Below are 46,442 nucleotides of genomic sequence, written 5' to 3' on the forward strand. Positions count from 1 at the left end.
AACACTCCTATGCTTCGGTCAATGATTTAGTCCTGCAGAACATCATCTATTGCCCGGAGCGGCTGCAGCTCAATTTTGACTGGGCGGGGACGATCCCTGGCCTCTTTGGCACGCCGTGGAAGCCCCACTGGCGCATGGGCAGCACAGGTATGGCGCAGGCGCGCCAGGTGATTAGCCAGCTTGAGCATGAGTGCGCCCGGCGCGACGCGCAGGGAAATGCGATGGCCGAACTGCTTTTTGCCCAGCTGGCGCTGACGTTGCAGCGCCATCGCTACGCGACGGATGATCCCGCGGCGACGCAGCGCGAAGCGCTGCTGGACAAATTGCTGGCCGCGCTGGCGGCCAGCCTCAGCCGCCCCTTTGTTCTGGAGCGTTTCTGCGAGCAGGAGGGCGGCAGCGAGCGGGCGCTTCGCCAGCAGTTTCGCCAGCAAACCGGGATGACCATCAATCACTATTTACGCCAGCTGCGGATCTGCCATGCGCAGTATCTGCTGCAGCATACCGAGCGCTTAATCGGCGATATCGCCATGCAGTGCGGCTTTGAGGACAGTAACTACTTTTCGGTGGTTTTTAGCCGGGAAATCGGCATGTCGCCGGGGCAGTGGCGGCAGCGCAGTCGCGCCGCCGCCTGAAGACCGTCGTTGTCTGGCTGATGACCCGGTGGTTAACTGGCCATTCCCAGGCCGACGATATTGGCGGCGATGATGATCACCACGCAGCCGAGGCTCAGGACGCTCACCGGACGACGACCGGCGTTGTTCCACTCCTTCAGCACCAGACCCACCAGACCGCCGCACAGCACGTAGAAACTCATGTGCAGCATCCAGCTCATATAGTCATACTGCGCCGGAATGCTGGCGTGGCCCCAGGCATAGAAGAAGAACTGGAGATACCACATCAGGCCGCCGAGGGCGGAGAGCAGAAGGTTGCTGATGATGAGCGGTTTGGCCAGCGAGAAATCGGCTTTGACTGACAGGTTCTTCACTTTCGCCAGACGAATAAAGCAGAAGCCGAGGTTGACCAGCGCCCCGCCGCCCATAATGACTACGTAGCTTGGCAGCGCCGCGTACAGCGGGTCGACGCCGAGCGCTGCGGCGGCGTCATGCATCGGTTTGGCGGCGTTCATCGCGAACGACATCCCTGCTGAGAAGATGCCGCACATCACCGCCAGCAGAAGTCCTTTCTTCAGATTGAACTCTTCGGCTTTGATGCCCATTTTGCGCTCTTTCAACTGGCCCGCGCGGGTGACGATGCCGACGCCAATCACCGCCACCAGCACGCCGAGCAGCGTCATTTGACCGCCCTGGGTGTGCATCAGCACTGCAAACTGACCGTTAATAATCGGCGTCATCAGCGTGCCGACAATCAGCGTGATGCCAATGGCGATGCCAATCCCCATCGACATGCCAAGATAGCGCATGGTCAGGCCATAGTTGATATTACCTATGCCCCACATGGCGCCGAACAGAAAGACCGGCAGCAGCGTGGAGGCGTTAAAGGAGCGGTAGTAGGCCCAGAAATCGGGTAACAGTGTGGCGCTGATGGCCCAGGGCAGGATCAGCCAGGAGACGATCCCTCCAACCGACCACATGGTTTCCCACGACCAGTGTTTTACTTTTTTGAACGGGGCATAGAAACAGGCGGCACTGGCGGCCCCTATCAAATGCCAAAAAATACCCATCGTAATCGCGTGGTTCATTGATTTTATCCTCATCTTTTTTTATCGGAGACGGCGGCTTCCGATGTGATGAGTGTAAAAATTAGCCGCTTTGGCCGCCTTCAAGCCGTTGCCACAGGATGGCGAACCCTGGCAACCATGGGCTTAATTAGTTGTTCTACATCACAAAATGGCGGGTATTTCTTCTGGTTATATCCATATGAAAAATACGGCATTGATAAGCATTTTCAATACCATTTAATTAACTATAATGGACAAACTGCTTACGCGGCGTTAACACTTGAGCCGCTCGACAATAATGGAGATGATTATGAGCTATACCCTGCCATCCCTGCCGTACGCTTACGATGCTCTGGAACCGCACTTCGACAAGCAGACGATGGAGATCCATCACACTAAACACCATCAGACCTACGTGAACAATGCCAACGCCGCGCTGGAAAGCCTGCCGGAGTTCGCTAACCTGTCCGCTGAAGAGCTGATCACCAAGCTGGATCAGCTGCCGGCTGACAAAAAGACCGTACTGCGTAACAACGCGGGCGGCCACGCTAACCACAGCCTGTTCTGGAAAGGCCTGAAAACCGGCACCACCCTGCAGGGCGACCTGAAAGCGGCTATCGAGCGCGATTTCGGCTCTGTAGACAATTTCAAAGCGGAATTCGAAAAAGCCGCTGCGACCCGTTTCGGCTCTGGCTGGGCGTGGCTGGTCCTGAAAGGTGACAAACTGGCCGTTGTCTCCACCGCCAACCAGGACTCCCCGCTGATGGGCGAAGCCATTTCCGGCGCTTCCGGCTTCCCGATCCTGGGTCTGGACGTGTGGGAACACGCTTATTACCTGAAATTCCAGAACCGTCGCCCGGACTACATCAAAGCTTTCTGGGACGTAGTGAACTGGGACGAAGCTGCAGCGCGTTTTGCCGCTAAAAAATAAGGTTGCATTGCGCTAAGAGAGAAGCGAGTCTGATGACTCGCTTTTTTTATATCTGTAGCAAGGAGAGCAGCCATGCATTATCCGGTGAATGTCTTTGTCGGCAAAATCAGGGACTACGCGGGCAGTCGCCCCAGCGCGATCGGCAAAATCCAGGTCGATGGCGAATTGCAGCTCGGCGATCTCGGCCTCGATGGGGATGAGCAGGCGGAGAAGAAAATTCACGGCGGGCCGGACCGCGCGCTGTGCCACTATCCGCGCGAACACTATGCCGACTGGATGCGTGAATTCCCCCAGCAGGCCGAGCGCTTCTGCGCGCCGGCGTTCGGCGAAAACCTCTCCACCACCGGGCTTACCGAGCAAAATGTTTATATCGGCGATATCTTTCGCTGGGGCGAGGCGCTGATCCAGGTCACCCAGCCGCGATCGCCGTGCTTCAAGCTCAACTTTCATTTTGCGGTCGGTGATATGGCGCAGCTGGTGCAAAACAGCGGGAAGACCGGCTGGTTGTATCGGGTGATTGCCGGGGGGCAAGTCTCCAGCGATGCGCCCCTAGAACTGGTTTCCCGGCTGAGCGATGTCAGTGTCCATGAGGCCGGGGCGATTGCCTGGCAGATGCCGTTTGATGATGATCAGTATCATCGTTTATTGTCGGCTGCGGGCCTGTCGGTGAGCTGGAGCCGAACGCTGCAGAAGCGGCGTTTAAGCGGTAAGATCGAGGATAGTTCGCGGAGATTGTGGGGGAAATAATTCCCCCACATTGAGTATTTTCGGGGATGCTCCCGGCTTAGCGCAGCGCAAGCCGGGACAGAGTCAGGTGCGCTTATACAGCGGCAGCCAAAGGGTTAAGCGCAAACCACCCAGCGGGCTGTCGTCGGCCTTCACCCAACCGCGGTGTTGCTGAATAGCGGTTTCGACAATCGCCAGCCCCAGGCCGGTGCCGCCGGACTCGCGGTCGCGCGCCTCGTCGGTCCGGTAGAATGGCCGGAAAATCTGTTCGCGATCCTCCGGGCTGACGCCGGGGCCGTCGTCGTCGACGTTAACCGTAATCCCGTCTTTATCCACCGAGAAGCTGACGGAAATCTTCGTGTGCGAGTAGCGCAGGGCGTTGCGGACGATATTCTCCAGCGCGCTTTCCAGCGCATTAGGGTTACCGTACAGCGGCCAGGGGCCCGGCGGATATTCAACGGTGAAAGATTTACCCATCTGCTCGGCTTCAAACGCCGCGTTGTCCAGCACTTCGCCCCACAGCTGATTGGCTTTCACCGTCTCGCTGACCAGGGCATTTTTGGCCTGATTGCGCGACATCACCAGCAGGTCGTTGATCATGCTGTCCAGCCGGTGCGCCTCGGTTTCGATGCGCTCCAGCTCCTTGCTCTCACCGCTGCGGCGACGCAGCAGGGCGGTGCCCAACTGCAGGCGCGTAAGTGGTGTGCGCAGCTCATGCGAGATATCAGACAGCAGCCGCTGCTGGCTGGTCATCATCCGCTCCAGCGCGGTGACCATCTGGTTAAAGCTGGCGCCAGCGGCTAAGAACTCCTGCGGCCCGGCTTCCAGCTCCGGATGCTGGCGCAGGTTGCCCTGGGCGACTTCGTCGGCGGCGTTTTTCAGCTTACGCGCCGGTTTCGCCAGGCTCCACGCCAGCCACAGCAGCAGCGGGGCGCTGACCAGCATCGTGACGATCAGCAGCAGCAATGGTCGATCAAACAGCAGGTTGATAAAGTCGGATTGTGAGGTGCTGGCGGGACGAATCAGATAGAGCTGATAGTTATCCTCACCGTCCCTGACGGAAAACGGGCCCACCATTTCCAGGCGGCCATAGCGTTTTTTCTGCGGATGATCGGCATTATCGGCCTGGCCGATAAAGTTACGAATGATCTGCATCTCGTTGCGTTCTGCGCCGATCACGCGGCCTTCGCTGGTCACCAGCAGCAGGCGTTGTCCCGGCGGCGCCCATTTATCGATGGCGCGAAACAGACGGCGCCACCACATCAGGTCGTTTGGCGGATCGTTGGCCAGCTCGGCCTCGACGTGCTGCTCGATCATGATGCCCTGACGCTGCTCGCTTTCCAGCAGCTCGGTCATCTGCCGGGAATCCAGTTTGGGCAACATCAGCACCAGCATCAACACCAGCGCCAGCGTGAGCCAGAAGATGGCGAAGATGCGTGCAGTCAAACTTCCAATCATGAAGCGGAAACCATCAGATACCCGCGGCCACGCAGCGTTTTAAACCACGGATGGCCATCTTTGCGCTCCGGCAGCTTACGCCGCAGGTTGGAAATATGCATATCGATGGCGCGGTCGAACGGCGTCAGGCGCTTGCCTAACACTTCCTGGCTTAAATGTTCACGCGACACCACCTGGCCGAGATGTTGCGCTAACAGATAGAGCAGGGTGAACTCGGTACCGGTGAGCTCCAGCGTCTGGCCATCGAAATTGGCTTCCTGACGGCCCGGATTGAGGCTTAAGGCATCCACTTCCAGCGTTGGCGATCCGGCTTCGGTCGTCTGCTGCTGCTCGCTCCAGTGGGAACGGCGCAGAATCGCGCGTATACGGGCCACCAGTTCACGATCGTTGAACGGCTTAGGCAAATAGTCATCCGCGCCCAGCTCAAGGCCGAGAACGCGATCCAGCTCGCTTCCGCGCGCTGTTAGCATGATAACCGGGGTCTGGTGTGTCTGACGCAGCTCTTTCAGCGTATCAATACCGTTTTTCTTCGGCATCATTACGTCGAGCAGCAATAAATCAACGCTGTCGTCCAGAAGGGCCAGCGCCTGTTCCCCATCATGGGCCACCAGCACGTTAAAACCTTCCATATCGAGCAGCTCTTTTAACAGGGAGGTGAGCTCCCGGTCATCATCAACTAACAGGATTTTATTCATCTTTTAAATACCTCCGAGGCAGAAATTACGTCATCAAGGCCCGCTAATCCATGACTTTACGTTGTTTTACACCCCCTGACGCATGTTTGCAGCCTGAATCGTAGACTGTCTCTCGTTGAATCGCGACACAAACGTTTTGGGAGTATGTGATGCGCAATGTTATCGCTGCCGTCATGGCCTCAACGCTGGCGCTAAGTGCATATAGCCAGGCCGCTGAAGTCGTTACCAGCGTTAACTGGCTCCCCGGAGACGAAGGGGGACAGCGCGGTAGCCAGAGCCATATGTTTGACGGCATAAGTTTAACCGAGCAGCAACGTCAGCAGTTACGGGATCTTATGCAACGGGCACGCCACGACAGGCTCCCCGTTAATGTTAGCGAAATGGAGACAATGCATCGCCTTGTCACCGCAGAAAATTTTGATGAAAACGCTGTGCGCGCCCAGGCAGAAAAGATGGCGCAGGAACAGGTTGCTCGCCAGGTCGAGATGGCTAAGGTCCGCAACCAGATGTATCACCTGCTTACGCCAGAGCAGCAAGCGGTTTTAAATGCTAAGCACCAGCAACGTATGGATCAGTTGCGTGAGGTTGCAAGGATGCAGAAAGGCTCAGCCATGATGCTTTCGAGTAGTAGCAACACCCTGCAACCCCAGTAACAAACCCTGTTTTCCTTGCCATAGACACCATCCCTGTCTTCCCCCACATGATGTGGGGGTTTTTTTTGCCCTTTTTTCGGCAAATCAACTTCTTCGCGTATCCCGTGAGCGTCACAAGTTCAGGTTATACTAAGCGCATTGCAGGAGAAGGAGCCTATATGAATCAATCTTATGGCCGGTTGGTCAGCCGCGCCGCTATCGCCGCGACGGCCATGGCCTCCGCGTTACTTTTGATCAAAATTTTTGCGTGGTGGTATACCGGTTCAGTCAGTATTCTGGCTGCGCTGGTGGATTCACTGGTGGATATTGCCGCCTCGCTGACCAACCTGCTGGTGGTTCGCTATTCGCTGCAACCTGCTGATGAAGAACATACCTTTGGCCATGGTAAAGCGGAATCGCTGGCGGCGCTGGCGCAAAGCATGTTTATTTCCGGCTCGGCGTTGTTTCTGTTTCTCACCGGCATCCAGCACCTGGTGCGTCCGGAGCCGCTGCAGGCCGCTGGCGTCGGTGTCGTCGTCACGTTGATCGCCCTGTTCAGCACGCTGGCGCTGGTGACCTTTCAGCGCTGGGTGGTGCGAAAAACCCAGAGCCAGGCGGTGCGGGCGGATATGCTTCATTATCAGTCTGATGTTATGATGAACGGCGCTATTCTGGTGGCGCTGGGCCTTTCCTGGTACGGCTGGCATCGCGCCGATGCGTTGTTTGCCTTAGGAATTGGCATCTATATTTTATATAGCGCGCTGCGGATGGGCTATGAGGCGGTTCAGTCACTACTCGACCGCGCCTTGCCTGACGAGGAGCGTCAGGACATTATCACCATCGTGACCGCATGGCCCGGCATCCGCGGGGCGCACGATCTACGAACGCGGCAGTCAGGGCCGACCCGCTTTATTCAGATTCATTTGGAAATGGAAGATAACCTCCCGCTGGTGCAAGCCCACGTGATTGCAGACCAGGTGGAGCAGGCGATTCTGCGCCGTTTCCCGGGTTCCGATGTCATTATCCATCAGGATCCCAGTTCTGTGGTGCCAGCGGCGCAGCAGGGCTTTTTTGAGCGTTAGGTTATAGTCTGTAAACTCGATGTAAAAATGTGGGGCAGATCGGCATTTTTTGTATAAATTACCGCCGTTTGGTCTGACCTGAATCAATTCAGCTTGAGGCGTTTGATATACTATTGTCATTAGCGTCGTGCACTCCTGGTGAGGGAGCGCTTCAGGCAACAGAATTATTTTTTGCTTCCTAAGTTCAGAGGTAGTCATGATTAAGAAAATCGGTGTGTTGACAAGTGGCGGTGATGCGCCGGGCATGAACGCAGCAATTCGTGGCGTGGTGCGCGCGGCATTAACGGAAGGTCTGGAAGTTTTTGGAATCTATGACGGTTACCTCGGATTGTATGAAGACCGTATGGTTCAGCTCGACCGTTACAGCGTTTCCGACATGATCAACCGCGGCGGCACCTTCCTGGGCTCCGCTCGCTTCCCGGAATTCCGCGAAGAACACATTCGCGCTGTGGCTATCGAAAACATGAAGAAGCGCGGCCTGGATGCGCTGGTGGTTATCGGTGGTGACGGATCCTATATGGGGGCAATGCGCCTGACCGAGATGGGCTTCCCGTGCATCGGTCTGCCGGGCACCATCGACAACGATATCAAAGGCACTGACTACACCATCGGCTTTTTCACCGCCCTGAGCACCGTGGTGGAAGCGATTGACCGTCTGCGCGACACCTCTTCTTCACACCAGCGCATCTCCGTGGTGGAAGTGATGGGCCGTTACTGCGGCGACCTGACCCTGGCGGCGGCGATTGCCGGCGGCTGTGAGTTCATCATGGTGCCGGAAGTGGAATACACCCGTGACGATCTGGTGGCCGAAATCAAAGCCGGTATCGCGAAAGGTAAGAAACACGCTATCGTGGCGATCACCGAGCACATGTGCGACGTTGACGAGCTGGCAAGCTACATCGAGAAAGAAACCGGGCGTGAAACTCGCGCCACCGTCCTCGGCCACATTCAACGCGGCGGTTCCCCGGTTCCTTACGACCGCATCCTGGCTTCCCGCATGGGCGCCTATGCAATTGAGCTGCTGCTGCAAGGCCATGGCGGCCGTTGCGTCGGCATCCAGAACGAGAAGCTGGTGCACCACGACATCATCGATGCCATCGAGAACATGAAGCGTCCGTTCAAGAACGACTGGCTGGATTGCGCGAAGAAACTGTACTAAGTTGCGCGTCGGATAAACAAAAGGCCTTCTCATGGAGAAGGCCTTTTTTATGGCGGAGGGTTTATTCGATATCCAGCGGGTCTTCCGACAGGATCATCCCGGTGTTATCGGCATACAGATGGTCGCCGGAGAAGAAGGTCACCCCGCCGAAATTGACGCGCACGTCGCTTTCGCCGATGCCTTCGCCAGCCGCGCCGACCGGAATAGCCGCCAGCGCCTGGATGCCGATGTCCAGCTCCTCAAGGTCGTCAACCTGGCGCACCGCGCCATAGACCACTAACCCTTCCCATTCATTCTGTACGGCCAGACGCGCCAGGTCGGCGTCAATTAACGCGCGTCGTACTGAGCCGCCGCCGTCGATCAGGAGAATATGACCACGGCCGTTCTGCTCGAGCAGATCATAGAGCAACCCGTTATCCTCGAAACATTTTACCGTAATGATTTGTCCACCAAACGACGACCGTCCTCCAAAGTTAGAGAACAGCGGTTCCACGACGTTGACATCTTCCTGGTAGATGTCACAAAGCTCGGAAGTATCGTATTTCATAGGCTTAACGTTCAGTTGCTGCGAGAGTTTTTAGTATATCCCGCGAATCCCATTGTTGGCAAAATCATCAATTGTTAATTGATATTTGTCAGTTAAGCCATCAGCTTACTGGCAATAATTCCGATGACAAACAGCAGGTTGGTCAGTAAGGCCCCTTTAACCGTCTTTTCGAGCATCGGCCGCATCGCTACCGGATCAGGTTCGCGCAGGACGTAACGCGCCTGTTTGACCAGCAGCGGCGTGGCGAGAATAAACAGCCAGCCCCACACAGAATGCAGCGCCAGCAGATTAAACAGCGCCAGACACAGCAGGGCGCCGAACAGCAGGCAGGCATGATAGCGGCGGGCATTGACCGGCCCCAGACGCACGGCGAGGGTGTTTTTTCCGTTCTGGCGATCGCTATCAATATCGCGCAGATTATTGATGTTCAGCACGGCGGTTGCCAGCAGACCGCAGGCCGTCGCTGGCAGAAAAATGGCCGCTTCCACATTATGGGCTTGCAGATACCAGCTGCCGAGGACGCTCAGCCAGCCGAAGAAAACGAGTACTGAGATATCACCCAGACCAATATATCCATAGGGGCGGGTGCCCACCGTGTAGGTGATGGCGGCCACGATAGACAGGCCTCCCAGGGCGAGGAAGCCGATGAAGTCGCCGACGCTCTGCCAGGCGGCGCACAGCAGCGCCAGACCAAACAGACAGATCAGCGCGACGGTGACGATGAGAGCGCGCTTCATCTGCTGGGGGGTAATCACCCCTTTCTGCATGCCGCGCAGCGGCCCGATGCGATCGGGTTTATCGCTCCCTTTGACTGCGTCGCCATAGTCATTCGCCAGGTTAGAAAGAATTTGCAGCAAGCCAGCGGTGATCAGCGCCAGCAGAGCAACCCAGGGATCAAAATGGCCCTGCTGCCAGGCAAGGGTGGTGCCAACAATAATCGCGGCAAACGCCAGCGGTAACGTTTTAGGACGCAGGCTTTCCAGCCACGCCCGAGAACGGCTGATATCAGTCATAGTTATTTTAGCCAATAAAAATGGGGGCTATAGCCCCCATCAACAATGATGAAAATGCATTGCACCGGATTATAGGATAAAACGGCTCAGATCTTCATCTGCCACCAGAACATCCAGGTGTTTACTCACATATTCGGCATCGATAATGACGGTCTGGCCGTTCATCTCGCTGGCATCATAGGAAATATCTTCCACCAGACGCTCCAGCACGGTATGCAGGCGACGCGCACCGATGTTCTCGGTGGTTTCGTTTACCTGCCACGCGGCCTGGGCGATACGCTTGATACCGTCTTCGGTGAATTCGATATTCACCCCTTCGGTCGCCATCAGCGCTTTGTACTGCACGGTGATGGAGGCATTCGGCTCGGTCAGGATGCGCTCGAAGTCATGGGTGGTCAGCGCTTTCAGCTCAACGCGGATCGGCAGACGCCCCTGCAGCTCAGGGATCAGATCGGACGGACTGGCCACCTGGAACGCGCCGGAGGCGATAAACAGAATGTGGTCGGTCTTAACCATCCCGTGCTTGGTGGAGACGGTGCAGCCTTCAACCAGCGGCAGCAGGTCGCGCTGTACGCCTTCGCGAGACACGTCCGGGCCGGAGGAGTTGCCGCCGCGCTTACAGATTTTGTCGATTTCGTCGATAAAGACGATACCGTGCTGCTCTACAGCGTCGATGGCTTCCTGCTTCAGCTCTTCCGGGTTGACCAGCTTGGCCGCTTCTTCTTCAATCAGCAGCTTCATCGCGTCTTTGATTTTCAGCTTACGCGGTTTTTGCTTCTGGCCGCCGAGGTTCTGGAACATGGACTGCAGCTGGCTGGTCATCTCTTCCATGCCCGGAGGGGACATGATTTCAACGCCCATCGGCGCCGCAGCGAGATCGATTTCAATCTCTTTATCGTCCAGCTGGCCTTCACGCAGTTTCTTGCGGAACGCCTGGCGCGCAGCAGAGGGTTCCTGCGGCTGTTCAGCCTGGCCCCAGTTGTTTTTCGCCGGTGGGATCAGCACGTCAAGTACGCGCTCTTCCGCCAGCTCTTCCGCGCGGTAACGGTTTTTATCGATGGACTGCATGCGAACCATTTTGATCGCCGCATCGGTCAGATCGCGGATGATCGAGTCCACTTCTTTACCAACATAGCCCACTTCGGTGAACTTGGTCGCTTCAACTTTAATAAACGGCGCGTTGGCCAGTTTCGCCAGACGACGGGCAATCTCGGTTTTACCGACGCCGGTTGGGCCGATCATCAGAATGTTTTTCGGCGTGACTTCATGACGCAGCTCTTCGTTAAGCTGCATCCGGCGCCAGCGGTTACGCAGGGCGATAGCAACAGAACGCTTGGCGGCGTCCTGGCCGATAATGTGTTTGTCCAGTTCGCTGACAATTTCGCGTGGGGTCATTTCAGACATGGGAGATCCTTACGCTTTAGAAGGTAATTCTTCGATGGTGTGGAAATGGTTGGTATAGATGCAGATATCACCTGCAATATCCAACGCTTTCTCGGCGATGTCGCGCGCGCCCATATCGGTGTTTTCCAACAGCGCGCGGGCCGCGGCCTGGGCGTAAGGACCGCCGGAGCCGATAGCAATCAAATCGTTTTCTGGCTGTACCACGTCGCCGTTACCGGTGATGATAAGCGACGCGTTTTCGTCCGCGACGGCCAGCAGCGCTTCCAGCTTGCGCAACATCCGATCGGTTCGCCAGTCTTTGGCCAGCTCAACGGCGGCCTTCACCAGATGGCCCTGGTGCATTTCCAGTTTACGTTCAAACAGTTCGAACAGCGTGAAGGCGTCAGCGGTGCCGCCAGCAAAACCGGCAATCACTTTGTCGTTATACAGACGACGCACTTTCTTCACGTTGCCCTTCATCACGGTGTTGCCCAGCGTGGCCTGGCCATCACCGGCAATAACAACATGGCCGTTACGGCGAACACTTACAATTGTAGTCACGAGCAGACCCCTTGGTTGCAAAAGCGGAACAGGGGCCCCGCGCTGTCCGCGGGGCCGAATGCAATTATAGATGGGGGGGATTTTGAGGGTTTCAACCCCTGGCGGCGAGACGAATGCAGTTCGCGTGTCCGGCCATCTTCAGACGGGTGATCATCTCGTTGGCGCTTTCTTTGCCTTTCAGCGGGCCAATGACTACGCGGTTCCAGCCGTTGTTGGTGGTGATATGTGAAGCAAACCCTTCAAAAGCCAGCTGAGCGCGGACGGTTTCGGCCTGCTCGGCGCCTTTAAAGGAGCCACACTGGATCATCCAGCTACGATCGTCTTTCTTCTCGGCGGCTTTCGGCGCTTCCTCCACGCGGGTTACCGGCGCGGCGGCCTGCGTACGTGGCTGCGTGGTATTGGTATGCGCCGGCGTCTGCAGCAGATCCTGGTACGGCTGCTGGTTCGACGCGGTCTGCTTCGGCTGTTGCTGTTGCACCGGCTTCGGCTGCTGGACGCGCGGCTGCTGCTGCACGGCCTGCGGCTGAGTTTGCGCCCACTGCTGCTGTTGCGCCTGCTGTTGCTGCTGTGCTAAACGCTGACGCTGCAACGTCTGCTGGCGCTGTGCCGGGGTTTGTTCGTTCCACGGCACTTCGGTCAGCTGGGTCGGCTGCTGGCGCATATCGGCCTGCATCTGGGCGAGCAGCTGGCGCTGCTCGTCGGTCAGCTGTTCCGGTTTCATCACCTCGCCACCGGCGGTCGGTTCGGTCGGCGCGCGGACGCCAGGCTGGCGGCTTTCCAGCTCTTTGATATAGCGCCAGCGCTCTTCCGGTTTTGGCGGCAAGCCGTTACCGGCGGCCTGGCGATTTTGCATCGCTTCCGCTTCTTCTTTCTTATGGTGCGTAATGAAATAAAGTCCACCGATAAAGGCCACCAGCACCGCCGCCGCGATCGCCACCATAGCCGGTGAAATCGCCGGAAGGCTGCTTTGCTTATTCCTTGAGCTTCGGGTAGTGCTCTTTTTGCGCCGCGAAGAAGCCGGTTGGCTGCGGCGTACATAATCTCGTTGTGCCACTATCGTTTCGCTGTCTTATATTTGTTCGTCAGCCCGCCATGTTACTTAAGCGGCGGGCCTTTGACCAGAAGAGCAGGCCCGAAAGCCTGATGGTTATCGTCTGATTTTTTGCGTACTGCCGCGAACGATCAGTTCGCAATCAAGCAGACGCGAGCCGCTGTTCACATTATGACCCTGCATTTGCTCAAGTAATAGCAGCATTCCTTCACGGCCGATATCAAAACGCGGCTGTGAAACGGTAGTCAACGGCGGATCGCAAAATTCAGACAACGCGATGTTATCGAAGCCGACAATCGACAGGTCGTCCGGCACCTTCAGGCCGCGGCGTTTCGCCAGCGACAAGGCGCCCAGCGCCATCACATCACTATGGCAGAAGACCGCGGTGGGCGGCACCGGCTGTGACAGCAGCTGCTCCAGCGCATTGGCGCCGGCTTCAAAGGTAAAATTGCCGCGAGCGATATAGTGCGGATCGACGGTGATACCGCTGCGGCGCAGCGCCTGCACATAACCCTGCAGGCGATAATGGCACAGCGGCATATCTTCCGGGCCGGCGATACAGCCAATACGCTGGTGTCCCAGCTCATGAAGATAGTTCACCGCGTTAAAGGCCGCCGTCAGGTTATCGATGTGGACGGTGGGTAACTCCAGCTCCGGCGCGAATTCGTTCGACATGACCATCGGCGGCAAATTGCGCTGCTCTTCCACGCTGGCGTCGAACGGCAGGCGCGAGCTGAGCAGCACCATGCCGTCGATCTGCTTGGTGATAATAAGGTCAATAAAGGTTTTTTCTTTCTGGTTCTGGTGGGCGCAATCGCCGATTAACACCAGATAACCGTGCTCGGCGGCCGTGACTTCAATTCCGCGGATGACTTCACTAAAAAAGGGATCGCAGATATCCGGCACGATCACGAGGATCGTCCGCGATTCGTTGCGCTTCATATTTCGCCCGAGCGACTGCGGTAAATAGCCGACTTCCAGCGCCGCCTGCTCGACCCGGTTACGGGTGGCTTGCGACACCTTATCAGGGTTCATCAACGCTCGGGACACGGTTGCCGTGGAAACGTTTGCCTTGAGGGCGACGTCTTTCATGGTGGCGGCAACCACTTGTTTTTTGGGCTTCACCTGGTTTCTCCTCGCTGAATGGCGCTGACATTTCCCTTGCGCGCTAACTGCTGCATCATTTTTATCAGATAGTCGCGGCAGTGAGTTACAGAATTTTCATGAAAAACGTGATGCTTGTTGAATTTTTCGATCCGGCTCGCAAGAGAGGCCTTACCCTTCAATAGGATCGACATCCAGCACCCATTTCACTTTTCTCGCCTCCGGTAGCGTATTGATTAACGCCAGCGTACCGCTGACGATGTGCTGCAGGCGCACCCGCGAAGGGTGCTGCAGCAATATTTGCCAGCGCCAGCGGCCGCCGCGCTTCGGCGCCAGCGCCGGAACCGGACCGAGCACCCACAGTTTATCGTCGGCCAGCGGGCTGGCCTGCAAGAGATTACGTAACTGCTGTAAAAACAGCGGCGCCTGCTGGTTGTTATGGTCTTCAGCACGTATCAACACGTGACTGGTCCACGGCGGTAGCTGCATCGTCTGGCGTTCGGCCAGCGCCTGCTCGGCAAAGGCGTCGTAGCCTTTATACAGCAGGGTCTGCAGCAGAGGATGCTCCGGATGGTGGGTTTGCAGGATCACTTCGCCCTGTTTTCCTGCCCGGCCCGCTCGTCCGGAGACCTGGGTATAGAGCTGAGCGAAACGCTCTGCGGAGCGGAAATCAGCGGAAAATAGCGCCCCGTCGACGTCCAGCAGGGAGACGAGGGTCACGTCCGGAAAGTGGTGGCCTTTGGCCAGCATTTGGGTGCCGATCAAAATGCGCGCGCCGCCGCGGTGGACTGCGGCGAGATGTTCCTCAAGCGCCCCTTTACGGCTGGTGGTATCGCGGTCGATACGCGAGATAGGCACGCCAGGGAACAGCGGCGTCAGGGACTGCTCCAGTTGCTCGGTGCCGATACCCACCGGCACCAGATGTGTGGAACCGCAGGAAGGGCACTGGCGCGGGACAGGGCGCTGACTGTCGCAATGGTGGCAGCGCAGATGGTGCTGCGCCTGGTGCAACGTATAGTAGCTGTCGCAGCGCGGGCACTCCGCGATCCAGCCGCAGTCGTGGCACAGCAGCGCCGGCGCAAAGCCGCGGCGGTTAAGAAACAGGATCACCTGGTTATCCGCCTGCAGATGCTGGCGCATGCGGTTGATCAGCGCGGGTGACAGACCCGCCTGCAGCACCTGTCCTTTCAGGTCGAGCACGTGCTGCTGGGCTGGACGCGCGTTGCCCGCGCGTTTGCTTAAGGTTAACTGCCGATATTTGCCCTGGCGGACGTTGTGCAGGGTCTCCAGCGCCGGCGTCGCCGAGCCGAGAATAATCGGGATCTGTTCGCTGTGAGCGCGCCATACCGCCAGGTCGCGGGCGTGGTAGCGCCAGCCTTCCTGCTGTTTGTAGGAGCTGTCATGCTCTTCGTCGATGACGATGACGCCGAGATCTTTAAACGGCGTAAACAGCGAGGAGCGAGTGCCTATCACAATGGCCGCTTCGCCGTTTTTCGCCTTCAGCCAGGCCGAGAGACGTTCGCTGTCATTGAGTCCGGAGTGCAGCACTTCCACCGGCGCATTAAAGCGCTGGCGAAAACGGGCGATAGTTTGCGGCGTCAGGCCGATCTCCGGCACCATCACCAGCGCCTGGCGCCCCTGCGCCAGTACATTCTCCAGCACGCTCAAGTAGACTTCCGTTTTCCCTGAGCCTGTGATGCCTGCCAGTAGCCAGGCGGAGAAGCGATCGGCAGCGCTGTGGATCGCCCCGACGGCGGTGGCCTGTTCGGTATTCAGACGCAGGCGCTCGCCGGCAACCGAATACGTGCTGCGCCAGTCGGTGAGGACGGGCGCTTCACAGGCCAGCTCCGCCAGCCCTTTGCCACGCAGCGCCTGCAGCGCCGCTTCATTAAATTCCAGTTCGCTAACCTGATGACGCCAGATCTTTCCCTGGCGCAGCGCCGCCAGCGCCTGCTGCTGCTTTGGGGAGCGTTTCAGACCGTTGAGGTCGACAGCCTGCCCCTGCTCGGTGGCGAACCAGTACCACAGCGGCGTCGCGCTGGCGGGTTTGCCCTGGCGCAGCAGAATGGGCAGCGCATGGAACAGCACATCGCCAATCGGATGATGGTAATACTCAGCCGCCCACATCAGCAGTCGCCAGACGGTGCCAGAGAAGACCGGCTCGTCGTCCAGCGCTTCGGCGACCGGTTTGAGTTCATCCAGCGGCAGCTCGCTGCGCTCGCTCACCGCCGCGACAATGCCGATCCGCTCCTGTTTGCCGAACGGCACCCGCACCCGACAGCCCGCTTTGACCGTCATGCCATCAGGCAGCAGATAGTCAAAGGTGCGCGGTAGCGGAACGGGTAGGGCAACGTGGGCGACGGGCATGTCATCTTCCTGACTTGAAATCTGGCGGGATAGTATACACATTACGATAAGGCGGCGCGGATCAGTTTGCATATGCTGGTCAAATTCTGTATGATTCGCCGCCTTCAATGCACTTTATACCGCATTGGAGATTGACCATTACCGTACGCTTCGCGCTGTCAGCAGCGTGGAAGACGACGGGAAATTATTAATATCGCGTGGTGTCTGGCGTTAGGGCTGGAAGAGCGACGCGGCCTTAACTGAGGTTCTCCCATGAAAAAAGGTATTCACCCAAAATACGAAGAAATTACTGCTACCTGTTCTTGCGGTAATGTCATGAAAATCCGTTCCACCGTTGGTCACGACCTGAACCTCGACGTGTGCGGTAAATGCCACCCGTTCTTCACCGGCAAACAGCGTGATGTTGCTACCGGTGGCCGTGTTGACCGCTTCAACAAGCGCTTCAGCATCCCGGGCAGCAAGTAAGTTGCCAGAAGAAGCCGCCTCAGGGCGGCTTTTTTGTGCCTCTCGCCAGCCTGGGCGGGACACAAAAAAGGGCGGAAAATTGCTTCCGCCCTTTTTATCAACTCAGTATTCCCACGTATCCGGGTCGATCCCCAGTTCACGCATAATCTCTTTCGCCGCTTCCGGGATCTCATCGCTGCGCTCTTTACGCAGGTCTTCATCGTTAGGCAACGGTTGTCCGGTAAAGGCATGCAGGAACGCTTCGCACAGCAGCTCGCTGTTGGTCGCGTGACGCAGGTTGTTCACCTGACGACGCGTGCGTTCATCGGTGAGGATTTTTAACACCTTCAGAGGAATGGAAACCGTAATTTTCTTTACTTGCTCACTCTTCTTACCGTGCTCAGCGTATGGGCTGATATATTCGCCGCTCCATTCAGCCATGAGATACCTTAATCCTCTGTTTATTAGTGAAGGGCCAGAATATTCCGCCCGGGCTATAATTGCGCGTAGTTTACCGTATGAGCGCGCTTTCTAACATGAGATAAGCCGCTACCGACGTGCGCTAATGCATATAATTTTAACGGCTATTTGCACTTTGCTCAATCTATACGCAAAGAAGTTTAGATGTCCAGATGTATTGACGTCTATTGTGACAATGTTTACTCTGGAGCCTGACTTTTCACCGATTCAGCCCAGGAACTTCCCAACATGACGCGTAAACAGGCCACCATCGCAGTGCGTAGCGGTTTAAATGACGACGAGCAGTACGGTTGCGTTGTCCCGCCGATCCACCTTTCCAGTACCTATAACTTTACCGGCTTTAATGAACCTCGCGCCCACGACTACTCCCGCCGCGGCAACCCGACGCGTGATGTGGTGCAGCGCGCCTTAGCGGAGCTGGAAGGTGGCGCCGGCGCGGTGCTGACCAATACCGGTATGTCGGCGATCCTGCTGGTGACGACGGTGTTCCTTAAGCCGGGCGATCTGCTGGTGGCGCCGCACGACTGCTACGGCGGCAGCTACCGTCTGTTCGACAGCCTGGCGAAGCGCGGCTGTTATCGCGTCCAGTTCGTCGATCAAAATGATGAGCAGGCGCTGCGGGCGGCATTGGCGGAAAAACCGAAGCTGGTGCTGGTTGAAAGCCCAAGTAATCCATTGCTGCGGGTGGTGGATATTGCGAAAATCTGTGGTCTGGCGCGTGAGGCAGGCGCGGTGAGCGTGGTGGACAACACCTTCCTGAGCCCGGCGCTGCAAAACCCGCTGGCGCTGGGCGCCGACCTGGTGTTGCATTCCTGTACTAAATACCTGAATGGCCACTCCGATGTGGTTGCCGGGGTGGTGATTGCCAACGATCCGGCGACTGTCACCGAACTGGCATGGTGGGCGAATAATATTGGCGTCACCGGCGGCGCGTTCGACAGCTATTTGCTGCTGCGCGGTCTGCGGACGCTGTCTCCGCGTATGGAGGTGGCGCAGCGTAATGCCCTGGCGATTGTTGAGTATCTGAAAACCCAGCCGCTGGTGAAAAAGCTGTATCATCCGTCGCTGCCGGAAAACCAGGGGCATGAAATTGCGGCGCGTCAGCAAAAAGGTTTTGGCGCAATGTTAAGCTTCGAGCTGGACGGTGACGAGCAGACGCTGCGCCGTTTCCTGAGCGGGCTGTCGCTGTTTACACTGGCGGAATCGCTGGGGGGCGTTGAAAGCCTGATTTCCCATGCGGCAACGATGACGCATGCCGGCATGGCGCCTGAAGCGCGTGCCGCCGCCGGAATTTCAGAAACGCTTCTGCGTATTTCAACCGGTATTGAAGATGGTGAAGATTTAATTGCCGACCTGGAAAATGGCTTCCGGGCAGCAAACGAGGAATAAAAATGAGTGTGATTGCGCAGGCAGGGGCGAAGGGTCGTCAGCTGCACAAATTTGGTGGGAGTAGTTTAGCGGATGCGAAATGTTACCTGCGTGTCGCGGGGATCATGAAGGAATATTCGCAGGCGGGCGACATGATGGTTGTCTCCGCCGCTGGCAGCACCACCAACCAGCTGATCAGCTGGCTTAAACTTAGCCAGAGCGATCGCCTTGCTGCGCATCAGGTTCAGCAGTCGCTTCGCCGTTATCAGACCGAGCTGATTGGCGGTCTGGTGGAGCCGGCGGCGGCTGACACGTTAATTGCCGCCTTCATCCATGACCTTGAGCGTCTGGCAGGGCTGCTTGATGGCGGGGTTACCGAAGCGGTTTATGCGGAAGTGGTCGGCCATGGTGAAGTCTGGTCCGCACGCCTGATGGCGGCGGTCCTTAACCAACTAGGTATGGAAGCGGCCTGGCTGGATGCTCGCGCTTTCCTGCGTGCGGAACGCGCCGCGCAGCCGCAGGTGGATGAAGGATTATCTTATCCACTGCTGCAACAGCTGATGGCGCAACATCCGAATAAGCGTCTGGTGGTGACCGGCTTTATCTCCCGCAACCAGGCCGGGGAAACCGTCCTGCTGGGCCGTAACGGGTCTGACTACTCCGCCACGCAGATCGGCGCGCTGGCGGGCGCCTCTCGCGTCACCATCTGGAGTGATGTCGCCGGGGTGTACAGCGCGGATCCGCGTAAGGTCAAAGATGCCTGTCTGCTGCCGCTGCTGCGTCTGGATGAAGCCAGCGAGCTGGCGCGTCTGGCCGCTCCAGTGCTCCACGCCCGCACGCTGCAGCCGGTGTCCGCCAGCGATATCGATCTGCAGTTACGTTGCAGCTATACGCCGGAACAGGGTTCTACGCGCATTGAGCGCGTGCTGGCTTCGGGTACTGGCGCGCGGATTGTCACCAGCCATGATGACGTCTGTCTGGTGGAGTTCCAGGTGCCGGCCAGCCATGATTTCAAACTGGCGCATAAAGAGCTGGACGCCCTGCTCAAACGCGCCCAGCTGCGCCCGTTAGCCGTTGGCGTCCATGCCGACCGTAAGCTGCTGCAGTTCTGCTATACCTCCGAGGTCGCCGACAGCGCGCTGAAGCTGCTCGATGAAGCGGGTCTGCCGGGCGAGCTGCGTCTGCGTCAGAAGCTGGCGCTGGTGGCGATGGTGGGCGCGGGTGTCACCCGTAACCCACTGCACTGCCATCGTTTCTGGCAGCAACTGAAAGGGCAACCGGTGGAGTTCACCTGGCAGTCCGAAGAGGGGATCAGTCTGGTAGCCGTGTTGCGCGCCGGACCAACGGAAAGCCTGATCCAGGGGCTGCATCAGACCTTGTTTCGTGCAGAGAAGCGTATTGGCCTGATGCTGTTCGGCAAGGGGAACATTGGCTCCCGCTGGCTGGAGCTGTTTGCCCGCGAACAAACCACCTTGTCGGCGCGTACTGGCTTCGAGTTTGTTCTCGCCGGCGTAGTCGACAGTAAACGCAGCCTGCTGAACTACGACGGGCTGGATGCCAGCCGGGCGCTGGCCTTCTTCAACGATGAAGCGGTGGAACAGGATGAAGAGTCGCTGTTCCTGTGGATGCGCGCGCATCCGTACGATGATTTAGTGGTGCTGGACGTCACCGCCAGCGAACAGCTGGCCGACCAGTACCTTGATTTCGCCAGCCATGGCTTCCACGTGATCAGCGCCAACAAGCTGGCGGGCGCCAGCAGCAGTGATAAATATCGCCAGATCCACGACGCGTTTGAGAAGACGGGTCGCCACTGGCTGTATAACGCTACCGTTGGCGCGGGTTTGCCGGTGAACCATACGGTGCGCGATCTGATCGACAGCGGCGACACCATCCTCGGCCTGAGCGGTATCTTCTCGGGAACGCTCTCCTGGTTGTTCCTGCAGTTTGATGGCACCGTGCCGTTCACCGACCTGGTGGACCAGGCCTGGCAGCAGGGGCTGACCGAGCCGGATCCGCGCGTCGATCTGTCCGGTAAGGATGTGATGCGTAAGCTGGTGATCCTCGCGCGGGAAGCGGGTTATGACATCGAACCGGATCAGGTCCGTGTGGAATCACTGGTCCCTGCACACTGCGAAGAGGGGTCGGTCGATCACTTCTTTGAAAATGGCGAAGAGCTGAACGAGCAAATGCTGCAGCGTCTGGAAGCGGCCCGCGAGATGGGGCTGGTGCTCCGCTACGTGGCGCGCTTTGATGCTAACGGCAAAGCACGCGTCGGCGTGGAAGCGGTACGCGAAGAGCACCCGCTGGCGGCGCTGCTGCCGTGCGATAACGTGTTCGCCATCGAAAGCCGCTGGTATCGCGATAACCCGCTGGTGATCCGCGGGCCCGGCGCCGGGCGCGATGTGACCGCCGGGGCGATCCAGTCGGATATTAACCGTCTGGCGCAGCTGCTGTAGTTCCGAGAAAAAGACCAGGCGCTGCCTGGTCTTTTTTGTTAGTGCGCCGCAAAAACCGCTTTAGCGGCAAACAGGCCGTTGAGCGCCGCCGGGAATCCGGCGTAGACCGCCATCTGCATGATCACTTCCGTAATCTCCTCTTGCGTCAGACCGACATTTAATCCTGCGGCAATGTGTACTTTCAGCTGTGGCGCGGCGTTACCCAGCGCGGTGAGCGCGGCAATAGTAGCGATTTCCCGGCTGCGTAAATCGAGCCCCGGCCTGGCGTAAATATCGCCGAAGGGGAACTCAATCAGATAGCGGGCGAAATCGGGGGCGATATCCTGCAGGCTGTCGACGACGGCTTCCCCACCGCTGCCATCCACCCGCTGCAGCATTTCCTGACCGGTGATATAACGTTCGCTGGACATCGTTTTTTCCTCTCTGTGATGAAGCGTTGAGAGGAAGGGTAGGGAAGTTTGCCGGACTTGAGTAATACCCTTTTCGTGATACCTTTTCAGTATGACAACTTCGCAATTACATTCCCTGGATATTCGCCTGCTGCGCGCCTTTGCCGTGGTGGCGGAAGAAAATAACATCAGCCGGGCGGCGCAGCGGTTATTTATCTCGCAGCCGCCGCTGAGTCGTCATATGCGTCAACTGGAAGCTCAACTAGGGGTGACGCTGTTTCAGCGCCACAGCAAAGGCTTGATCCTTACCGACGCGGGAAGAGAAGTGCTGGAGATTATTCGGCCGATGCTGGCGCTCCAGGCGCGCACGCTGGCGGCATTGAGTGAGCTCTCCGTTCACTCGCCGCAGCCCTTGCGTCTGGGATTGACCACCGCCTTTGAACAGGGCATTTTCGCCGCCGTTGAATCTGCGCTGAGCGATCATACCCGCGCGTTGCATATTACCCGCCACGCCTCACCGGCACTGGCTCAGCAGGTACGCAAAGGCAAACTCGATGCGGCGCTGGTCGCGCTGCCGCTGAATACTGAAGGGCTGCACCTGCATCCTTTGCCGTATCAGGAGCCGCTCATCGCGGCATTGCCTGTCTCCTGGCCGGAAGCCGCCAGACCAGCGTTAACGCTACGCGCGCTCAATCATCGGCCGCTGTTCTGGTTTAAACGCGAGCGCAATCCCGATTTCTTTGACTACACGCGACGTATTTTCGACCGGGCTGGTTATACCCCCGCTTACGTGGAAGAGCCTGCCGAACATGATGTGCTGCTGGCGCGTATTGCGCGTGGCGAAGGCATGATCCTCCTGCCGGCGTCCTTTTCCGCGATCCAGCGTCAGGGGGTGGTGTTCTGTCCTGTCGCTGAAGGCGACAGCATGCCGTTAAGCCTTGGCGTGGTCTATGCGCCTCACCAGGCAGAATCCGTGCAGCAATGGCTTCCTCTGCTGGATGACCATCTGACGACTGGCTAGCCTCAGGCTGAACATCGTACTACCCCATATTGACTGCAGAGCGAGCTCTTTCGGCGGGCAAAACGCCGGAAGATGAATTTTTTTCATTTTAGAGGCCTATTCCTCACTCTTTACGCAGATTTTTCTATTGACGCCCGCGCGCTTTTCCGTCATTTTTACATCTGGACGTCTAAACGTATAGAAGTTCGCAATATAACAGCCATTACATGCGATTGATGAGGTAAGGTATGAGCTTTTTTCACGCCAATCAGCGGGAAGCCCTGAATCAGAGCCTGGCGGAAGTCCAGGGCCAGATTAATGTGTCTTTTGAATTCTTTCCGCCGCGCACCAGTGAAATGGAGCAAACCCTGTGGAAATCCATCGATCGCCTGAGCAGTCTGAAACCGAAGTTTGTTTCGGTAACCTATGGCGCGAACTCTGGCGAGCGCGATCGCACGCACAGCATCATCAAAGGCATTAAAGAGCGAACCGGTCTGGAAGCCGCGCCGCACCTGACCTGTATCGATGCCTCTCGTGATGAGCTGCGTACTATCGCTCAGGATTACTGGAACAACGGTATTCGCCATATCGTCGCCCTGCGCGGCGACCTGCCGCCGGGCAGCGGTAAACCGGATATGTATGCCGCCGATCTGGTGACGCTGCTGAAAGAGGTGGGCGATTTCGATATCTCTGTCGCCGCGTATCCGGAAGTGCATCCGGAAGCGAAAAGCGCACAGGCGGATTTGCTGAACCTGAAGCGTAAAGTCGAGGCGGGCGCCAACCGCGCGATCACCCAGTTCTTCTTCGATGTGGAAAGCTACCTGCGTTTTCGCGATCGCTGCGTTTCGGCGGGCATCGACGTGGAAATCATTCCGGGTATCCTGCCGGTCTCCAACTTTAAACAGGCGAAAAAGTTTGCGGATATGACCAACGTCCGTATCCCGGTGTGGATGTCGAAAATGTTCGAAGGGCTGGATAACGACGCCGAAACCCGTCAGCTGGTGGGGGCGAATATCGCCATGGACATGGTGAAGATTTTAAGCCGGGAAGGGGTAAAAGACTTCCACTTCTACACCCTGAACCGCGCCGAGATGAGCTACGCCATCTGCCATACGCTGGGCGTGCGTCCGGCCTGAGTGCTTGCCGTTTCCGCGGTCAGTAGGCGGCGCGTTCGACAGATAGACATAAAAAAACACCCGGCTGATGCCGGGTGTTTTGCTCTGGGTTATTCCCATTCCTGCAGGAAGCGCTGGCCGTATTGGTCGGCCACCAACAGCGCGGCGTAGACCTGGTCTGAATCGACGCCGCCCGGCATATTGTGAATGGTTTCGCCTTCAGCGCAGGCGGCTTCCGCCACCAGGCGCATTTTGGTCGGGATATCACCTTTGATATCCAGCTGCGCCAGGGTGATCGGCAGCCCAACGCTGTGGCACAGCGCGGCGACGGTCTCTATTTCGTCCACCGGCGCATTTTCCAGCACCAGCTGCGTCAGGGTACCGAACGCCACTTTTTCCCCGTGATAATAGTGGTGGGCGTCAGGGATGGCCGTCATGCCGTTATGAATCGCGTGCGCCGCCGCCAGACCGCCGCTTTCAAAGCCGACGCCGCTCAGGTAGGTGTTGGCTTCCACCACTCGCTCCAGCGCCGGGGTGACCACGTGCTGTTCGGCGGCCAGCATCGCTTTTTCACCCTCTTCAAGTAAGGTGTTGTAGCACAGCTCGGCCAGCGCCAGCGCCGCCTGAGTGCATTTCCCGCCCGCCATGGTGGTGGCGCCGCTGCGGGAGCAGGCGCGGGCTTCGAACCAGGTGGCCAGCGCATCGCCAATCCCGGCGGCCAGCAGGCGGGCCGGTGCGCCGGCAACAATCTGCGTATCGACAATGACCATGTTGGGGTTGTGCGGCAGCATCAGGTAGCTGTCGAACTCCCCTTCGTCGGTGTAAATCACCGAGAGCGCGCTGCACGGCGCATCGGTGGAGGCGATGGTGGGGGCGATCGCCACCGGCACATTCATAAAGTGAGCCAATGCTTTTGCGGTATCCAGCGTTTTACCACCGCCGATCCCCAGCACGGCGGTGCACTTCGCGCTGCCGGCGATATCGCGCAGGCGATTGATTTCATTATGCGAACACTCGCCGCCAAACGGCGCAATTTCGGCCGCCAGGCCAGCGTCGGCCAGGCTTTTACGCAGCATCTCTTCCGCAAACCCCAGTACGAACTTATCGCCGACTACCAGCCAGCGTTCGGCCAGCGGCTTCAGATAGTCGCCGAGGCGCTTGATGGCGCCTGCGCCCTGAATGTATTTGCCTGGTGATTGAATAATGCGATCCATTTCGATTCCTCCTCGATGACCGTGCTGCCGCCCGCAGGCGACTCTCAGGTCCGGTTACAGGTTCAGCGTGCCAAAGGCGTTATTCCAGTCCTGTTCAAACTTCTCTATGGCTGACTCTACCGCAGGGGTGCCGAGCATTTGTTGCGCTACATCTAATGGAAGGGTGATGGCTTCGCAACCGGCCAGCAGGCAATCCAGCGCCTGACGGGGCGTTTTGAAGCTCGCCGCCAGCACTTTGCTCTCGGGCGCATGCATTTCCAGCAGAGATTGCAGCTCCTGCACCATGCGGATGCCGTCTCCGCCCTGGGCGTCAACGCGGTTAACGTAAGGCGCGACGTACTTTGCGCCGGCCAGTGCGGCCAGCAGGCCTTGCGAAGCGCTGTAGACGGCGGTGCCAAGAGTCGGGATGCCTTCCTTCTTCAGCATTTTGATAGCGGCGAGGCCTTCGGCGGTCACCGGGATTTTGACCACGATGCCCGGCACGGCGTTGCTCAGGCGTTTAGCTTCTTCCACCATGCCCTGCGCATCGCGGCTCATGGTCTGCGCGAAGAGGGTGCCCTCCGGACCGATGGCTTTCTGCAGGCGTGGGAGCACGTCCCATACCGGAGTTTTACCGGCGGCGATAATGCTCGGGTTGGTGGTTACCCCGGCCAACGGGTAGATGCGGGCCAGGCGTTCCACTTCGGCGACGTTGGCGGTATCCAGATAGAGTTCCATCGTGTTTTCCTCAATGCTTAATTCGATATTGGCGTTGAGGTAAGCATACGGCTTTCGTTCGAAGGACCGCCAGATGACAAATTTGCCAAAAACTGGATAAATGTACGCATCACGATTAAGGATGATTTAGATCACATTTATCGGCGATGGTGGGGTTGGGCAGCAATAAAAGCGCGCACAAAAGTCAGGTTTAACACACAAAAATCTAGTTTTTGGCCGGAGAAGATATTTCCGTTAACTGGCTATGATACTGACGGCGGTATTCAGACGGCGAGCGCTCGGTGGTTTTGCGAAACAGGCGGCAGAAATAATTGCTGTCGGCGAAGCCGCAGGCGTGGGCGATATCTTTCACTTTCATATCGTGGCCCTTCAGCAGCATACGGGCCTGTTCAAGACGAATATGGTTCAGATATTCATTGAAGCCCATTGGCCCGCATTTCTGGAACAGGTGAGAAAGATAGTTGGGGGAGAGATAGAACGCCTGGGCCACCGATTCCCGGCTCAGCGGCTCTGCATAATGGGCGTCCATGTACTGGCGGATCGCCTCAAACAGCGCCTGGCTGCGCGAGGAGGTTTGCGCCTGGCTGCCGAGAAGGTCATGGCAGTGGCTGAGCAGGCTGACGACAATGCTGCGGGCGGTTCGCTGCTCCTGCGGCTGCATCCGGAGCTCATTGAGCGCCTGCAGCAGAAATGAACCGACGCGCGGCCCGCGGCGCAGCGCCTGCCGCTTTTCGACAACGGTTATCGCCTTGCCATTCCAGTGCTGCAGCGAGCACTCCAGTCGCTGCTTATCGAACAGGATACTTAACAGCAGGCAGGGCGCCTGCCACTGCGGGCAGTTCCAGCTATCGCCAGGGATATAGAGCACGTCGTTCGCCTCAAGAGGGCTGGCGTTTTCGCCGAGTGCCCGGTCGGGCAACTGCCCATTGAGGATGATGTTCAGACGGGGAAAATCAACCTGCACTACCGGCTCAGCAGGCGAACGCATCTCGTCGGCAAAATAGACCCGGCCGATACCATTCTGCTTTTTTAGGAATGAATCAATAAGTTGATCGATATCGTTGTCCATCATTCTTCCGTTCAGCGCATCACCTCTTTCATCATACCGGACATTTTTCCAGCGGTAAAAGCGCTTGCCAGTCACGCTTGCTTCTCAGATAAGATATGTTATATCGTAACAATTTGTCGCCATTGATAGCAAACTCAGGAGAGAGTAATGACCAGAAAGATCCCCCTGCTGGCCTTTGGATTCGGCATGGCGTTAGCCAGCGCCCAGGCGTTTGCCCACGGCAATCATAACCATGGCCCGGCGTTAACCGACATCGAGCGTCAGGCCAGCGAAGGCATTTTTGCCGATAAAAATGTGCAGGACCGCGCGCTGAGCGACTGGGAGGGCGTCTGGCAGTCGGTAAACCCGTATCTGCTCAATGGCGACCTCGATCCGGTGCTGGAGCAGAAGGCGAAAAAGCCCGGCGGCAAGAGCGTCGAGGAGTATCGCGCTTATTATAAGAAGGGCTACGCCACCGATGTGGAGCAGATTGGCATTGAAAATGATGTGATTGAGTTCCACGTTGGCGAGACCGTCAACAGCTGCAAATACCGCTATTCAGGCTACAAAATTCTGCATTACGCCTCCGGCAAGAAGGGCGTACGTTACCTGTTTGAGTGCCAGCAGGGCGATGCCAACGCGCCGAAATTTGTGCAGTTCAGCGACCATATTATTGGCCCGCGTAAATCGCAGCATTTCCATATTTTCATGGGCAATGAATCACAGGAGGCGTTGCTGAAAGAGATGGATAACTGGCCGACCTATTATCCATATGCGCTGCATAAAGAGCAGATCGTTGATGAGATGCTGCACCACTAGAACAGGTGAAAATCCCCCGACCGGGCGGCCGGGGGAGAGAGGCTTCGATTAGCCGGTGTTACGCATACCGGCGGCAACGCCGGCGATGGTGACCATCAGCGCTTGTTCAACGCGCGGATCCGGGTCCTTGCCTGCTTCTTCGGCCTGGCGTGAACGGTGCAGCAGTTCCGCCTGCAGGACGTTCAGCGGGTCGGTATAGATATTACGCAGCTGGATAGACTCGGCGATCCACGGCAGGTCGGCCATCAGATGGGAGTCATTGGCGATGGCCAACACGACGTTGATGTCGGCAGCCAGCAGCTTACGCAGCTCGGTACCCAGCGCCCACAGCTCCGGCTTCACCAGGCGCTGATCGTAGTACTCCGCCAGCCACAGGTCGGCCTTCGAGTAAACCATCTCCAGCATGCCAAGGCGGGTGGAGAAGAACGGCCAGTCGCGACACATCGCTTCCAGTTCACTCTGTTTTCCACCTTCGACCACCTTCTGCAGCGCGGCGCCAGCGCCCAGCCAGGCCGGTAGCATCAGGCGGTTCTGGGTCCAGGCGAAGATCCACGGAATGGCGCGCAGCGACTCGACGCCGCCGGTCGGGCGACGTTTTGCCGGACGCGAACCCAGCGGCAGTTTGCCCAGCTCCTGCTCCGGAGTCGCAGAGCGGAAGTAAGGCACGAAATCTTTGTTTTCACGTACGTAGCCGCGATACATCTTGCAGGAGACGTCGGACAGCTCAGCCATGATGTCGCGCCATTCGGCTTTCGGTTCCGGCGGCGGCAGCAGGTTGGCTTCCAGAATGGCGCTGGTATACAGCGACAGACTGCTGATGGTCACTTCCGGCAGGCCGTACTTAAAGCGGATCATCTCGCCCTGCTCGGTGACGCGCAGGCCGCCTTTCAGGCTTCCCGGCGGCTGCGAGAGCAGCGCCGCGTGGGCTGGCGCGCCGCCGCGGCCGATGGAACCGCCGCGTCCGTGGAACAGCGTCAGTTCGATACCGGCTTTCTCACAGGTTTTGATCAGCGCGTCCTGCGCCTGGTACTGCGCCCAGGAGGCGGCCATCACGCCAGCATCTTTGGCGGAGTCAGAATAGCCAATCATGACCATCTGCTTGCCCTGGATAAAGCCGCGGTACCAGTCGATATTCAGCAGCTGAGTCATGACATCGTTGGCGTTGTTCAGGTCGTCCAGCGTTTCGAACAGCGGGGCCACCGGCAGAGCAAAACCAATCCCGGCCTCTTTCAGCAGCAGATGAACCGCCAGCACGTCGGACGGCGTTTTGGCCATCGAGATCACGTAGGCGGCGATCGATCCGCGCGGCGCCTCGGCGATCACTTTGCAGGTATCGAGGACTTCGCGCGTCTCTTCGCTTGGCTCCCACTGACGCGGCAGCAACGGACGTTTGGAGTTCAGTTCGCGGATCAGGAAAGCCTGTTTGTCGGCTTCTGACCAGCTTTCGTAATCGCCGATCCCGAGGTAACGGGTCATTTCGCCCAGCGCTTCGGTATGGCGAGTGCTTTCCTGACGGATATCAATACGCACCAGTGGTACGCCGAAAGACTTCACGCGGCGCAGGGTGTCGAGCAGTTCGCCGTTGGCGATAATGCCCATGCCGCAGGCCTGCAGCGATTTATAGCAGGCGTACAGCGGTTCCCACAGCTGCTCGTTCTGAGTGATCAGTCCCGCCGGTTTCGGCAGCTTCTGACCTTTCAGGCGCGCTTCCAGCCAGGCCTGGGTCTCCATCAGCTGAGTGCGCAGTTTCTTCATCAGATAACGGTACGGTTCCTGAGCACCCTCGGCGCCAGCCAGCGCGCGAAGTTCGTCGGTACACTCCACCATCGACAGCTCGGAGATCAGCACCTGCACGTCTTTGAGGAACAGATCGGTGGCTTTCCAGCGGCTGAGCAGCAGCACGTGGCGAGTGATGTCGGCGGTCACGTTCGGGTTGCCGTCGCGGTCGCCGCCCATCCACGAGGTGAAACGCACCGGGACGAAGTCCACCGGTAGCTGATAGCCAAGGTTGGCTTCCAGCTGTTCGTTCAGCTCGCGCAGATAGTTAGGCACCCCTTCCCACAGGCTGTTTTCCACCACCGCGAAGCCCCATTTGGCTTCGTCGACCGGAGACGGGCGGTATTTACGGATCTCGTCAGTATGCCAGGACTGGGCGATCAGCTGGCGCAGACGGCGCATCAGCTGATGGTGCTCGTAGTCGGCGATGTCTTTATTGTCCAGTTGCTTGAGGCAGCTGTTCACTTCCACCATTTTATGGATCAGCGTCCGGCGGGTGATCTCGGTCGGGTGGGCGGTTAATACCAGCTCCAGAGACAGAGATTCCACCGCTTTTTTGATGGTGTCTTCGTTGAGATTGGGTTGGTCTTTGAGCTTTCTCAGGGTACGCGCAATGACTTCCGGATTGCTGGCCGCTTCGCCATTCGGCGAAATGCTGTGGTACTGCTCAGCGGTGTTCGCCAGATTCAGAAACTGGCTGAAGGCACGGGCAACCGGCAGCAGTTCGTCGTTAGACAAATTCTGCAGCGTGGTCAGCAACTCCTGGCGGTTAGCTTCGTTGCCGGCGCGTGAAGATTTGGACAACTTACGGATAGTTTCGACACGATCAAGAATATTTTCTCCCAATGCATCCTTGATGGTATCGCCCAGCACCTTGCCGAGCATACTGACATTACTACGCAATGCGGAATATTGTTCGTTCATGTTACCCCAGACACCCCATCTCATTTTATTTTGTTATATCCGCTGCGCTGGAACGTGAGCAACGGATAAGCAACCCGTCTTTTATAAAGCCACGTAAATACCCCCACGTCAATTACTGCGAAATCGCTTCAGCAAACGAGTAAATCGCCGTAATTTGCGAAATTTAATTCAGGGGGCGCTGGATAAGCATCGCTTATGGAAATGTGACGATCGTCACCGTTCCGCCCCGGGAGAACGGGGCGGAAAAAGAGGGCGATTTTAGTGCCAGCAGAAGTGGTGGACGACCTGGCTAATCAGCTCCCGGGTCGGCTTGATAAAGCGCGTCTCCAGATACTCGTCAGGCTGATGGGCCTGGTTGATGGAGCCTGGGCCAAGAACCAGCGTCGGACACAGCGTCTGGATAAACGGCGCTTCGGTGCAGTAGTTCACCACGTCGGTCTGCGCGCCGAGCAGTTTCTCAACCACCTGGACCAGCTTATGGTCCGGCGGGCATTCGTAGCCGGGGATCGGCGGATGCAGCTCTGAGACCGTCAGGCGGCCCGGCCAGCGCTCACTGACGGGTGCCAGCGCTTCGCCCAACAGACCATTAAGATCGTTGAGGGTCATCCCCGGCAGCGGGCGGATATCCATATGCAGTTCGCAGCAGGCGCAGATACGGTTTGAGGCATCGCCGCCATGGATAGCGCCCAGGTTAAGGGTCGGGTAAGGGACCGTGAACGCCTCGAAGTGGTAGCGCTCTTTTAGCAGATCGCGCAGCTGCATAATGCGGCCGATGGCGTCGTGCATAAGCTCAATCGCGTTAACTCCGCGTGCCGGATCGCTGGAGTGGCCGGACTGGCCCTGAATACGGATCGCGTTGGACATATGTCCTTTGTGGGCGCGGATCGGCTGCAGGGAGGTGGGCTCGCCGATGATGGCGCAGTCCGGGCGCAGCTGGGTGGTTTCGGCAAAATAGCGCGCGCCGGCCATGCTGGTCTCTTCGTCGGCGGTGGCCAGAATATACAGCGGTTTTTTCAGCGTGGTGACGTCGACATCGCGCAGGGCGTCGAGAATAAAGGCGAAGAAGCCTTTCATGTCAGCCGTGCCGAGGCCGTAGAGCTTGTTATCGTGTTCGGTGAGGGTGAACGGATCCCGCGTCCAGCGGCCATCATCGAATGGCACGGTATCGGTATGCCCGGCGAGCAGCAGGCCGCCGGCGCCGTGTCCGGTGCTGGCCAGCAGGTTGAATTTATGGCGCGTATCCGGCACCGGCTGTATCTCAACATTGAAGCCGAGATCGCGGAACCAGCCTGCCAGCAAATTGATTAAAGACTCATTGCTTTGATCGAGAGCCTCTTCGGTCGCGCTGATGGACGGTGTGGCGATCAACGCGCGGTAAATCTCGATAAAGGGCGGTAAATTGTTTTTCATTGTTGACACACCTTGGGTCGTGATAGTATCAATATTCATGCATTTATTGTGAATAAAAATACAATATCGTTGAGCGTAAGAAAACCCATCGAATGTAAGGAGATGCGCTTCCAATGTTAAATACGCTGATTGTGGGTGCCAGTGGTTATGCCGGCGCAGAGCTGGTGACCTATATCAATCGTCATCCGCATATGAACATAACCGCTTTGACGGTCTCCGCGCAAAGCAATGATGCGGGAAAATTAATTTCCGACCTGCATCCGCAGCTCAAAGGCATTGTCGATATGCCGCTGCAGCCGATGTCCGATATCAGCGAATTCAGCGCTGGCGTGGACGTGGTGTTTCTCGCCACCGCGCACGAAGTGAGTCACGACCTGGCGCCGCAGTTCCTTGCCGCCGGCTGCGTGGTGTTCGATCTTTCCGGTGCCTTCCGCGTTAACGATGGGGCGTTCTACGAAAAATATTACGGTTTCACTCATCAACATCCCGACCTGCTCAAACAGGCGGTGTATGGTCTGGCGGAGTGGAGCGCGGATGCGCTTAAAGAAGCGCAGTTAATCGCGGTGCCTGGCTGCTATCCGACGGCGGCGCAGCTGTCGCTGAAGCCGCTGATTGAGGCCAATCTGCTGGATCTGAACCAGTGGCCGGTGATCAACGCCACCAGCGGGGTGAGCGGCGCGGGTCGTAAAGCCGCGATCGGCAATAGCTTCTGTGAAGTGAGCCTGCAGCCATACGGCATATTTAACCATCGCCATCAGCCGGAGATTGCCAGCCACCTCGGGGCAAAGGTGATTTTTACCCCGCACCTGGGTAATTTTAAGCGCGGCATCCTTGAAACCATTACCTGCCGCCTGAAGCCGGGCGTTGGCCACGCGCAGATCGCAGCGGTTTACCAGAAAGCTTACGCCGATAAACCGCTGGTACGTTTATATGATAAAGGCGTACCCGCATTGAAAAGCGTCGAGGGTCTGCCATTCTGTGATATCGGTTTTGCCGTGCAGGACGACCATCTCATCGTCGTCGCGGCTGAAGATAACCTGCTGAAAGGCGCCGCAGCGCAGGCAGTGCAGTGCGCGAATATTCGTTTCGGCTTCGCTGAGACGCAGTCTCTTATTTAAGGTGTGATGATGAACCCATTAATTATCAAACTCGGCGGCGTATTACTCGATAGCGAAGAGGCGCTGGAGCGCCTGTTTACCGCGCTGGTTAACTACCGTGAAGCGCACCAGCGCCCGCTGATTATCGTCCATGGCGGCGGCTGCGTGGTGGATGAGCTGATGAAGCAGCTTAATCTGCCGGTGAAAAAGAAAAATGGCCTGCGGGTTACGCCTGCCGATCAGATTGACATCATTACCGGCGCGCTGGCGGGAACCGCCAACAAAACGCTGCTGGCATGGGCGAAAAAACATGGTATTTCCTCGGTAGGCCTGTTCCTCGGCGATGGCGATAGCGTGAAGGTCACGCAGCTGGATGCCGAGCTGGGCCATGTCGGGCTGGCGCAGCCGGGCTCCCCGGCGCTGATCAACATCCTGCTGGCGGGCGGTTACCTGCCGGTGGTGAGCTCTATCGGGGTGACCGATGAAGGCCAGCTGATGAACGTCAATGCTGACCAGGCGGCGACAGCGCTGGCGGCCACCCTGGGGGCGGATCTGATCCTGCTGTCTGATGTCAGCGGTATCCTCGACGGTAAAGGACAGCGCATTGCCGAGATGACCGCCGAGAAAGCGGAGCAGCTGATCGAGCAGGGCATTATCACTGACGGCATGATTGTTAAAGTGAATGCGGCCCTTGACGCCGCACGTGCCCTGGGCCGTCCGGTGGATATCGCCTCCTGGCGTCACGCCGAGCAGCTGCCAGCGTTATTTAACGGCACGCCGATCGGCACACGTATTCTGGCTTAAGATTTCATGCCCGGCGGCGCGTCGTCTGCCGGGCTTACAGACTGTAGGCCGGGCGGCACAATGCCGCCGGCAGAACTAACGAATAAAGGAAGCATGTTATGGCACTTTGGGGCGGGCGTTTTACACAGGCAGCAGATCAACGGTTCAAACAGTTCAACGACTCGTTGCGCTTCGACTATCGTCTGGCGGAGCAGGATATCGTTGGCTCTGTCGCCTGGTCGAAAGCGCTGGTAACGGTCGGCGTACTGAGTGCCGCTGAACAGCAGCAGCTGGAAGAAGCGCTGAACGTGCTGCTGGAAGAGGTGCGCGCCAATCCGCAGCAAATCCTCGCCAGCGATGCCGAAGATATTCACAGCTGGGTGGAAGGCAAGCTGATCGATAAAGTGGGCCAGCTGGGCAAGAAACTGCACACCGGGCGCAGCCGTAACGACCAGGTCGCCACCGACCTTAAACTATGGTGCAAAGATACCGTTGTCGAACTGCTGTCGGCGAACCGCCAGCTGCAGAGCGCGCTGGTGGAGACTGCCCAGCATAACCAGGACGCGGTGATGCCGGGGTACACTCACCTGCAGCGTGCCCAGCCGGTGACGTTCGCACACTGGTGTCTGGCCTACGTTGAAATGCTGGCGCGTGACGAAAGCCGCCTGCAGGACGCGCTGAAGCGCCTCGACGTTAGCCCGCTGGGCTGCGGCGCGCTGGCGGGGACGGCGTATGAAATCGACCGCGAGCAGCTGGCCGGCTGGCTGGGCTTTGCCTCTGCCACCCGCAACAGCCTCGACAGCGTTTCCGATCGCGACCATGTGCTGGAGCTGCTTTCCGATGCGTCTATCGGCATGGTGCATCTGTCGCGCTTTGCTGAAGATCTGATTTTCTTTAACTCCGGCGAGGCGAACTTCGTCGAACTTTCTGATCGCGTGACCTCCGGCTCCTCGCTGATGCCGCAGAAGAAAAACCCGGACGCGCTGGAATTAATTCGTGGTAAATGCGGCCGCGTGCAGGGCGCGTTGACCGGCATGATGATGACGCTGAAAGGCCTGCCGCTGGCCTACAACAAAGACATGCAGGAAGATAAAGAGGGGCTTTTCGACGCTCTGGATACCTGGCTCGACTGTCTGCATATGGCGACCCTGGTGCTGGATGGCATCCAGGTGAAGCGCCCGCGCTGTGCGGAAGCGGCGCAGCAGGGCTATGCCAACGCCACAGAACTGGCAGATTATCTGGTGGCAAGAGGCGTTCCGTTCCGTGAAGCGCACCATATTGTTGGTGAGGCGGTAGTCGAAGCCATTGCGCAAGGGAAACCGCTGGAAGCGCTGCCCCTGGTCGATCTGCAGAAATTCAGTCCGGTCATCGCAGACGATGTTTATCCGATTCTGTCTCTGCAGTCCTGCCTCGATAAACGCGCAGCGAAAGGCGGCGTTTCGCCGCAGCAGGTGGCGCAGGCTATCAGCGACGCGAAAGCGCGCCTGAGCTAATTCTCTGGCATCCGCCTCTCTGAACCCGGCCGAGCCTGATGACGCCGGGTTTTTTATGCAAAAAAAAAGCGGACACAAGGTCCGCAAAAGTTCACGTTGGCTTTAGTTGTTCGGGTAGAGAAACAGTGTGACGGGCCAATGATTTTCACAGGTATACCGTCTCTATGGGCGTATTATTGAACAGAAAGCTTGATAGGGATAATCGTTCGTTGCTATGCTATCTATCGCCATGGACTATCGTGGCGATGGAGGATGAATAATGAATATTCGCGATCTTGAATACCTGGTAGCGCTCGCCGAACACCGCCACTTCCGGCGGGCGGCTGACTCATGCCACGTGAGCCAACCGACGCTCAGCGGACAGATCCGCAAGCTCGAGGATGAACTTGGCGTCATGCTGCTGGAGCGCACCAGCCGTAAGGTTCTGTTTACCCAGGCGGGGCTGTTGCTGGTGGATCAGGCGCGTACCGTGTTACGCGAAGTAAAAGTGCTCAAGGAGATGGCAAGCCAACAAGGGGAAACCATGTCCGGGCCGTTGCATATCGGCTTGATCCCGACAATTGGCCCGTACCTGCTGCCGCAAATCATTCCGATGCTGCACCAAACTTTTCCGAAACTGGAAATGTACCTGCACGAAGCGCAGACCCATCAGCTGCTGGCCCAGCTCGACAGCGGTAAGCTCGACTGCGCCATTCTGGCGCTGGTCAAAGAGAGCGAGGCCTTTATCGAGGTGCCGCTGTTTGATGAGCCGATGATGCTGGCTATCTATGAGGATCACCCGTGGGCGAACCGCGACCGGGTGCCGATGTCGGATCTGGCTGGTGAAAAGCTGCTGATGCTGGAGGATGGCCACTGTCTGCGCGATCAGGCGATGGGCTTTTGCTTTGAAGCGGGAGCGGATGAAGATACCCACTTCCGGGCGACCAGTCTGGAAACGCTACGCAATATGGTGGCGGCAGGCAGCGGCATTACCTTGCTGCCTGCGCTGGCGGTACCGCAGGAAAGAAAACGCGATGGCGTGGTCTATCTGCCGTGCATTAAGCCAGAGCCAAGACGAACCATCGGCCTGGTTTACCGTCCCGGCTCCCCGCTGCGCAGCCGCTATGAACATCTGGCGGAGGCCATCCGCGGTACGATGGATGGCCATTTCGACAAGGCGTTAAAACAGGCGGTTTAAGCCGTTCAGCGCGGCGACCCGATACGCTTCCGCCATGGTCGGGTAGTTAAAGGTGGTGTTGACGAAGTACTCAATGGTGTTACCACCACCTTTCTGCTCCATGATCGCCTGGCCGATGTGAATGATTTCGGCTGCGCGTTCGCCAAAGCAGTGAATGCCGAGGATCTCCTTGGTCTCCCGATGGAACAGGATCTTCAGGGTTCCCACGCTCATGCCAACGATTTGCGCCCGCGCCAGGTGTTTAAACTGGGCGCGACCCACCTCATACGGCACTTTCATCGCCGTCAGCTGCTGCTCGGTTTTCCCGACGGAGCTGATTTCCGGAATGGTGTAGATCCCGGTTGGGATATCTTCAATCAGATGCGCTGAAGCTTCGCCTTTCACCAGCGCCTGGGCGGCAATGCGCCCTTGATCGTAAGCGGCAGAAGCCAGGCTTGGATAGCCGATGACATCGCCAACCGCATAAATGTGCGGGAGGGCGGTCTGGTACATGCTGTTGACCTTCAGCTGGCCGCGGCTGTCAGTCTGCAGACCGATGTTTTCCAGCGCCAGGGTGTCGGTATTGCCGGTGCGGCCGTTGGCGTACAGCAGGCAATCGGCCTTCAGCTTTTTGCCGGACTTCAGGTGCATGATCACGCCGTCATCCACCCCCTCAATTTTCTCATACTCCTCATTGTGGCGAATGACCACGCCGCTGTTCCAGAAGTGATAAGAGAGCGAGTCTGACATCTCCTGATCGAGGAAGGCCAGCAGACGATCGCGGGTGTTGATCAGATCGACCTTCACCTCCATGCCGCGGAAGATCGAGGCGTATTCACAACCGATCACCCCGGCGCCGTAAATGATCACGTGGCGCGGCTCATGCTGCAGGCTGAGAATCGAATCGCTGTCATAGATGCGTGGGTGGTGGAAATCGACATCGGCCGGATGATAGGGGCGTGACCCGCAGGCGATAACGAATTTCTCCGCAGTCACCGTCTCGACCGTGCCGTCATGGCATTCCAGCGCCAGAGTATGTTCATCAACGAAGTGCGCATTGCCCTGCAGAATTTCACAGTGGTTGCGCTCATAGAATCCCTGGCGCATATGAGTCTGCTGGTTGATGACGCTGTCGGCATGGTTGAGGATGTCGGCGAAAGAAGAGCGAAGAAGGCGGGAGTGGTCGCTGTAGAGGGGGTTTTGGTTAAACTCGATAATACGGCTGACGGCATGGCGGAGGGCTTTCGACGGGATGGTGCCCCAGTGGGTGCAACCGCCGCCGACATTATGGTAGCGCTCAATGACGGCAACGCGTACTCCCTGTTTCACCAGTCCCATGGCGGCGCCTTCGCCGCCAGGACCGGAACCAATCACTATTGCATCATAATCCCAAGAGTGTGACATGGCATTACTCACCTGTTTTATACATAAAATAAACACGATGATAACATTCGCTGCGCTTTAACCCAATTATCGTTGTGCTTTTTTGCGGCATAAAAGCAGAAACGGCTCGTAAACAATCATTCACAATCCAGTGCAAACCGATTAGTTTTAATCTCTGGTATAGTGCCAGCAGGGCTATTGGAAGGATTCATACATCGTGATGGGCGTAAGAGCACAACAAAAAGAAAAAACCCGCCGTTCGCTGGTGGAAGCAGCATTCAGCCAACTTAGCGCTGAGCGGAGTTTCGCCAGCCTGAGCTTGCGCGAAGTGGCGCGGGAAGCTGGGATCGCGCCGACGTCCTTTTATCGTCATTTTCGCGATGTCGATGAGTTAGGCCTGACGATGGTCGATGAGAGCGGACTGATGCTGCGCCAGCTGATGCGCCAGGCGCGCCAGAGAATTGCTAAAGGCGGCAGCGTGATCCGTACCTCGGTCTCCACCTTTATGGAGTTTATCGGTAACAACCCGAACGCCTTCCGCTTGCTGTTGCGAGAGCGCTCGGGAACCTCTGCGGCGTTTCGCGCCGCCGTCGCGCGCGAGATCCAGCACTTTATCGCGGAACTCGCCGACTATTTAGAACTCGAAAACCATATGCCGCGCGCCTTCACCGAAGCGCAGGCTGAAGCTATGGTCACCATCGTCTTTAGCGCTGGCGCGGAAGCGCTGGATGTCGGCCCTGAACAGCGCCGGCAGCTGGAAGAACGGTTGGTGCTGCAGCTCAGAATGATCTCGAAAGGCGCGTATTACTGGTATCGCCGTGAACAAGAAAAAATGTCACATCATTCCGAATAACGTGAAGGACGAGCAATGAAACACTCAGTTCAAGATAAAGGTACGCTGCTGCTGGCGCTGATTGCCGGGTTATCCATTAATGGCGCCTTTGCGGCGCTGTTCAGTTCGATAGTTCCGTTTTCCGTCTTCCCGATTTTATCCCTGCTGCTGACGGTCTACTGTCTGCATCAGCGCTATCAGAATCGCAGTATGCCCGTTGGGCTTCCGGGCCTGGCCGCCGCCTTTTTTATTCTCGGGGTACTGTTGTACAGCACCGTCGTGCGTGCGGAGTACCCGGATATCGGCTCTAACTTCTTCCCGGCCGTTCTGTCCGTCGCGATGGTCTTCTGGATCGGCTACAAGATGCGTAACCGCAAAAATACGGCAGCCGAGTAAGCCGCCAGTGGTGTAAAAAAAACCGGCAATATGACATTGCCGGTTTTTTTGGGCCTATTTCCGGGTCAGCAGAACGCCGCATTCCATATGATGGGTGTACGGGAACTGGTCGAACAGCGCCAGCCGGGTGACGTTGTGCGTCTGGCTTAACGTCTCCAGATTGCGGCACAGCGTTTCCGGGTTGCACGAAATGTACAGAATGCGCGGATAGGCCTGCACCATTTTTTCCGTTTCGCTGTCCAGTCCGCTGCGCGGCGGATCGACGAAAATGGTCTCGCACTGATAGCTCTGCAGATCGATACCCTGCAGCCGGTTGAACTCCCGCACGCCATTCATCGCCTGAGTAAACTCTTCCGCCGCCATGCGGATAATCTGCACGTTGTCGATATGGTTAGCGGCGATGTTGTACTGCGCCGCAGCCACCGACGGTTTGGCGATTTCGGTGGCCAGCACGCGATCAAAATTACGCGCCAGCGCCAGCGAGAAGTTACCGTTGCCGCAGTACAATTCCAGCAGGTCACCGGTCGCCTCTTTGGTGACATCCAGCGCCCACTCCAGCATCTGAATGTTCATGGCTGCGTTCGGCTGGGTAAAACTGTTTTCCACCTGACGGTAGATCATCTCTCGACCGCCAACCGGCAGGCGTTCATCTATATAGTCCTGATCGAGCTCGATTTTGGTTTTGGTCGCCCGTCCAATCAGATGCACATTGAGTCCCTGGGCTCGCAGGGCGTCACGCAGCGCCTCCGCTTGCTCACGCCAGGCATCATCGAGTTTTTTGTGATACAGCAGCGAGACGACCGCCTGGTTGCTGAGGGTGGTCAGATAGTCAATCTGGAACAGCTTATGGCGCAGCACGGGATTGTTGCGCACGCCCTCCAGCATGGCGGTCATCAACTGATTGATAAGCGCGCTGGCGGCCGGAAAGCTGTCAACGCGAATCCGCGACCGGGTCTGCTGGTCGAAAATAATATGGTACAGATCGTCGCCATCGTGCCACAGACGGAACTCGGCGCGCATCCGGTAGTGGCTGACCGGCGAACGAAACACTTCCGGAACCGGCGCGGCAAAAGGCGCCATCATGGTTTGCAAACGGACGACTTTTTCTGCCAGCTGCGCTTCGTATTGTTCGGTAGGAAGGTGTTCGGGGGTCATGATGCATCCTGAATAAAATAAGTACGCGGGGATTGTAGGGAAAGCGCCGGGGATGTCCAGCCTCGAATGTGGCGGGAAATATAATTAGCAGTCTGGACATCTATATGATTCTAATTGTAGCATTCGCCTACCGGTCCTGTGAGTTAAAAGGGAACCCAGTGGAAATCTGGGGCTGACGCGCAGCGGTAAGGAAGGTGAGAAATGAGCGCACTCGGTGCAGACACTGCGGCTAGCCGTGGGAAGTCATTATTTCTTGAAACAGCCTCCAAGCCCGAAGACCTGCCGGAATACGTCGCACTGGGTTTTATCGTCGCGAGCAACTGATAAAACCAGCGGCATCCTTTTTCTGTTTCGGATGCTTTTACAATGATTAAAAAAGCTTCGCTGATGACGGCTTTATCCGTCACGGCATTTTCCGGCTGGGCGCAGGATAGCAATTCAGATACGTTAGTGGTGACAGCAAACCGTTTTCAACAGCCGGTCAATACCGTGCTGGCGCCGACCGACATTGTGACGCGCGATGATATCGACCGCTGGCAGTCCAAAGATTTAAACGATGTCATGCGTCGTCTTCCTGGGGTCGATATTGCCCGCAACGGCGGCATGGGGCAGAGCGCTTCGCTGTATGTTCGGGGGACGGAGGCTCGTCACGTGCTGGTGCTGATCGACGGTGTGCCGATGGCGCGTCCGGGGATCTCCAATGGCGTAGATATCAGTCAGATCCCTATCTCGCTGGTCCAGCGGGTGGAATACATCCGTGGCCCGCGCTCCGCAGTCTACGGCTCCGGAGCGATCGGTGGGGTGGTGAACATTATCACCATGACCGACGCTGAGCGTTCGCAAATTAACGCCGGCGCGGGGACGAACGGCTACCAGTCCTATGATGGCGCCTTTAACAAGCGGTTTGGCGATACGCTGGTTACCGCTGCCGGCGCCTATCAGACCACCAAAGGATTTAACGTTCAGCCAAACTCCTCTTATAGTGGCGACAGCGATCGCGACGGCTACCGCAATAAAATGCTGTGGGGCGGGGTACAGCATCAGTTCGATGACAACTTCTCAGGTTTCTTCCGCGGCTATGGTTATTCCGCCAACGCTGACTATGACCAGGGCAACTGGGGCTACGCAGGCGGAAACGATGAAGATCAGTCTTATACTCAGTCCTGGGATACCGGTCTGCACTACCACTCCGGGATTTACTCCTCTCAGTTGATTGCTAACTATCAGCGCATCAAAGATTACAACTACAGCAGCGACGCTGGCCGCTATGCCGCGGGCACCACCCTGGATGATATGGAACAGCGCTATATCCAGTGGGGAAATAATGTTGTGGTAGGCCATGGGGCAGTGAGCGGCGGCGTTGACTGGAAACAAGAGAAGCTGAAATCCAGCGGAACGACCAGTACCGACGTGTATAAGCGTGACACCACCGGTCTTTATCTGACTGGGCAGCAGCAGATTGATAGCGTGACGCTGGAAGCTTCCGGCCGCGAGGATCATGACGAGCAGTTTGGCTGGCACGGAACCTGGCAGACGGCGGCAGGCTGGGAATTTATCGACGGTTATCGGACAACGCTCTCGTACGGTACAGGATTCCTCGCCCCCTCCCTTGGGCAGCAGTATGGCGCAGAGCGTTTTGGCATCGCCTCTAACCCGAACCTGAAACCCGAGGAGTCGAAGCAATGGGAAGCGGGCCTCGAAGGGTTAACGGGGCCGCTCGACTGGCGCCTCTCCGCGTATCGCTATGAGATTCAGAACCTCATCGATTACGACAACAACGCCTATTACAACGTCAAGTCTGCGACGATCAAGGGGCTGGAGTGGACGGGAAATGTCACCACCGGGCCGGTGGAGCATCATCTAACGCTGCAGTATGTTGACCCTCGCGATGACGAAACCAACAAGATCCTCTATCGCCGGGCGAAGCAGCAGGTGAAATACGAGCTGAACGGTCAGGTCTACGATCTGGGGTGGGATGTGACGTATCACTACATCGGCAAGCGTTACGATTATGACTACGACAACTCGCGTACCGTCAATATGGGTGGGTTGAGCCTCTGGGATGTCGGTTTATCGTATCCCGTCACCTCACACCTGACAGTTCGTGGTAAAATAGCCAATCTGTTCGATAAAGATTACGAGACAGTTTATGGCTACCAATCTGCAGGACGGGAATACACCTTGTCTGGCAGCTACACCTTCTGATCCACGTCCCACCGTGCTGGTGTTTGATTCCGGCGTCGGTGGGTTGTCGGTTTATAATGAGATTCGGCAGCTGCTGCCGAATCTGCATTACATCTATGCTTTTGATAACGTCGCTTTCCCGTACGGTGAGAAGAGCGAGGAGTTTATCGTTGAGCGCGTTGTGGAAATCGTGACTGCCGTTCAGCAACGCTATCCACTGGCGCTGGCGGTCATCGCCTGTAACACCGCCAGTACCGTCTCACTGCCTGCCCTGCGTGAAAAGTTCGCTTTCCCCGTCGTTGGCGTGGTGCCGGCGATCAAGCCCGCCGCCCGCTTAACGGCGAACGGTATTGTTGGCCTGCTGGCGACGCGCGGTACCGTTAAGCGTCCTTATACCCGTGAGCTGATTGACCGCTTTGCCAATGAATGTCGGATTGAGATGCTGGGGTCGGCGGAGCTGGTGGAGCTGGCGGAAGCGAAGCTGCATGGCGAGCCTGTGCCGTTAGAAGAGCTGCGCCGTATCCTGCGCCCGTGGCTGCGGATGCAGGAGCCGCCGGATACGGTGGTGCTGGGCTGCACCCACTTTCCTCTTTTACAGGAGGAGCTGCAGCGCGTTCTGCCGGAGGGCACGCGGCTTATCGATTCTGGCGCGGCGATTGCCCGCCGCACCGCCTGGCTGTTAGAGCATGAAGCGCCGGATGCGAAGTCCAGTGACGAGAATAAAGCATTCTGCATGGCGCTGACGGCAGAAACAGAACAACTTTTACCCGTTCTGCATCGCTATGGTTTCCCAACGCTGGAAAAATTACCGCTTTAAGGGCGTTTTGCACAAAAAAGAGACGGTTGAATAATTTTTTGAAAACAGGGCTTGTCAACGTCTCAGAACTCCCTATAATGCGCCTCCACTGACACGGAACAACGGCAAGCAAGCCGCCGGGTCAACAGGGTTTCGGCGATGAAGTTCAGCGCTGAAAACCGACAGAGAAAAGCAAAAATAAGCGCTTGACTCTGCATGAGGAAAACGTATTATACGGGACCTCGCAACGGTGAGCTGAAAGCCACGTTGCAACTGCTCTTTAACAATTTATCAGACAATCTGTGTGGGCACTCAAAGTGACATGGATTCTTAATGTCTTCGGACAAAAAATGAATACCAAGTCTCTGAGTGAACATACGTAATTCATTACGAAGTTTAATTCACGAGCATCAAACTTAAATTGAAGAGTTTGATCATGGCTCAGATTGAACGCTGGCGGCAGGCCTAACACATGCAAGTCGAGCGGTAGCACAGAGAGCTTGCTCTCGGGTGACGAGCGGCGGACGGGTGAGTAATGTCTGGGAAACTGCCTGATGGAGGGGGATAACTACTGGAAACGGTAGCTAATACCGCATAACGTCGCAAGACCAAAGTGGGGGACCTTCGGGCCTCATGCCATCAGATGTGCCCAGATGGGATTAGCTGGTAGGTGGGGTAACGGCTCACCTAGGCGACGATCCCTAGCTGGTCTGAGAGGATGACCAGCCACACTGGAACTGAGACACGGTCCAGACTCCTACGGGAGGCAGCAGTGGGGAATATTGCACAATGGGCGCAAGCCTGATGCAGCCATGCCGCGTGTGTGAAGAAGGCCTTCGGGTTGTAAAGCACTTTCAGCGGGGAGGAAGGCGGTGAGGTTAATAACCTTGTCGATTGACGTTACCCGCAGAAGAAGCACCGGCTAACTCCGTGCCAGCAGCCGCGGTAATACGGAGGGTGCAAGCGTTAATCGGAATTACTGGGCGTAAAGCGCACGCAGGCGGTCTGTCAAGTCGGATGTGAAATCCCCGGGCTCAACCTGGGAACTGCATTCGAAACTGGCAGGCTAGAGTCTTGTAGAGGGGGGTAGAATTCCAGGTGTAGCGGTGAAATGCGTAGAGATCTGGAGGAATACCGGTGGCGAAGGCGGCCCCCTGGACAAAGACTGACGCTCAGGTGCGAAAGCGTGGGGAGCAAACAGGATTAGATACCCTGGTAGTCCACGCTGTAAACGATGTCGATTTGGAGGTTGTGCCCTTGAGGCGTGGCTTCCGGAGCTAACGCGTTAAATCGACCGCCTGGGGAGTACGGCCGCAAGGTTAAAACTCAAATGAATTGACGGGGGCCCGCACAAGCGGTGGAGCATGTGGTTTAATTCGATGCAACGCGAAGAACCTTACCTGGTCTTGACATCCACAGAACTTTCCAGAGATGGATTGGTGCCTTCGGGAACTGTGAGACAGGTGCTGCATGGCTGTCGTCAGCTCGTGTTGTGAAATGTTGGGTTAAGTCCCGCAACGAGCGCAACCCTTATCCTTTGTTGCCAGCGGTTAGGCCGGGAACTCAAAGGAGACTGCCAGTGATAAACTGGAGGAAGGTGGGGATGACGTCAAGTCATCATGGCCCTTACGACCAGGGCTACACACGTGCTACAATGGCATATACAAAGAGAAGCGACCTCGCGAGAGCAAGCGGACCTCATAAAGTATGTCGTAGTCCGGATTGGAGTCTGCAACTCGACTCCATGAAGTCGGAATCGCTAGTAATCGTAGATCAGAATGCTACGGTGAATACGTTCCCGGGCCTTGTACACACCGCCCGTCACACCATGGGAGTGGGTTGCAAAAGAAGTAGGTAGCTTAACCTTCGGGAGGGCGCTTACCACTTTGTGATTCATGACTGGGGTGAAGTCGTAACAAGGTAACCGTAGGGGAACCTGCGGTTGGATCACCTCCTTACCTTAAAGAACCTGCCTTTGTAGTGCTCACACAGATTGTCTGATGAAAATAGAGCAGTAAGTAATCTCTGCAGGCTTGTAGCTCAGGTGGTTAGAGCGCACCCCTGATAAGGGTGAGGTCGGTGGTTCAAGTCCACTCAGGCCTACCAAATTCGCTCTCGTGCTTTGTTGTGGCAAAGCTCGCATACTTCAGTATGCTTCGCTTCACCACGCCGCGCCCGAAAACGAATTAAGGTTAAAAGAGATTCATTCGATGGGGCTATAGCTCAGCTGGGAGAGCGCCTGCTTTGCACGCAGGAGGTCTGCGGTTCGATCCCGCATAGCTCCACCATCTTTACTGCAAACACAAGAAAACTTCAGAGTGAACCTGAAAAGGTGCACTGCGAAGTTTTGCTCTTTAAAAATCTGGATCAAGCTGAAAATTGAAACGACACACTGTTTATGTGTGTTCGAGTCTCTCAAATTTTCGCAATCTGAAGACATCTTCGGGTTGTGAGGTTAAGCGACTAAGCGTACACGGTGGATGCCCTGGCAGTCAGAGGCGATGAAGGACGTGCTAATCTGCGAAAAGCGTCGGTAAGGTGATATGAACCGTTATAGCCGGCGATGTCCGAATGGGGAAACCCAGTGTGATTCGTTGCACTATCGTTAACTGAATACATAGGTTAACGAGGCGAACCGGGGGAACTGAAACATCTAAGTACCCCGAGGAAAAGAAATCAACCGAGATTCCCCCAGTAGCGGCGAGCGAACGGGGAGCAGCCCAGAGTCTGAATCAGCTTGTGTGTTAGTGGAACGGTCTGGAAAGTCCGACGGTACAGGGTGATAGTCCCGTACACCAAAATGCACAGGTTGTGAACTCGAAGAGTAGGGCGGGACACGTGGTATCCTGTCTGAATATGGGGGGACCATCCTCCAAGGCTAAATACTCCTGACTGACCGATAGTGAACCAGTACCGTGAGGGAAAGGCGAAAAGAACCCCGGCGAGGGGAGTGAAAAAGAACCTGAAACCGTGTACGTACAAGCAGTGGGAGCACCTTCGGGTGTGACTGCGTACCTTTTGTATAATGGGTCAGCGACTTATATTCTGTAGCAAGGTTAACCGTATAGGGGAGCCGCAGGGAAACCGAGTCTTAACTGGGCGTTAAGTTGCAGGGTATAGACCCGAAACCCGGTGATCTAGCCATGGGCAGGTTGAAGGTTGGGTAACACTAACTGGAGGACCGAACCGACTAATGTTGAAAAATTAGCGGATGACTTGTGGCTGGGGGTGAAAGGCCAATCAAACCGGGAGATAGCTGGTTCTCCCCGAAAGCTATTTAGGTAGCGCCTCGTGAATTCATCTTCGGGGGTAGAGCACTGTTTCGGCTAGGGGGTCATCCCGACTTACCAACCCGATGCAAACTACGAATACCGAAGAATGTTATCACGGGAGACACACGGCGGGTGCTAACGTCCGTCGTGAAGAGGGAAACAACCCAGACCGCCAGCTAAGGTCCCAAAGTCATGGTTAAGTGGGAAACGATGTGGGAAGGCACAGACAGCCAGGATGTTGGCTTAGAAGCAGCCATCATTTAAAGAAAGCGTAATAGCTCACTGGTCGAGTCGGCCTGCGCGGAAGATGTAACGGGGCTAAACCATGCACCGAAGCTGCGGCAGCGA

The 46,442-nt window shown here is 57.1% G+C and carries 39 protein-coding genes, 2 tRNA genes, 2 rRNA genes and 1 riboswitch (1 of these 44 only partly in view); of the genes, 24 read left to right on the plus strand and 19 right to left on the minus strand.

Translation table 11 applies throughout. From position 1 onward, the window contains the following. Positions 1 to 632, plus strand: the 3' portion of a protein-coding gene (rhaR, locus tag A1WC_RS00510; RefSeq protein WP_008807878.1) for an HTH-type transcriptional activator RhaR. Its footprint begins 214 nt before the window's first position; the window shows 632 of its 846 coding nt (coding positions 215–846); its start codon lies off the left edge, out of view; the stop codon is at positions 630 to 632. Between the two features lie 32 nt (positions 633 to 664). On the opposite strand, the gene rhaT is transcribed toward rhaR, so the two are convergent. After that, a complete protein-coding gene (gene rhaT / locus A1WC_RS00505; protein WP_012969219.1) occupies positions 665 to 1,699 on the minus strand; it encodes an L-rhamnose/proton symporter RhaT in 1,035 nt (344 codons plus the stop codon). Positions 1,700 to 1,988: 289 nt separating this feature from the next. On the opposite strand from rhaT, the gene sodA reads away from it, so the two are divergent. Beyond that, positions 1,989 to 2,609: a superoxide dismutase [Mn] gene (gene sodA / locus A1WC_RS00500; protein WP_004203668.1), complete on the plus strand. Its 621-nt coding sequence runs from the start codon at positions 1,989 to 1,991 to the stop codon at positions 2,607 to 2,609. Between the two features lie 72 nt (positions 2,610 to 2,681). After that, positions 2,682 to 3,356 (plus strand): 6-hydroxyaminopurine reductase, encoded by a 675-nt coding sequence (gene yiiM / locus A1WC_RS00495; protein ID WP_016162050.1) that lies wholly within the window; start codon positions 2,682 to 2,684, stop codon positions 3,354 to 3,356. 63 nt (positions 3,357 to 3,419) lie between these two features. Here the strand turns inward: yiiM and cpxA are convergent, their stop codons facing one another. Both cpxA and cpxR read right to left on the minus strand, forming a co-directional pair. Beyond that, positions 3,420 to 4,793, minus strand: a complete 1,374-nt coding sequence (gene cpxA / locus A1WC_RS00490; RefSeq protein ID WP_008807874.1) for an envelope stress sensor histidine kinase CpxA — start codon at positions 4,791 to 4,793, stop codon at positions 3,420 to 3,422. Continuing rightward, positions 4,790 to 5,488 (minus strand): envelope stress response regulator transcription factor CpxR, encoded by a 699-nt coding sequence (cpxR, locus tag A1WC_RS00485; protein ID WP_002882901.1) that lies wholly within the window; start codon positions 5,486 to 5,488, stop codon positions 4,790 to 4,792. The genes cpxA and cpxR overlap by 4 nt, the downstream gene beginning before the upstream one ends. Positions 5,489 to 5,637: 149 nt before the next feature. Between cpxR and cpxP the strand changes: the two genes are divergently transcribed. The 3 genes from cpxP to pfkA all read left to right on the plus strand — a co-directional run bounded on the left by cpxP (position 5,638) and on the right by pfkA (position 8,361). Beyond that, the gene (gene cpxP / locus A1WC_RS00480; protein WP_004178004.1) at positions 5,638 to 6,141 is read left to right on the plus strand and encodes a cell-envelope stress modulator CpxP; all 504 of its coding nucleotides are present in this window, start codon (positions 5,638 to 5,640) and stop codon (positions 6,139 to 6,141) included. A gap of 158 nt (positions 6,142 to 6,299) precedes the next feature. Next, positions 6,300 to 7,202: a CDF family cation-efflux transporter FieF gene (gene fieF / locus A1WC_RS00475; RefSeq protein ID WP_008807873.1), complete on the plus strand. Its 903-nt coding sequence runs from the start codon at positions 6,300 to 6,302 to the stop codon at positions 7,200 to 7,202. Positions 7,203 to 7,398: 196 nt separating this feature from the next. Beyond that, positions 7,399 to 8,361: a 6-phosphofructokinase gene (pfkA, locus tag A1WC_RS00470; protein ID WP_002882911.1), complete on the plus strand. Its 963-nt coding sequence runs from the start codon at positions 7,399 to 7,401 to the stop codon at positions 8,359 to 8,361. A 61-nt stretch (positions 8,362 to 8,422) separates the two neighbouring features. Here pfkA and rraA read toward each other — a convergent pair whose 3' ends face one another. From rraA to priA, 7 genes are all read right to left on the minus strand, one after another. Continuing rightward, positions 8,423 to 8,908 (minus strand): ribonuclease E activity regulator RraA, encoded by a 486-nt coding sequence (gene rraA / locus A1WC_RS00465; protein ID WP_002882913.1) that lies wholly within the window; start codon positions 8,906 to 8,908, stop codon positions 8,423 to 8,425. 92 nt (positions 8,909 to 9,000) lie between these two features. After that, positions 9,001 to 9,921 (minus strand): 1,4-dihydroxy-2-naphthoate polyprenyltransferase, encoded by a 921-nt coding sequence (menA, locus tag A1WC_RS00460; RefSeq protein WP_016162051.1) that lies wholly within the window; start codon positions 9,919 to 9,921, stop codon positions 9,001 to 9,003. Between the two features lie 69 nt (positions 9,922 to 9,990). Further along, positions 9,991 to 11,325, minus strand: coding sequence for an HslU--HslV peptidase ATPase subunit (hslU, locus tag A1WC_RS00455; RefSeq protein WP_008807871.1), 1,335 nt, complete (start codon positions 11,323 to 11,325; stop codon positions 9,991 to 9,993). A 9-nt stretch (positions 11,326 to 11,334) separates the two neighbouring features. Beyond that, entirely contained in the window at positions 11,335 to 11,865 is a 531-nt protein-coding gene (hslV, locus tag A1WC_RS00450; RefSeq protein ID WP_002882918.1) for an ATP-dependent protease subunit HslV, read from the minus strand. A 91-nt stretch (positions 11,866 to 11,956) separates the two neighbouring features. After that, entirely contained in the window at positions 11,957 to 12,919 is a 963-nt protein-coding gene (gene ftsN / locus A1WC_RS00445; RefSeq protein ID WP_071599441.1) for a cell division protein FtsN, read from the minus strand. Positions 12,920 to 13,012: 93 nt separating this feature from the next. Then, positions 13,013 to 14,041, minus strand: a complete 1,029-nt coding sequence (gene cytR / locus A1WC_RS00440; RefSeq protein ID WP_004203676.1) for a DNA-binding transcriptional regulator CytR — start codon at positions 14,039 to 14,041, stop codon at positions 13,013 to 13,015. A gap of 150 nt (positions 14,042 to 14,191) precedes the next feature. Further along, positions 14,192 to 16,387 carry a primosomal protein N' gene (gene priA / locus A1WC_RS00435; RefSeq protein ID WP_016162052.1) on the minus strand — a complete coding sequence of 732 codons (2,196 nt, stop codon included), beginning with the start codon at positions 16,385 to 16,387 and terminating at the stop codon, positions 14,192 to 14,194. Positions 16,388 to 16,639: 252 nt separating this feature from the next. Between priA and rpmE the strand changes: the two genes are divergently transcribed. After that, entirely contained in the window at positions 16,640 to 16,852 is a 213-nt protein-coding gene (gene rpmE, locus A1WC_RS00430; RefSeq protein ID WP_008807868.1) for a 50S ribosomal protein L31, read from the plus strand. Positions 16,853 to 16,954: 102 nt separating this feature from the next. Here rpmE and metJ read toward each other — a convergent pair whose 3' ends face one another. Further along, positions 16,955 to 17,272 (minus strand): met regulon transcriptional regulator MetJ, encoded by a 318-nt coding sequence (metJ, locus tag A1WC_RS00425; protein WP_004107547.1) that lies wholly within the window; start codon positions 17,270 to 17,272, stop codon positions 16,955 to 16,957. Positions 17,273 to 17,539: 267 nt separating this feature from the next. Between metJ and metB the strand changes: the two genes are divergently transcribed. Then, the gene (gene metB / locus A1WC_RS00420; RefSeq protein ID WP_008807867.1) at positions 17,540 to 18,700 is read left to right on the plus strand and encodes a cystathionine gamma-synthase; all 1,161 of its coding nucleotides are present in this window, start codon (positions 17,540 to 17,542) and stop codon (positions 18,698 to 18,700) included. A 2-nt stretch (positions 18,701 to 18,702) separates the two neighbouring features. After that, positions 18,703 to 21,135, plus strand: coding sequence for a bifunctional aspartate kinase/homoserine dehydrogenase II (locus tag A1WC_RS00415; RefSeq protein WP_008807866.1), 2,433 nt, complete (start codon positions 18,703 to 18,705; stop codon positions 21,133 to 21,135). Positions 21,136 to 21,173: 38 nt separating this feature from the next. Here the strand turns inward: A1WC_RS00415 and A1WC_RS00410 are convergent, their stop codons facing one another. Then, a complete protein-coding gene (locus A1WC_RS00410) occupies positions 21,174 to 21,545 on the minus strand; it encodes a carboxymuconolactone decarboxylase family protein (RefSeq protein ID WP_016162053.1) in 372 nt (123 codons plus the stop codon). A gap of 91 nt (positions 21,546 to 21,636) precedes the next feature. On the opposite strand from A1WC_RS00410, the gene A1WC_RS00405 reads away from it, so the two are divergent. Both A1WC_RS00405 and metF read left to right on the plus strand, forming a co-directional pair. Continuing rightward, the gene (locus A1WC_RS00405; RefSeq protein WP_016162054.1) at positions 21,637 to 22,545 is read left to right on the plus strand and encodes a LysR family transcriptional regulator; all 909 of its coding nucleotides are present in this window, start codon (positions 21,637 to 21,639) and stop codon (positions 22,543 to 22,545) included. Between the two features lie 227 nt (positions 22,546 to 22,772). Next, positions 22,773 to 23,660, plus strand: coding sequence for a methylenetetrahydrofolate reductase (gene metF / locus A1WC_RS00400; protein ID WP_002882952.1), 888 nt, complete (start codon positions 22,773 to 22,775; stop codon positions 23,658 to 23,660). 89 nt (positions 23,661 to 23,749) lie between these two features. On the opposite strand, the gene gldA is transcribed toward metF, so the two are convergent. The 3 genes from gldA to A1WC_RS00385 all read right to left on the minus strand — a co-directional run bounded on the left by gldA (position 23,750) and on the right by A1WC_RS00385 (position 26,714). Continuing rightward, on the minus strand, positions 23,750 to 24,853 hold the full coding sequence (gldA, locus tag A1WC_RS00395) for a bifunctional L-1,2-propanediol dehydrogenase/glycerol dehydrogenase (RefSeq protein WP_016162055.1): 1,104 nt from the start codon (positions 24,851 to 24,853) through the stop codon (positions 23,750 to 23,752). A gap of 54 nt (positions 24,854 to 24,907) precedes the next feature. Continuing rightward, on the minus strand, positions 24,908 to 25,570 hold the full coding sequence (gene fsa, locus A1WC_RS00390) for a fructose-6-phosphate aldolase (protein WP_008807861.1): 663 nt from the start codon (positions 25,568 to 25,570) through the stop codon (positions 24,908 to 24,910). Between the two features lie 205 nt (positions 25,571 to 25,775). After that, positions 25,776 to 26,714 carry an AraC family transcriptional regulator gene (locus tag A1WC_RS00385; protein ID WP_224224654.1) on the minus strand — a complete coding sequence of 313 codons (939 nt, stop codon included), beginning with the start codon at positions 26,712 to 26,714 and terminating at the stop codon, positions 25,776 to 25,778. A gap of 72 nt (positions 26,715 to 26,786) precedes the next feature. Here A1WC_RS00385 and zinT point away from each other — a divergent pair, with 72 nt between their 5' ends. After that, positions 26,787 to 27,437, plus strand: coding sequence for a metal-binding protein ZinT (zinT, locus tag A1WC_RS00380; RefSeq protein ID WP_008807859.1), 651 nt, complete (start codon positions 26,787 to 26,789; stop codon positions 27,435 to 27,437). Positions 27,438 to 27,485: 48 nt separating this feature from the next. On the opposite strand, the gene ppc is transcribed toward zinT, so the two are convergent. Both ppc and argE read right to left on the minus strand, forming a co-directional pair. Next, positions 27,486 to 30,137, minus strand: a complete 2,652-nt coding sequence (gene ppc / locus A1WC_RS00375; protein WP_008807858.1) for a phosphoenolpyruvate carboxylase — start codon at positions 30,135 to 30,137, stop codon at positions 27,486 to 27,488. 258 nt (positions 30,138 to 30,395) lie between these two features. Next, positions 30,396 to 31,547: an acetylornithine deacetylase gene (gene argE / locus A1WC_RS00370; RefSeq protein WP_012969211.1), complete on the minus strand. Its 1,152-nt coding sequence runs from the start codon at positions 31,545 to 31,547 to the stop codon at positions 30,396 to 30,398. Between the two features lie 113 nt (positions 31,548 to 31,660). Between argE and argC the strand changes: the two genes are divergently transcribed. The 4 genes from argC to oxyR all read left to right on the plus strand — a co-directional run bounded on the left by argC (position 31,661) and on the right by oxyR (position 36,097). Further along, on the plus strand, positions 31,661 to 32,665 hold the full coding sequence (gene argC / locus A1WC_RS00365) for an N-acetyl-gamma-glutamyl-phosphate reductase (protein ID WP_008807856.1): 1,005 nt from the start codon (positions 31,661 to 31,663) through the stop codon (positions 32,663 to 32,665). A gap of 6 nt (positions 32,666 to 32,671) precedes the next feature. Next, on the plus strand, positions 32,672 to 33,448 hold the full coding sequence (gene argB, locus A1WC_RS00360; protein WP_089503845.1) for an acetylglutamate kinase: 777 nt from the start codon (positions 32,672 to 32,674) through the stop codon (positions 33,446 to 33,448). 98 nt (positions 33,449 to 33,546) lie between these two features. Then, positions 33,547 to 34,920 carry an argininosuccinate lyase gene (gene argH / locus A1WC_RS00355; RefSeq protein WP_016162058.1) on the plus strand — a complete coding sequence of 458 codons (1,374 nt, stop codon included), beginning with the start codon at positions 33,547 to 33,549 and terminating at the stop codon, positions 34,918 to 34,920. Positions 34,921 to 35,179: 259 nt separating this feature from the next. Further along, positions 35,180 to 36,097, plus strand: coding sequence for a DNA-binding transcriptional regulator OxyR (oxyR, locus tag A1WC_RS00350; RefSeq protein WP_008807853.1), 918 nt, complete (start codon positions 35,180 to 35,182; stop codon positions 36,095 to 36,097). On the opposite strand, the gene sthA is transcribed toward oxyR, so the two are convergent. Next, on the minus strand, positions 36,080 to 37,480 hold the full coding sequence (sthA, locus tag A1WC_RS00345) for a Si-specific NAD(P)(+) transhydrogenase (protein ID WP_008807852.1): 1,401 nt from the start codon (positions 37,478 to 37,480) through the stop codon (positions 36,080 to 36,082). The genes oxyR and sthA overlap by 18 nt on opposite strands. Positions 37,481 to 37,676: 196 nt before the next feature. Between sthA and fabR the strand changes: the two genes are divergently transcribed. Together fabR and A1WC_RS00335 are read left to right on the plus strand one after the other, a co-directional pair. Then, positions 37,677 to 38,312 (plus strand): HTH-type transcriptional repressor FabR, encoded by a 636-nt coding sequence (fabR, locus tag A1WC_RS00340; protein ID WP_004151856.1) that lies wholly within the window; start codon positions 37,677 to 37,679, stop codon positions 38,310 to 38,312. A 15-nt stretch (positions 38,313 to 38,327) separates the two neighbouring features. Continuing rightward, positions 38,328 to 38,687 (plus strand): YijD family membrane protein, encoded by a 360-nt coding sequence (locus tag A1WC_RS00335; protein ID WP_004203691.1) that lies wholly within the window; start codon positions 38,328 to 38,330, stop codon positions 38,685 to 38,687. Between the two features lie 54 nt (positions 38,688 to 38,741). Here the strand turns inward: A1WC_RS00335 and trmA are convergent, their stop codons facing one another. After that, the gene (trmA, locus tag A1WC_RS00330) at positions 38,742 to 39,842 is read right to left on the minus strand and encodes a tRNA (uridine(54)-C5)-methyltransferase TrmA (RefSeq protein WP_016162059.1); all 1,101 of its coding nucleotides are present in this window, start codon (positions 39,840 to 39,842) and stop codon (positions 38,742 to 38,744) included. Between the two features lie 114 nt (positions 39,843 to 39,956). Next, a riboswitch (cobalamin riboswitch) is annotated at positions 39,957 to 40,144 on the plus strand. Positions 40,145 to 40,208: 64 nt separating this feature from the next. Between trmA and btuB the strand changes: the two genes are divergently transcribed. The 6 genes from btuB to A1WC_RS0125430 all read left to right on the plus strand — a co-directional run. Next, positions 40,209 to 42,047 (plus strand): TonB-dependent vitamin B12 receptor BtuB, encoded by a 1,839-nt coding sequence (gene btuB, locus A1WC_RS00325; protein ID WP_012969208.1) that lies wholly within the window; start codon positions 40,209 to 40,211, stop codon positions 42,045 to 42,047. Further along, complete coding sequence (gene murI / locus A1WC_RS00320) at positions 41,992 to 42,843, plus strand: glutamate racemase (protein WP_008807849.1); 852 nt, start codon at positions 41,992 to 41,994, stop codon at positions 42,841 to 42,843. The genes btuB and murI overlap by 56 nt, the downstream gene beginning before the upstream one ends. A gap of 397 nt (positions 42,844 to 43,240) precedes the next feature. Continuing rightward, a 16S ribosomal RNA gene (locus A1WC_RS00315) occupies positions 43,241 to 44,780 on the plus strand. Positions 44,781 to 44,851: 71 nt separating this feature from the next. After that, positions 44,852 to 44,928 (plus strand) — tRNA-Ile (locus A1WC_RS00310). Between the two features lie 106 nt (positions 44,929 to 45,034). Continuing rightward, positions 45,035 to 45,110: transfer RNA gene (locus A1WC_RS00305), tRNA-Ala, on the plus strand. 165 nt (positions 45,111 to 45,275) lie between these two features. Then, positions 45,276 to 46,442, plus strand: a 23S ribosomal RNA gene (locus A1WC_RS0125430); the annotation flags it as partial.

The organism is Klebsiella sp. KTE92, from assembly GCF_000398905.1.
GTDB classification, from domain to species: domain Bacteria; phylum Pseudomonadota; class Gammaproteobacteria; order Enterobacterales; family Enterobacteriaceae; genus Klebsiella; species Klebsiella variicola.

What these genes read in the sequence shown, in the direction of transcription:
- rpmE (WP_008807868.1), top strand. Translation starts at nt 16,640, where the DNA reads ATGAAAAAAGGTATTCACCCAAAATACGAAGAAATTACTGCTACCTGT.
- oxyR (WP_008807853.1), top strand. Translation starts at nt 35,180, where the DNA reads ATGAATATTCGCGATCTTGAATACCTGGTAGCGCTCGCCGAACACCGC.
- argE (WP_012969211.1), bottom strand. Translation starts at nt 31,547, where the DNA reads ATGAAAAACAATTTACCGCCCTTTATCGAGATTTACCGCGCGTTGATC.
- sodA (WP_004203668.1), top strand. Translation starts at nt 1,989, where the DNA reads ATGAGCTATACCCTGCCATCCCTGCCGTACGCTTACGATGCTCTGGAA.
- metF (WP_002882952.1), top strand. Translation starts at nt 22,773, where the DNA reads ATGAGCTTTTTTCACGCCAATCAGCGGGAAGCCCTGAATCAGAGCCTG.
- sthA (WP_008807852.1), bottom strand. Translation starts at nt 37,480, where the DNA reads ATGTCACACTCTTGGGATTATGATGCAATAGTGATTGGTTCCGGTCCT.
- priA (WP_016162052.1), bottom strand. Translation starts at nt 16,387, where the DNA reads ATGCCCGTCGCCCACGTTGCCCTACCCGTTCCGCTACCGCGCACCTTT.
- A1WC_RS00415 (WP_008807866.1), top strand. Translation starts at nt 18,703, where the DNA reads ATGAGTGTGATTGCGCAGGCAGGGGCGAAGGGTCGTCAGCTGCACAAA.
- metB (WP_008807867.1), top strand. Translation starts at nt 17,540, where the DNA reads ATGACGCGTAAACAGGCCACCATCGCAGTGCGTAGCGGTTTAAATGAC.
- gldA (WP_016162055.1), bottom strand. Translation starts at nt 24,853, where the DNA reads ATGGATCGCATTATTCAATCACCAGGCAAATACATTCAGGGCGCAGGC.
- A1WC_RS00410 (WP_016162053.1), bottom strand. Translation starts at nt 21,545, where the DNA reads ATGTCCAGCGAACGTTATATCACCGGTCAGGAAATGCTGCAGCGGGTG.
- argH (WP_016162058.1), top strand. Translation starts at nt 33,547, where the DNA reads ATGGCACTTTGGGGCGGGCGTTTTACACAGGCAGCAGATCAACGGTTC.
- A1WC_RS00335 (WP_004203691.1), top strand. Translation starts at nt 38,328, where the DNA reads ATGAAACACTCAGTTCAAGATAAAGGTACGCTGCTGCTGGCGCTGATT.
- rhaT (WP_012969219.1), bottom strand. Translation starts at nt 1,699, where the DNA reads ATGAACCACGCGATTACGATGGGTATTTTTTGGCATTTGATAGGGGCC.
- metJ (WP_004107547.1), bottom strand. Translation starts at nt 17,272, where the DNA reads ATGGCTGAATGGAGCGGCGAATATATCAGCCCATACGCTGAGCACGGT.
- pfkA (WP_002882911.1), top strand. Translation starts at nt 7,399, where the DNA reads ATGATTAAGAAAATCGGTGTGTTGACAAGTGGCGGTGATGCGCCGGGC.
- yiiM (WP_016162050.1), top strand. Translation starts at nt 2,682, where the DNA reads ATGCATTATCCGGTGAATGTCTTTGTCGGCAAAATCAGGGACTACGCG.
- fieF (WP_008807873.1), top strand. Translation starts at nt 6,300, where the DNA reads ATGAATCAATCTTATGGCCGGTTGGTCAGCCGCGCCGCTATCGCCGCG.
- A1WC_RS00405 (WP_016162054.1), top strand. Translation starts at nt 21,637, where the DNA reads ATGACAACTTCGCAATTACATTCCCTGGATATTCGCCTGCTGCGCGCC.
- ppc (WP_008807858.1), bottom strand. Translation starts at nt 30,137, where the DNA reads ATGAACGAACAATATTCCGCATTGCGTAGTAATGTCAGTATGCTCGGC.
- murI (WP_008807849.1), top strand. Translation starts at nt 41,992, where the DNA reads ATGGCTACCAATCTGCAGGACGGGAATACACCTTGTCTGGCAGCTACA.
- argC (WP_008807856.1), top strand. Translation starts at nt 31,661, where the DNA reads ATGTTAAATACGCTGATTGTGGGTGCCAGTGGTTATGCCGGCGCAGAG.
- rraA (WP_002882913.1), bottom strand. Translation starts at nt 8,908, where the DNA reads ATGAAATACGATACTTCCGAGCTTTGTGACATCTACCAGGAAGATGTC.
- cpxR (WP_002882901.1), bottom strand. Translation starts at nt 5,488, where the DNA reads ATGAATAAAATCCTGTTAGTTGATGATGACCGGGAGCTCACCTCCCTG.
- btuB (WP_012969208.1), top strand. Translation starts at nt 40,209, where the DNA reads ATGATTAAAAAAGCTTCGCTGATGACGGCTTTATCCGTCACGGCATTT.
- trmA (WP_016162059.1), bottom strand. Translation starts at nt 39,842, where the DNA reads ATGACCCCCGAACACCTTCCTACCGAACAATACGAAGCGCAGCTGGCA.
- argB (WP_089503845.1), top strand. Translation starts at nt 32,672, where the DNA reads ATGATGAACCCATTAATTATCAAACTCGGCGGCGTATTACTCGATAGC.
- menA (WP_016162051.1), bottom strand. Translation starts at nt 9,921, where the DNA reads ATGACTGATATCAGCCGTTCTCGGGCGTGGCTGGAAAGCCTGCGTCCT.
- cpxA (WP_008807874.1), bottom strand. Translation starts at nt 4,793, where the DNA reads ATGATTGGAAGTTTGACTGCACGCATCTTCGCCATCTTCTGGCTCACG.
- cpxP (WP_004178004.1), top strand. Translation starts at nt 5,638, where the DNA reads ATGCGCAATGTTATCGCTGCCGTCATGGCCTCAACGCTGGCGCTAAGT.
- zinT (WP_008807859.1), top strand. Translation starts at nt 26,787, where the DNA reads ATGACCAGAAAGATCCCCCTGCTGGCCTTTGGATTCGGCATGGCGTTA.
- fsa (WP_008807861.1), bottom strand. Translation starts at nt 25,570, where the DNA reads ATGGAACTCTATCTGGATACCGCCAACGTCGCCGAAGTGGAACGCCTG.
- hslU (WP_008807871.1), bottom strand. Translation starts at nt 11,325, where the DNA reads ATGTCTGAAATGACCCCACGCGAAATTGTCAGCGAACTGGACAAACAC.